This is a genomic window from Nocardia acididurans (genome assembly GCF_016741815.1).
Classification (GTDB): domain Bacteria; phylum Actinomycetota; class Actinomycetes; order Mycobacteriales; family Mycobacteriaceae; genus Nocardia; species Nocardia acididurans.
The window spans coordinates 1-56,676 of sequence record NZ_JAERRJ010000023.1 but is presented as its reverse complement, the minus strand read 5'-3'; the positions used below and the strand labels follow the sequence as shown (position 1 = coordinate 56,676).

At 64.8% G+C, this 56,676-nt stretch carries 54 protein-coding genes; 35 read left to right on the top strand and 19 right to left on the bottom strand.

Translation table 11 applies throughout. The annotated features are described in order from the left end of the window. Positions 1-821: 821 nt before the first annotated feature. Positions 822-1,355 carry a hypothetical protein gene (locus tag JK358_RS37300; protein ID WP_201958195.1) on the bottom strand — a complete coding sequence of 178 codons (534 nt, stop codon included), beginning with the start codon at positions 1,353-1,355 and terminating at the stop codon, positions 822-824. A gap of 564 nt (positions 1,356-1,919) precedes the next feature. Between JK358_RS37300 and JK358_RS37295 the strand changes: the two genes are divergently transcribed. From JK358_RS37295 to JK358_RS37285, 3 genes are all read left to right on the top strand, one after another. Then, the gene (locus tag JK358_RS37295) at positions 1,920-4,805 is read left to right on the top strand and encodes a UPF0182 family protein (protein ID WP_201958207.1); all 2,886 of its coding nucleotides are present in this window, start codon (positions 1,920-1,922) and stop codon (positions 4,803-4,805) included. Positions 4,806-4,928: 123 nt separating this feature from the next. After that, the gene (locus JK358_RS37290; protein WP_201958193.1) at positions 4,929-5,582 is read left to right on the top strand and encodes a LemA family protein; all 654 of its coding nucleotides are present in this window, start codon (positions 4,929-4,931) and stop codon (positions 5,580-5,582) included. An 18-nt stretch (positions 5,583-5,600) separates the two neighbouring features. Continuing rightward, positions 5,601-6,278: a hypothetical protein gene (locus tag JK358_RS37285; protein WP_201958191.1), complete on the top strand. Its 678-nt coding sequence runs from the start codon at positions 5,601-5,603 to the stop codon at positions 6,276-6,278. Here JK358_RS37285 and JK358_RS37280 read toward each other — a convergent pair. The 3 genes from JK358_RS37280 to JK358_RS37270 form a co-directional block, all read right to left on the bottom strand. Then, entirely contained in the window at positions 6,275-6,895 is a 621-nt protein-coding gene (locus JK358_RS37280; RefSeq protein WP_201958188.1) for a hypothetical protein, read from the bottom strand. The two genes, JK358_RS37285 and JK358_RS37280, sit on opposite strands and share 4 nt — an antisense overlap. Before the next feature lie 42 nt (positions 6,896-6,937). Further along, positions 6,938-7,330, bottom strand: a complete 393-nt coding sequence (locus tag JK358_RS37275) for a hypothetical protein (RefSeq protein WP_201958186.1) — start codon at positions 7,328-7,330, stop codon at positions 6,938-6,940. A gap of 103 nt (positions 7,331-7,433) precedes the next feature. Beyond that, complete coding sequence (locus JK358_RS37270) at positions 7,434-7,868, bottom strand: HdeA/HdeB family chaperone (protein WP_201958184.1); 435 nt, start codon at positions 7,866-7,868, stop codon at positions 7,434-7,436. Between the two features lie 208 nt (positions 7,869-8,076). On the opposite strand from JK358_RS37270, the gene JK358_RS37265 reads away from it, so the two are divergent. From JK358_RS37265 to JK358_RS37235, 7 genes are all read left to right on the top strand, one after another. Beyond that, positions 8,077-8,700 (top strand): hypothetical protein, encoded by a 624-nt coding sequence (locus JK358_RS37265; RefSeq protein ID WP_372440806.1) that lies wholly within the window; start codon positions 8,077-8,079, stop codon positions 8,698-8,700. Beyond that, positions 8,700-10,562 carry a flotillin family protein gene (locus tag JK358_RS37260; protein WP_201958182.1) on the top strand — a complete coding sequence of 621 codons (1,863 nt, stop codon included), beginning with the start codon at positions 8,700-8,702 and terminating at the stop codon, positions 10,560-10,562. The genes JK358_RS37265 and JK358_RS37260 overlap by 1 nt, the downstream gene beginning before the upstream one ends. Then, positions 10,559-15,604, top strand: coding sequence for a DNA repair ATPase (locus JK358_RS37255; RefSeq protein WP_201958180.1), 5,046 nt, complete (start codon positions 10,559-10,561; stop codon positions 15,602-15,604). The genes JK358_RS37260 and JK358_RS37255 overlap by 4 nt, the downstream gene beginning before the upstream one ends. A 27-nt stretch (positions 15,605-15,631) precedes the next feature. Continuing rightward, positions 15,632-16,111, top strand: a complete 480-nt coding sequence (locus JK358_RS37250; protein ID WP_201958172.1) for a hypothetical protein — start codon at positions 15,632-15,634, stop codon at positions 16,109-16,111. 385 nt (positions 16,112-16,496) lie between these two features. After that, entirely contained in the window at positions 16,497-17,426 is a 930-nt protein-coding gene (locus tag JK358_RS37245) for a hypothetical protein (RefSeq protein WP_201958170.1), read from the top strand. A 45-nt stretch (positions 17,427-17,471) separates the two neighbouring features. Next, positions 17,472-17,966, top strand: a complete 495-nt coding sequence (locus JK358_RS37240; protein ID WP_201958168.1) for a hypothetical protein — start codon at positions 17,472-17,474, stop codon at positions 17,964-17,966. Positions 17,967-18,244: 278 nt separating this feature from the next. After that, positions 18,245-18,748: a GNAT family N-acetyltransferase gene (locus tag JK358_RS37235; protein WP_201958166.1), complete on the top strand. Its 504-nt coding sequence runs from the start codon at positions 18,245-18,247 to the stop codon at positions 18,746-18,748. A 9-nt stretch (positions 18,749-18,757) separates the two neighbouring features. Here JK358_RS37235 and JK358_RS37230 read toward each other — a convergent pair whose 3' ends face one another. Next, positions 18,758-19,417 carry a response regulator gene (locus tag JK358_RS37230; RefSeq protein ID WP_201958164.1) on the bottom strand — a complete coding sequence of 220 codons (660 nt, stop codon included), beginning with the start codon at positions 19,415-19,417 and terminating at the stop codon, positions 18,758-18,760. Next, positions 19,417-20,427, bottom strand: coding sequence for a sensor histidine kinase (locus JK358_RS37225; RefSeq protein ID WP_201958162.1), 1,011 nt, complete (start codon positions 20,425-20,427; stop codon positions 19,417-19,419). The genes JK358_RS37230 and JK358_RS37225 overlap by 1 nt, the downstream gene beginning before the upstream one ends. Before the next feature lie 179 nt (positions 20,428-20,606). On the opposite strand from JK358_RS37225, the gene JK358_RS37220 reads away from it, so the two are divergent. The 4 genes from JK358_RS37220 to JK358_RS37205 all read left to right on the top strand — a co-directional run bounded on the left by JK358_RS37220 (position 20,607) and on the right by JK358_RS37205 (position 23,768). Further along, positions 20,607-20,888, top strand: coding sequence for a cation:proton antiporter regulatory subunit (locus JK358_RS37220; RefSeq protein ID WP_201958161.1), 282 nt, complete (start codon positions 20,607-20,609; stop codon positions 20,886-20,888). A gap of 50 nt (positions 20,889-20,938) precedes the next feature. Continuing rightward, positions 20,939-21,403 carry a CBS domain-containing protein gene (locus JK358_RS37215; RefSeq protein ID WP_201958160.1) on the top strand — a complete coding sequence of 155 codons (465 nt, stop codon included), beginning with the start codon at positions 20,939-20,941 and terminating at the stop codon, positions 21,401-21,403. Positions 21,404-21,445: 42 nt separating this feature from the next. Next, the gene (locus JK358_RS37210) at positions 21,446-22,732 is read left to right on the top strand and encodes an ArsB/NhaD family transporter (RefSeq protein ID WP_201958159.1); all 1,287 of its coding nucleotides are present in this window, start codon (positions 21,446-21,448) and stop codon (positions 22,730-22,732) included. Between the two features lie 163 nt (positions 22,733-22,895). Continuing rightward, entirely contained in the window at positions 22,896-23,768 is an 873-nt protein-coding gene (locus JK358_RS37205; protein WP_201958158.1) for a hypothetical protein, read from the top strand. A gap of 17 nt (positions 23,769-23,785) precedes the next feature. Here JK358_RS37205 and JK358_RS37200 read toward each other — a convergent pair whose 3' ends face one another. Then, positions 23,786-25,942, bottom strand: coding sequence for an acyltransferase family protein (locus tag JK358_RS37200; RefSeq protein WP_201958156.1), 2,157 nt, complete (start codon positions 25,940-25,942; stop codon positions 23,786-23,788). 533 nt (positions 25,943-26,475) lie between these two features. On the opposite strand from JK358_RS37200, the gene JK358_RS37195 reads away from it, so the two are divergent. After that, positions 26,476-26,958 (top strand): cation:proton antiporter regulatory subunit, encoded by a 483-nt coding sequence (locus JK358_RS37195; protein WP_201958154.1) that lies wholly within the window; start codon positions 26,476-26,478, stop codon positions 26,956-26,958. Between the two features lie 7 nt (positions 26,959-26,965). Next, positions 26,966-28,165: a cation:proton antiporter gene (locus tag JK358_RS37190; RefSeq protein WP_201958152.1), complete on the top strand. Its 1,200-nt coding sequence runs from the start codon at positions 26,966-26,968 to the stop codon at positions 28,163-28,165. A gap of 39 nt (positions 28,166-28,204) precedes the next feature. Here JK358_RS37190 and JK358_RS37185 read toward each other — a convergent pair whose 3' ends face one another. Continuing rightward, positions 28,205-29,443, bottom strand: a complete 1,239-nt coding sequence (locus tag JK358_RS37185; RefSeq protein ID WP_201958150.1) for a cation:proton antiporter — start codon at positions 29,441-29,443, stop codon at positions 28,205-28,207. A gap of 5 nt (positions 29,444-29,448) precedes the next feature. Continuing rightward, the gene (locus JK358_RS37180; RefSeq protein ID WP_201958147.1) at positions 29,449-29,931 is read right to left on the bottom strand and encodes a cation:proton antiporter regulatory subunit; all 483 of its coding nucleotides are present in this window, start codon (positions 29,929-29,931) and stop codon (positions 29,449-29,451) included. 267 nt (positions 29,932-30,198) lie between these two features. On the opposite strand from JK358_RS37180, the gene JK358_RS37175 reads away from it, so the two are divergent. After that, positions 30,199-30,555, top strand: a complete 357-nt coding sequence (locus JK358_RS37175; protein WP_201958145.1) for a hypothetical protein — start codon at positions 30,199-30,201, stop codon at positions 30,553-30,555. Between the two features lie 409 nt (positions 30,556-30,964). Here the strand turns inward: JK358_RS37175 and JK358_RS37170 are convergent, their stop codons facing one another. Further along, complete coding sequence (locus JK358_RS37170; protein ID WP_201958143.1) at positions 30,965-31,651, bottom strand: alpha/beta fold hydrolase; 687 nt, start codon at positions 31,649-31,651, stop codon at positions 30,965-30,967. A gap of 163 nt (positions 31,652-31,814) precedes the next feature. Here JK358_RS37170 and JK358_RS37165 point away from each other — a divergent pair, with 163 nt between their 5' ends. From JK358_RS37165 to JK358_RS37110, 12 genes are all read left to right on the top strand, one after another. Next, positions 31,815-32,165, top strand: a complete 351-nt coding sequence (locus JK358_RS37165; RefSeq protein ID WP_201958141.1) for a hypothetical protein — start codon at positions 31,815-31,817, stop codon at positions 32,163-32,165. Between the two features lie 838 nt (positions 32,166-33,003). Continuing rightward, the gene (locus JK358_RS37160; protein ID WP_201958140.1) at positions 33,004-33,348 is read left to right on the top strand and encodes a YbaB/EbfC family nucleoid-associated protein; all 345 of its coding nucleotides are present in this window, start codon (positions 33,004-33,006) and stop codon (positions 33,346-33,348) included. After that, complete coding sequence (locus JK358_RS37155; protein WP_201958139.1) at positions 33,345-33,671, top strand: hypothetical protein; 327 nt, start codon at positions 33,345-33,347, stop codon at positions 33,669-33,671. The genes JK358_RS37160 and JK358_RS37155 overlap by 4 nt, the downstream gene beginning before the upstream one ends. A gap of 27 nt (positions 33,672-33,698) precedes the next feature. Next, positions 33,699-33,986, top strand: a complete 288-nt coding sequence (locus tag JK358_RS37150; RefSeq protein WP_201958138.1) for a hypothetical protein — start codon at positions 33,699-33,701, stop codon at positions 33,984-33,986. A gap of 2 nt (positions 33,987-33,988) precedes the next feature. Beyond that, positions 33,989-34,774 carry a hypothetical protein gene (locus JK358_RS37145; protein ID WP_201958137.1) on the top strand — a complete coding sequence of 262 codons (786 nt, stop codon included), beginning with the start codon at positions 33,989-33,991 and terminating at the stop codon, positions 34,772-34,774. A gap of 137 nt (positions 34,775-34,911) precedes the next feature. Further along, positions 34,912-35,403: a hypothetical protein gene (locus JK358_RS37140; protein WP_201958136.1), complete on the top strand. Its 492-nt coding sequence runs from the start codon at positions 34,912-34,914 to the stop codon at positions 35,401-35,403. A gap of 296 nt (positions 35,404-35,699) precedes the next feature. Continuing rightward, entirely contained in the window at positions 35,700-36,071 is a 372-nt protein-coding gene (locus JK358_RS37135; RefSeq protein ID WP_201958135.1) for a hypothetical protein, read from the top strand. 125 nt (positions 36,072-36,196) lie between these two features. Continuing rightward, entirely contained in the window at positions 36,197-37,915 is a 1,719-nt protein-coding gene (locus tag JK358_RS37130; RefSeq protein ID WP_201958134.1) for a hypothetical protein, read from the top strand. A gap of 85 nt (positions 37,916-38,000) precedes the next feature. Next, positions 38,001-40,037: a tetratricopeptide repeat protein gene (locus JK358_RS37125; protein ID WP_201958133.1), complete on the top strand. Its 2,037-nt coding sequence runs from the start codon at positions 38,001-38,003 to the stop codon at positions 40,035-40,037. A 113-nt stretch (positions 40,038-40,150) separates the two neighbouring features. Next, positions 40,151-41,005: a pentapeptide repeat-containing protein gene (locus tag JK358_RS37120; RefSeq protein ID WP_201958132.1), complete on the top strand. Its 855-nt coding sequence runs from the start codon at positions 40,151-40,153 to the stop codon at positions 41,003-41,005. A 458-nt stretch (positions 41,006-41,463) separates the two neighbouring features. After that, a complete protein-coding gene (locus JK358_RS37115; RefSeq protein ID WP_201958131.1) occupies positions 41,464-42,279 on the top strand; it encodes an alpha/beta fold hydrolase in 816 nt (271 codons plus the stop codon). Positions 42,280-42,313: 34 nt separating this feature from the next. Then, a complete protein-coding gene (locus tag JK358_RS37110) occupies positions 42,314-42,658 on the top strand; it encodes a zinc ribbon domain-containing protein YjdM (protein ID WP_201958130.1) in 345 nt (114 codons plus the stop codon). A gap of 33 nt (positions 42,659-42,691) precedes the next feature. On the opposite strand, the gene JK358_RS37105 is transcribed toward JK358_RS37110, so the two are convergent. The 5 genes from JK358_RS37105 to JK358_RS37085 form a co-directional block, all read right to left on the bottom strand. Next, entirely contained in the window at positions 42,692-42,922 is a 231-nt protein-coding gene (locus JK358_RS37105; RefSeq protein WP_201958129.1) for a hypothetical protein, read from the bottom strand. A 155-nt stretch (positions 42,923-43,077) separates the two neighbouring features. Further along, entirely contained in the window at positions 43,078-43,458 is a 381-nt protein-coding gene (locus JK358_RS37100; protein ID WP_201958128.1) for a DUF5313 family protein, read from the bottom strand. Beyond that, positions 43,455-45,095, bottom strand: coding sequence for a SulP family inorganic anion transporter (locus JK358_RS37095; protein ID WP_201958127.1), 1,641 nt, complete (start codon positions 45,093-45,095; stop codon positions 43,455-43,457). Before JK358_RS37095 ends, JK358_RS37100 begins: the two co-directional genes overlap by 4 nt. Before the next feature lie 2 nt (positions 45,096-45,097). After that, positions 45,098-46,951 carry a phosphoenolpyruvate carboxykinase (GTP) gene (locus tag JK358_RS37090; protein WP_201958126.1) on the bottom strand — a complete coding sequence of 618 codons (1,854 nt, stop codon included), beginning with the start codon at positions 46,949-46,951 and terminating at the stop codon, positions 45,098-45,100. Between the two features lie 102 nt (positions 46,952-47,053). Continuing rightward, positions 47,054-47,383 carry an ArsR/SmtB family transcription factor gene (locus JK358_RS37085; protein WP_201958125.1) on the bottom strand — a complete coding sequence of 110 codons (330 nt, stop codon included), beginning with the start codon at positions 47,381-47,383 and terminating at the stop codon, positions 47,054-47,056. Between the two features lie 233 nt (positions 47,384-47,616). Here JK358_RS37085 and JK358_RS37080 point away from each other — a divergent pair, with 233 nt between their 5' ends. The 3 genes from JK358_RS37080 to JK358_RS37070 all read left to right on the top strand — a co-directional run bounded on the left by JK358_RS37080 (position 47,617) and on the right by JK358_RS37070 (position 49,827). After that, entirely contained in the window at positions 47,617-48,540 is a 924-nt protein-coding gene (locus JK358_RS37080; protein ID WP_201958123.1) for a hypothetical protein, read from the top strand. 80 nt (positions 48,541-48,620) lie between these two features. Beyond that, positions 48,621-49,118: a helix-turn-helix domain-containing protein gene (locus JK358_RS37075; protein ID WP_232852549.1), complete on the top strand. Its 498-nt coding sequence runs from the start codon at positions 48,621-48,623 to the stop codon at positions 49,116-49,118. Between the two features lie 10 nt (positions 49,119-49,128). Further along, on the top strand, positions 49,129-49,827 hold the full coding sequence (locus JK358_RS37070; RefSeq protein WP_201958119.1) for a response regulator transcription factor: 699 nt from the start codon (positions 49,129-49,131) through the stop codon (positions 49,825-49,827). A gap of 800 nt (positions 49,828-50,627) precedes the next feature. Here the strand turns inward: JK358_RS37070 and JK358_RS37065 are convergent. Continuing rightward, complete coding sequence (locus JK358_RS37065; RefSeq protein ID WP_232852548.1) at positions 50,628-51,335, bottom strand: ArsR/SmtB family transcription factor; 708 nt, start codon at positions 51,333-51,335, stop codon at positions 50,628-50,630. Positions 51,336-51,423: 88 nt separating this feature from the next. Here JK358_RS37065 and JK358_RS37060 point away from each other — a divergent pair, with 88 nt between their 5' ends. The 3 genes from JK358_RS37060 to JK358_RS37050 all read left to right on the top strand — a co-directional run bounded on the left by JK358_RS37060 (position 51,424) and on the right by JK358_RS37050 (position 54,309). After that, positions 51,424-51,771 (top strand): DsrE/DsrF/TusD sulfur relay family protein, encoded by a 348-nt coding sequence (locus JK358_RS37060; RefSeq protein WP_307817915.1) that lies wholly within the window; start codon positions 51,424-51,426, stop codon positions 51,769-51,771. After that, complete coding sequence (locus tag JK358_RS37055) at positions 51,698-52,978, top strand: NAD(P)/FAD-dependent oxidoreductase (RefSeq protein WP_232852547.1); 1,281 nt, start codon at positions 51,698-51,700, stop codon at positions 52,976-52,978. The genes JK358_RS37060 and JK358_RS37055 overlap by 74 nt, the downstream gene beginning before the upstream one ends. Before the next feature lie 68 nt (positions 52,979-53,046). Further along, positions 53,047-54,309 (top strand): MFS transporter, encoded by a 1,263-nt coding sequence (locus JK358_RS37050; protein WP_443677917.1) that lies wholly within the window; start codon positions 53,047-53,049, stop codon positions 54,307-54,309. A 527-nt stretch (positions 54,310-54,836) separates the two neighbouring features. On the opposite strand, the gene JK358_RS37045 is transcribed toward JK358_RS37050, so the two are convergent. The 3 genes from JK358_RS37045 to JK358_RS39715 form a co-directional block, all read right to left on the bottom strand. Further along, positions 54,837-56,021: an SMI1/KNR4 family protein gene (locus tag JK358_RS37045; protein WP_201958117.1), complete on the bottom strand. Its 1,185-nt coding sequence runs from the start codon at positions 56,019-56,021 to the stop codon at positions 54,837-54,839. A gap of 117 nt (positions 56,022-56,138) precedes the next feature. Continuing rightward, a complete protein-coding gene (locus tag JK358_RS37040; protein WP_201958115.1) occupies positions 56,139-56,354 on the bottom strand; it encodes a hypothetical protein in 216 nt (71 codons plus the stop codon). A 61-nt stretch (positions 56,355-56,415) separates the two neighbouring features. Next, on the bottom strand, positions 56,416-56,676 hold a 261-nt coding region (locus tag JK358_RS39715), incomplete at its 5' end, for a hypothetical protein (protein ID WP_232852546.1).

The following is a 56,676-nucleotide window of genomic DNA, read 5'->3' as shown; positions in this document are numbered from 1 at the left end:
TAATAGTCGCCAGTTCACGCATCGATCCAACCGCCGCTGTGGTGCCAGTGGACCCACTGAGCTGTGTTTCGCCCTGCTCAGCGCTTCACACCTCCCGGTTAGCGCCGGATCCCGGCCGCTTGCGCCACTGCCCCCGAGACCTCGTCGTAGCCGCATAGACCAGACATCGCAGACGAACCGGTACCGGCCACGATCGACAACACCCTGCCAGCGCGTGTGTTTCCCGGGCCGACAGTGACGAGCGGCCACTACCCCTAACCCCGGCCGGTCAGTCCGGGATCCTGGTCAGCCGGTTTACCTCCAGCGTGGTGAGCAGCAGCGCGTAACACAGGTCGGGATCGGCGCTGGAGGGGTGGGGGCAGGCACATCGGATCTTGGCGGTCGCCAGCCAAGTGTGTCTCCACGGATGGCGGGCGGGCAGCCGGATTCCGCAGGTGTCGGCGGAGATCTGCAGGGTGCGACCCCTACTCCGGCGCCGCCGTTGAAGCAGTCCTCGGCGGTGGGGCGGTTGAGCTGGATGTAGGTGCCTGCCACGCGCAGCAGGGGGCGGGACGATGTAGAGGCGGCAGTGGCCAGGCGTCGGAGGCGAGGATCGCACCGTCGTCGCTGAGATCGTCGTTGTGCCAGGTCATGTGTTCGTGGGCTGGAGCGCCTGTGAACAGGGCAGCAGCCAGCGCGGCGGCGGGGACGGCACTGGCCAGACAGGTGCGGATCTGTTCGGCGAGGGGGACGGCCACGGTCGTGGTGGTCAAACCAGGCCCGGCCATGAAGGCCCGGTCCGGCAGCTCCAGCTACCAGCCGTGCCTCACAACGGTCGCCCCTCACTTGGAGCCCGACTTGACAGCACGACGCACGGCACCGGTGGAGAGCCTCCTGTCGAGGCTGTTCAACGCGGCGGACCGGCTCTCCTCGTCCGCGCTGAGAAGGATGCCCTTGGCGAGGAAGGACAACGCCGCGTCAGCCGGCGCGTCGGATAGGCATGTGTTGGACAGCCGCTGCGCCTCCAAGCCGTATAGGACGCCGGGCTGGCTCGGGAGATCGAGGGGGACGCGGTAGTGCCGAACCGCGATCATAAGCAGGATCGCAGGTGCGAAGACAACCAGGCTGACAGTGGCTACAGGTCCTGTGATCCACAACTTTAACGATCGCTTCGGCTGGAATGTATAGAGAGTCTCCGTGTACAACTTCGTGTTCATCCAGTCGATGAGAATCGCCGTTGCGCACATGCATAGGGAAGCTCCGAGAAATGCAGTGACCACCACACCGACCGGCTGAATACTGATCGCAGCCAACAACGCAGCCAGAATGAGATTCGTTGTCGCGCTGACGCCTCGGCTGAGGGTGCGACCACTCATCAGCACAGCGAAGCCGAGGAGGACCCAGAACAGGGACGGTCGAGCATGAAGCCACGCATCGAGCTCCTGTGCCTAGCGGTCGCTGAGACCAACGCTGTCGGTCATCCGGCCGAGCCAGCGCACTGGCGTTTCCCGAGGCTGCAACGGCTCGCCAGCGGTCCAGAGCCATGCGGCGGACAGAGCAGGACCCACCAGCCCTGCAACATCGGCAAGGTTGAACCCGAGCGCGTGTTGAATCGCTTCCCACTGCGTCCTGGTCGCCTTCTCCGGCACGTATGCCATAGCCCCTCCCAAGTGGCCAAAACTGTTACGACACAGCACGGTACGCGAGCACTCCGACACCAACGAGCGGTGAATGCGCGCCGCGGATTCCGAACTTCCCCCGCGCATAGCGACCTCGGAGATCGGGCCACAACATCGTTGGTCGGCACACCTGGCATGTCCACGTCAATTCATGATGCTTTGCAACGAATTCGGGGAACGTATCGTCACGCCCCGGTAGAATCAGACCAAGCGGCCACAATTCGGTTGCGCACCGCCGCTGCAGCCGCAGGAGAGTGGGCGATGAAACCCCGAGACGGCCCTGGTGCATGGCGATTGGCTCGCCGCTATCGGACTTTGCTCATCGGTGCCGCAGCGGCACTCGTGGCGTTGCTGGTCATTCCACGCCTGGTCGGCACGTACACAAGCTGGCTATGGTTCGTCGAAGTCGGGTATCGCGGGGTCTGGTCGACGCTGCTGGTGACTCGACTGTCGCTGTTCTTCATACTCACAGGGATCATCGGTGGGATCGTCTTCGCGACAATGTGGTTCGCGTTCCGATTCCGTCCGCGCCTGTTAACTGGCACGAAGGAAGACTTGCTCGAGCCGTACCGCGCCCTGGCGATCCGCTGGCCGCTGCGGTTCGGGTTGGGCATCGCCGCCGCGCTGGGGGTTGTCTGCGGTCTGATCGGACGATCGAGTTGGGCCACAGTGCTGCTGTTCATCCACGGTGGGTCGTTCGGTGTGTCCGATCCCGAGTTCGGGCACGATATCGGCTTCTTCGTCTTCGACCTTCCGTTCTATCGGCTCGTCGTGAACTGGCTACTGTTCGCCACGATCCTCGCGTTTCTTATCAGTCTCGCCACGAACTATCTGTTCGGAGGTATGCGTCCGTCCCGAAAAGCAAACGGCCTGACCCGCGCAGCCCGAATCCAGCTCGCGGTGATCGCCGGAGTTTTCATCACGCTGAAGGCTTTCGCCTACTGGCTCGACCGATACTCGCTGATGTCGAGCAGGAGCAAAGAGCCCACCTTCTCCGGGGCCGGTTACACCGATATCCATGCTGTCCTGCCGGCACGACTGTTCCTCTTCTCGATCGCTATCCTCTGCGCCGCAGCCGTTTTCGCCGCCATCGTGGTCCGGGATCTGCGCATCCCGGCGATGGCCGCCACACTGCTGCTGCTGTCGTCGATTCTGGTAGGCGCGGTATGGCCGATGGTCGTCGAACAGTTCTCGGTCCGCCCGAATGCCGCCGACATGGAACGCGTCTACATCGAACGCAATATCGCCGCCACTCGGCAGGCGTACGGGATCGACGGCGACCGGGTCGAATACCGCGCCTACCCCGGGATCGGCAGCACACCGCCGCCCGACGTCGAGGCGGACGCAACCACGCTTGCCAATGCCCGGCTGCTCGATCCGAGCGTGCTCTCACGAACCTTCACTCAGCAGCAGCAGTTGAAGAACTTCTACAGCTTCCCAGCGAATTTGGACCTCGACCGCTACCGCGTCGACGGACAGCTGCGTGACTTCGTGGTCGCGGTACGTGAGCTCACGCCGGGCGCGCTGAGCGACAACCAGCGGCACTGGGTCAACCGGCACACGGTGTACACGCACGGCAACGGCTTCGTCGCCGCGCCCGCCAATCGTGTCAATGCCGCCGTCCGCGAAACCGCGGGCGACGCTGCCAGCAGCAACAGCGGGTATCCGATCTACGCGGTCAGCGACATCGCCTCCCAGGCCGCCGGGCAGCAGACAATTCCAGTGAACCAGCCACGCATCTACTTCGGTGAGGTCATCGCCCAAGCCGACCCGGACTACGCCATCGTCGGGGGCGGCACAGAGCCTCGCGAATACGACACTGACGCCACCAAATACACTTACAGCGGCGCTGGCGGCGTCCCGATCGGCAGCTGGCTCAACCGACTGGCCTTCGCCACCGTGTACGGCGAACGCAATATCATCTTCTCCAAAGCGATCGGTCCGGAGTCGAGGATCCTCTTCCACCGGGATCCACGCGAGCGCGTCGAACTCGTCGCACCATGGCTGACCACCGACAACAACCCCTACCCGGCGGTCGTCGACGGCCGCATCCTCTGGATCGTGGATGCGTACACCGCCATCGACGGCTACCCCTACGCCAAACGCAGCTCGCTCGAGGCCCTCGCACCCAGTGATGGCCGGGTGCGGCCGGCCCGCGAAATCTCCTACCTCCGGAACTCGATCAAGGCCACTGTGGACGCCTACGACGGGACGGTCACTCTCTACCAGGTCGATCAGCACGACCCGCTGCTGGCCACGTGGATGAAGGTCTTTCCGGGCACGGTCGAGCCCGAAGAGTCGATCAGTACGGAACTGCGGGCCCACTTCCGCTACCCGGAGGATCTGTTCACGATCCAACGCGACATGCTCGCCATCTATCAGGTCGACGAACCGCGAGAGTTCTTCACCACCAACGCTTTCTGGTCGGTGCCCAGCGACCCCACCACCGACACGAACCCACACCAGCCCCCGTTCTACGTCCTGCTCGGCGATCCGGACACCGCCGAACCGTCGTTCCGGCTGACCAGCGCGATGGTCGGGTTCAACCGGGAATTCTTGTCCGCCTATGTCTCCGTCTACTCGGATCCCGAGAACTACGGCAGGATCAGTGTGCTGCGCCTGCCGACCGACACCCTCACCCAGGGACCGCAACAGATCCAGAACTCGATGATCTCCGATACCAGAGTGGCATCCGAGCGGACCCTGCTCGAGCGTTCGAACCGAATCCAGTACGGCAATCTGCTCACCCTGCCGATCGCCGCCGGCGGAGTGCTCTACGTCGAACCGCTGTTCACCGAACGGATCTCCACGACCCCGAATGCGTCGACCTTCCCACAGCTGGCCCGGGTTCTTGTCAGCTACCGCGAGCCTGGCACCGGCGGTGTCCGGGTCGGCTACGCCCCCACCCTCGCTGAAGCACTCACGCAAGTATTCGGGCCGGATACCGGCAAGCTCGCCACCGCACCTGGAGGCGGGCCCGATACACCCCCGCCTCCTGCATCTCCGCCTTCCGTGCCGCCCGCAGAATCCCCGACCACCGTTGACACGGCCAAGATCGCAGAACTCAACGCACAGATCGAGGCCATCCGCACAGCCCTCGAACGCCTGCAACGGCAGCTCAACGAGCTCACGGGTCCTGGAGGGTGAGGAAGCTCGATCACAGTGAATCAATCTGGGCACCAGCACTTTCACGGAATTCGACCTGCCGGCGGCAGTGCGCCAGGCTGATCCGGCATAGCGAGCCGATCGGCTTCCTGCAAAGCTGAGAGCATGGCAGTTGCGTTGATCGTGTTCGTTCTCCTCGTCGGGCTGGCGCTCGCGGCCGTGTTGTCGTCGTACAACAGCTTTGTCCGGCAACGACATACGATCGAGGAATCGTGGCGACAGATCGACGTCGAGTTGCAGCGGCGACATGACCTCATTCCGAATCTCGTGGAAACCGTCCGCATCGCCGCGGGGTTCGAGCAGCAGGCGCTGTTGGCCGTGGTCAACGCGCGAACCGAGGCGATGCGGGTGCGGCAGTTGCCGGGCATAGGGCACAGTCACCGGGGGCATCTGGAGTCCGCGCTGAGCAGCGCGGTGCACAGCGTGTTCGGACTGGCGGAAAACTACCCGCAGCTGCGGTCCAATCATAACTTCCTACACCTGCAGCGGCAGCTCGTCGAGACCGAGGATCGGATCGCCGCGGGTCGACGGTTCTTCAACGGCAATGTGCGACAATACAATACGCGTCTGCAAACCGTGCCCTCCAGCTTTGTCGCCGACATGTTTTCGTTCATTCCGGTCGAATACTTCGAGCTCACCGATCGACAGGCCCTCCAGGTACCGCAGATCGGCGCCGCCTGGAATCGAACCGGCCAGCCGTATCCGCCCCAGCATGACCAATCTTTCCCTCCTCCACAGTCTTTCCCTCCGCTGCACTGACGTCGGCGCGATCACGACATGGAATTCTTCTTGGCGTCCATGGCACTCCCGCTTCTGGTGGTTGTCGCCGCGGTGGTCCTGGGCGTAGCGAACGCCGGATTGCGGCAGAAGGCACGCCGACTGGAAATGGCGCGCATGCACCAGTGGGCCCAGCGCAACGGCCTGCACTACACGCCGGGCGACAACAGTATCGCGGCCCTGTCCGCGCATGCACCGTTCGGCATCGGAAGCAATCGGGTCGGGCACAACGTCTTTCGTGGCACCCACCGAGGGCGAGCAATGATCTTCGGCGAATACCGTTACACCGTCAAGAACAACAAATCGACCGTCGTCCATCCCTGGCAGTTCGTCGCGCTGGCGATGCCGGCGCCACGTCCGTGGCTGAACCTCAGACGGGACCATGGCGGATTGTTCTCGCGCCCGGGGCGCAAGGGCCTGCTGCTGGAGAGCCAGGAATTCAACGAACGTTTCCGAATCGACACCGCCAGCGAGCGTTTCGCCTACGACGTGCTCAGCCCGCGGACCATGGAGTGGCTACTGGCCGACGCCCGCGCTGATACCGTCGGGTTCCGGTTCGAAGGCCAGTGGGCGATTACAGTGCGTGCGGGCACCCTGAATCCGGACGAAGTGTGGTTCTACGCCGAATACCTGCACGATGTGATCGGCCTTGTGCCGGATTTCGTGTGGCGGTATTAGACCGACTTGTTGTCACCCGATCCGGTTTCGGTCGGTTCGAGCCACGAAATGAACCGGACCCGACGCAGAGCCAGGTTCGATGTTGTGCGGTGCCACAGTTCCAGCACAGGGGATCTCAAACGCGCAGGGAGTATCTCCGCGCAAACGATCACCACCATTGTCACGGCAACCACCCCGGCAACTGCCCTACCGAACACTGTTCGCATCGTTTCGACGACCTCGGGGCTGGGAAGGCCTCCAAGATTCACAAGAACTCCGACCACTGTCAGCCCGAGTACGAACGCGCGTGTGCCGATGCCACCGAAAATGATCGCGGACGTCCAGATGAGGAAGAACGCGAACAATACGGCGTACACCTGCAGGAATCCGGATGCGGTGGCAATCCGTTCACCGCGGGGAGAATCCGCAATCCGGCCTCCGGACCCTGCGACGCTGAAGAACAGGAAGGCAAGCAGCGCACCTGTAGCCAAGCTCACTGCCGACTCGATGCACTTTCCCAGGCGATCCAGCTTCTTGTAGGGGAATGCTCCTACGAACTTCGCGACGCCTGTGATACCGAACTGCACAGCAGTCACAACCGCGATATAGGGAACGAAGAAACTCCAGTTGTCCTTCATCTCACACCGCCTATGAATGCGAGCCCAATGTTGGTGCTCAGGCTAGCGATCAGGACCGACAACCGCCGTGCGTGATGTCCGTAGGGCGAGCACAACGCAGATGCCCCACAGCACGGTCAGCGGCAGCAGTATCGCCACGATCCATATCGCCGACCGCACGCGACCGCCACCAGGAACATAGACCTCGTCCCGGGCGCCGACATCGATCGCCCGGTACCGAGACCCGATTCGCTCGGGCTGGAAGTTCCTCCCGGACAGATTGACGCTGTAGCGGGCGGGTCCGCCGTCGTCGGGCGTGAAGTCTCCTCGAACGACACAGCGGCCCGGTCGGCAGTGGTCCTCGGTCATCGTCCAGGTACCCGGCCGGCCATCACCGTTCAGCGCGGCCCACGCGTCCGGCACATCGAACGACAACGCGAGCACGAGAAACAGCATTGTGGGACCGATCGCGAACAACCACCAGCCCCGAGCCTTCGCTTGGATTCGTCGTAGGGTCGTTCCGAACCGCATCCCCCTCCCCATACCTGCCACCGTCGGTTCAAGCTCGACCCAGCCAGTCCTTGACCAGCTTGGATTCGTCTGTCTTGCACAGTGATTGCACGATCAGGTAGTTGTTCGGATTGACCTTGGTCGCATAGCCGAGCTGATCAGCGAGCGTCGTCAATGTCGACTTCTGTGTCGATCCATCGAGTTTCAGGAACTCGGTGCAGGTCATTGTGGTGAGGTCGCCGGTGGGCGCAACCGCTGACGGTCCGGCAGGCGCGGACGTCCGCGTTGTCGTGGATGCCCGCACCGTCAGGCCAGCAGCGGAGGAGGAAGGAGCCTCCGCGGTTCCCTCCACGTCGCTTCCACATGCGGCCAGCCCCGCGGCGACAACTGCCGCGGCCGCAATGAGAACACCGACACGAAAACCCCCACGATTCATGCGGCGAACACTACCAAGCCACGCCCCCGGGTCGCGCATGGCGATCATACGGCGAGCGGCGGCCCACCCCGGGCGCAGACAGGCTTTTACACCTAATTCGACTTGCAGTCCAGAGATCTTTACGGCATCCTTACAGGCAGGGGAGCCGGGAAGTCTGGTCGGCACGCGATCGATGGATTGCGTTGAAACGAACGACTATTGGAGTTCCCGTGCTTCCTTCGAACCTGACCGTTGCACCCCCCGCCCAGCCGATCGAGTGGTCGGCATGAGCGAATTTCTCACTGCCGCAACGTCTTTCCCTACGGTCCTGTTCACGTTCACGCTGATGGTCGTGGCCGGCTACTGGCTGGCGGCGCTCATCGGTGCAGTCGATTCCGATCTCGGCGGCGAGACGGACGCGGCGGAGGGACTCGGGCGTTACGGGCTCGGAGGGGTGCCCGTAACGCTCGTGATCTCGATACTCGTCGCATTCGCCTGGCTGTTGTGCCTGATCGGTTCGATCGCGGTGAGCCGGTCCGGGTTCAGCGGCGGCACCGGGGTTCTCGCGGGGTTCGTCGTCCTGATAGCCGCCTGCGGGTTGGCGGTCGTGGCTGCCCGCGCGGTCGTGCTACCGCTGCGGCGACTGTTCGAGTCCGCGCCCGCACCGCGTCGCGAAGACTTCCTGGGGCGACGGTGCGTCATCCGGACCGGTTCTGTCGGAACGGATTTCGGTCAGGCCGAACTGATTTCGAGTGACGGCTCGTCGGCGATCGTACAGGTCCGCCAGACCGTCGCCCATGCCGCTGAAAAGCCCCTCGCACAGGGTAGTTCAGCAATTGTCTACGACTATGACACGGCCGCCGAAGTGTTCTGGGTGGCCGCTTTCGAGGAGGGGATCTGATGTCCGCCATAGCAATCGGGGTCGGGGTGCTGTTCGCTGTCGTCGCGGTTATCGCGTTGGCCGCGCTCCTGCTGGTGTCGAGTCTGTTCAAAAAGGTGGAACAGGGTCGCGCACTGATTATTTCGAAGATGCGCAGGGTGGATGTGACGTTCACCGGCGCGGTGGTCCTACCGGTGCTGCACAAGGCCGAGTACATGGACATCTCGGTGAAGACCATCGAGATCGCCCGTGTCGGCAGGGACGGTTTGATCTGCCGCGACAATATTCGCGCCGATATCCGGATCACGTTCTTCGTCCGGGTGAACAAGACGGTCGAAGACGTGATCAAGGTGGCGCAGGCCATCGGCACCGCACGGGCCAGCGATCAGGCGACCCTGCAGGAGCTGTTCGCGGCGAAGTTCTCCGAGGCGCTGAAAACCGTTGGCAAGCATCTGGATTTCGTGGACCTCTACACCCACCGCAACGAGTTCCGTGACCGCATCATCGCGGTGATCGGCACCGACCTCAACGGGTACAGCCTCGAGGACGCCGCCATCGACTACCTCGAGCAGACGCCGATCGGGCAGCTGGACGCACAGAACATCCTGGACGCGCAGGGTATTCGCAAGATCACCGAGCTCACCGCGGTGGAGCATGTGCGCACCAACGAGTTCCGGCGTAACGAGGAGAAGGAGATCACTCGCCAGAATGTGAACGCGCGTGAAGCGGTGCTGGAGTTGGAGCGCCAGCAGGCCGATGCCGAGATCCGGCAGCAGCGTGAGGTCGAGACGTTGCGCGCCCGGGAGGAAGCCGAGATCGCGCGGGTGCAGTCCGAGGAGCGACTGCGCTCGCAGACCGCGCATCTGCGCACCGAGGAAGCGCTCGGCATCCAGCGCGAGAACATGGGCCGGGAGATCGCGGTCGCGGAGAAGAACCGCGAGCGGGTGATCGCGGTGGAGGCCGAGCGGATCGAGAAGGACCGGCTGCTCGAGGTGACCGCCCGGGAGCGGGAGGTGTCGCTCGCCCAGATCGCCGCCGACCGCGAGGTCGAGGTCGAGGTGCGGGCCAAGGCCGAGGTGGTGCGCGAGCGGGTCGCGGTGGAGAAGACCGTCGCCGAGCAGGAGGAGCAGATCAACCGGCTCCGCGCGGTCGAGGCCGCGGAACGGGATCGCCAGGCCATCGTCATCCGGGCCGAAGCACAGGCGCAGGAGCATCTGGTCAAGGACATCAAGGCCGCCGAAGCCGCTGAAGCCGCCGCCAAGTTCAAGGCGAAGGAGGCGCTGATCCTCGCCGAATCCGAGCAGCAGGCTTCGGAATTGCAGGCGCAGGCCAAGATTCGGCTCGCCGAAGCGTCGCAGGCAGAGACGGCCGCGTACGGGCTCGGCCAGGCGCAGGTCCGCGAACGTGAAGCCGACGCCATCGAGAAGGTGGGTCGCGCGGAAGCGGTCGCGCTGCGGGAGAAGGCACTGGTGGAGGCCGAGGCCCTGCGCGAGAAGCTCAAGGGTGAGGCCGAGGGCCTGCAGGAGAAGGCCAAGGCCATGGCCGCGCTCGACGACGTCACCCGGGAGCACGAGGAATTCCGGCTGCGGCTCGAGATGGAGAAGGACGTCGAGCTGGCCCGGGTCAATGTGCATCGCGACGTGGCGCAGGCACAGGCACAGGTGCTCTCGACCGGTCTGGAGAAGGCGAATATCGATATCGTCGGCGGGGATTCGGTGTTCCTGGACCGGCTCATCGGCTCCATCAGCCTGGGTAAGGGGCTCGACCAGCTGATCGGCAACTCCGAGATCGGGCAGGCCGCCGCGGGCGCGCTCATCGGCCGGCTGGCCGGCGCCAATGGCGCCAACGGTTCCGGCGACGGCGAGCGGATCGCGGTCAAGTGAACGCGACGGCAGAGCCGAACCTCGATCGCCGGGTCGCCGGCGATCGAGGAGGGGCCGACGACGCGCTCGACTCGGGCACCTACGAGATCCTGCGGGCCCGGCTGATCGAGCACGCCACCGAATTATCCCGACGCACAGTACATCTCAATCAACAACGGATCGAGGAATTCGGCGGCACCGAGTTGGCGCTGCTGTGCACCGAGCGAATCCGGACCTCGAACAACTGCGTGCCGCGCGATATCGTCGCGCTTCCCGACGGCCGAATGGTGTTCGGCTACAACGTGTTCGTCGGGATGCGGCCGGAGACCGCCGTGGAAGACGTGTTCGCGGTGTACCGGGTGCGCGGCGGCGAAGAGACAACTGATGCGGGGACATCGCAGTGGAACCGGGAGGCCCCGCTATCACGGTTCGAATCCGCGGAAGCGACAGGGCTTTTCGACGATCCCCGGTTCCGCCAGGACTTCGCCGAGCTGTACCGGTATTACAGCCAGACCAGACTGTTGCAGTTGCGCCGCGTCGAGGCCCGGCTGCTGGCGGTGTTCCAGACCGGACAGCGCACCGACGATATCCGGGTGCTGCGCTGGGAGCTGGATGCGCGCGGAGGCATCCGATACCTGGACAACAGGGGCGAGCGCGATCACGCGTTCCCGGCCTCGCACGACTTCGAGTGGATCGAGACCACCCGCGACGACCAGGTGCCGGGACGGCACCCGCACCTGTCGATCCTCGGCGAGGTGTTCGTGGAGACGCTCGGCGGCACCCTCACCATCAAGGTGGAGAACAACACCGAGAGCGGCGAGGGCATCTACAGCGAGCCCGTGGACGAACCATTGCAGAGCCTCGCCGACGCGGCTGTGCACTACGTCCGACTAGGGCCGATGATCCTGCTGCGCATCCGGCCGTACAACGAAACAGCTTGGCGGCACCTGGTTTTCAACACCCGCACCCAGGAGGTGGTGCGCCTGGACGGAATCGGCCAGGCGTGCCGGCGGCTACCCGAGGATCAGGGCATCATCTTCCCGGGCGGCTACTATCTGGCCACGGGCGCGCACAAGCGATTCGACACCGCCGTCGAGGATCTGGAGTACGAGCGCACGATCCGGGCCGGGAACGGCGAGGACGTGCTCTACGCCTTCCATGCCCGCGGCGAAGGACGCACGCTGCTGCTGTCTTACAACACGGTTCGCACCGAGGTCGCGACTCCGGTTACGTGCCATGGGTATTCGTTGTTCGATGACGGCAATCTGGTGGTGCTGCGGGCGATGTCCGAAGAACCGGTTCGGGTGCACCCGCTCCAGATATGGCGCACCCCGTTCGTTTCGGACCTGTACGCCGCCGCCCAGCCCACCGGCACCGGGCCGCTGCACCGGGTCGGAAACGCCGATCTGGTGCGGGGCATCTCCGACTGCCTCGCGGTCTCCCGCATGGTGGAGGAGATGCGGCCCGCCGCAGCGGTTTTCGAGGCTGTCGTGGGGGCCTGCACGCGGGCGTTCGACCAGCACCACTGGCTCGCCGAACCCGGGCTCGGCGACCTGGGAACCCCCTTGGCCGCAGTACAGGCCACCGCCGAACAGGTACTCGACGAGTACACGAGAGTCACCGCGCTGACCGCCCGGGCGCGTGCGGCCGTCGACGGAGCGGCCGAGCAGGCGGCATCGCTCATCCGGAACGCACGCGCCGCCGCGCACCACAGCACCGAGGACTGGGTGCGACTGCTGGCGGATCTGCGCCGCGCGCAGGGACATCTGGTCACGGTGCGCGAAATGCGCTACGCGGACACCGATCGTGTGGCCGCCCTGGATGCCGAGCTGGCCGCGGCACTGACCGACACCGGTCAGCGAGCAACCGAATTCCTCAGTAGCGCTGATGCTTTCACCGGCTACGCCGACGAGATCGATACACTGCTCGCGCGCGCCGAAACTCTCGCGGCGGTGGCCGACGCCGAGTCGGTGCGACAGCGGCTGGCCGAGCTCACCGATTCGCTGCACCTGGTCACGGAGGTGGTGAGCGACCTCAACATCGCAGATGCGACAGTGCGCACCACGGTCCTCACCCGCATCGGCGAAGTGCTCGCGGGGGTGAACAGAGTGCGGGCCACCGTCGAAGCCCGCCGCGGTGAACTCGCGGCCGTGGAAAGCCGCGCGGCCTTCGCCGCCGAGTACGCGCTGCTCGGTCAGGCGGTGACAGGCGCGCTCGCGCGCTGCGACTCCCCCGAATCCTGCGACCGGCAACTGTCGAAACTGCTGCTGAGCATCGAGAGTCTGGAAACGCGGTTCGGCGAGTTCGACGATTTCGCCGACCGGCTCGACGCCAAACGCGAAGACGTCTACGAGGCGATCTCCGCCCGTCGGCAGGCGCTGGCCGATGAGCGGTCTCGCCGCATCGAGCGGCTCGCCGAATCGGCGCGGCGTGTGCTCGACGGCGTGCGGCGGCGCACCACGGCACTCGACTCGAACGATGAGATCAACACCTATTTCGCCGCCGATCCCATGGTGGCCAGGCTGCGCCGGGCCGTCGCGGAGCTGCGCGCCCTGGGCGATCAGGTGCGGGCCGAGGAGTTCGAGGGGCTGCTGCGCGCCGCGCGGCAGGAGGCCGGGCGCGCCCTGCGCGACCGGGCCGACCTCTACGACGACGGCGGCGACACCATTCGCCTCGGCCGGCACCGCTTCGCCGTGGACACGCGGCCGGTGGAACTGACCGTGGTTCCGCACGACAACGCCATGTGGTTCACGATCACCGGCACCGACTATCGAGCGCCGGTGCGCGACAACGATTTCGGCAACAGCCGAGCGTACTGGTCACAGCTGCTCGTCTCGGAGACGCCCGAGGTGTACCGCGGTGAACATCTGGCCGCGTCCATCCTCGCCGACGCCGAGAACGAGAACCGCGTCGAGGAGTTGCACCGCGTCGCCGCCGAGGGTGGGCTCACCGAGCTGGTGGGCAAGGTAGCGGCAGGGCGCTACGACGAGGGCTACGAACGCGGCGTACACGATCGCGACGCGGCCGCGATCCTCGCCGCCGTCCTGCGCCTGCACGCCGGAGCGGGACTCCTGCGTTTCCCGGCCGCGGAACGCGCTGCCGCGCAACTGTGGTGGCGATTCGAGGCGGAGAGCGACGCTGACTTCCGAGATCATTGGCAGACGCGCGCCGGATCGCTGGCCCGCGCGCGGAAGGTGTTCGGGCCGACGGCGGCGGTGGATCAGCTGTGTGCCGAGTTGGCGCGGCTGATCGGCGAATTCGCGGATTCGAGCGGGCTGACGGACATCGACAGCGATCTCGCCGCCGCATATCTGTTCGAGGAGATTGGTTCCACGCCAACAGAATTCACCACCTCTACGGGCGCCACGGTGCTCCTGGCTCGCTTCCACCGCGCGTTGGACGGGAATGCCGTCGACGCACGCGGCGCCTACGAGCAGGATCTACGAACCCTGGAATCCACCGACCTCGCGGCCCGCTATCAGCTGGTACATGCCTGGCTCACAGCGTTTCTCGACCAGTCCGACGAGGCTGCTGCCATGGTGCACGACCTGCCCGAAGCCGTCGCGATCGCGCTGTGCGGGAACGACTTCCCACGCCGCGAGTCCTCGGCCGAACGCACCGCGACGGTGACGAATCTACTTGGGGTGCATCCACGGATCGTCCGTCGGGAGTTGACTTTCCGCCTTGACGAGTTCCTGGCACGGTGCCGAGCCTTCCGCCTGCACCGGATTCCCGGCTTCCGCGAATTCCTCAGCCGCCGCAACGAATTGGTCGCCGCCGAACGCGCCCGACTGCGTCTGGACGAGTATCGACCTCGGGCGCTGAGCGGATTCGTGCGTAACCGCCTGCTCGACGAGGTGTATCTGCCCCTCATCGGTGACAATCTGGCCAAACAGCTCGGCGTCACAGGGGATTCCGCGAGCGTGGACAGATCCGGGCTGCTTCTGCTGATCTCCCCACCCGGCTACGGCAAGACCACCCTCATGGAGTACGTCGCCGCGCGTCTCGGTCTGGTGCTGGTGAAGGTGAACGGACCCGCGCTGGGCCACGAGGTCACCTCGATCGACCCGGCCCAAGCGCCGAACTCCACCGCCCGCCAAGAGCTCGAGAAGATCAACCTCGCTCTCGAGCTCGGCAACAACGTGCTGCTCTATCTCGACGACATCCAGCACACCTCCCCCGAGCTACTGCAGAAGTTCATCTCCCTGTGTGACGGTCAGCGCCGGATGGAGGGCGTGTGGGACGGTCGCACCCGCACCTACGATCTGCGCGGCAAACGCTTCGCCGTCTGCATGGCCGGAAACCCGTACACCGAGCAGGGCAAGCGTTTCCGCATCCCGGATATGCTCGCCAACCGCGCCGACGTGTGGAACCTCGGCGACGTGCTGTCGGGCCGTGAGGAGCTGTTCGCGCTGAGCTACATCGAGAACGCGCTCACCGCCAATCCCGTTCTCGCACCGCTGTCCGCACGCGACCGCGCCGACCTCGAAGTACTCGTGCGCGCCGCACACGGCGACCAGCAGGCCGCCGGCGACCAACTCATCCATCGCTACACCAACGCCGAACTGTCCGAGATCACGTCCGTATTGCGCAAACTGCTGCGCGTTCAACAGGTGGTGCTGTCGGTCAACCGGACCTACATCGCCTCGGCCGCCACCGCGGACTCCGCGCGCACCGAGCCGCCGTTCCAGCTGCAAGGCTCCTACCGCAATATGAACGCCCTCGCCGAACGCGTCCTACCGGTCATGAACGACAGAGAACTCGAGACCCTCATCGATGACCACTACCGTGGTGAGGCCCAAACCCTCACTGCCGCAGCCGAAGCCAACCTGCTCAAACTCGCCGAGCTGCGCGGGCCGCTCACCGAGGCGCAATCTCAACGGTGGGCCGAGGTGAAGTCCGCCTTCCTGCGCGAGCAGGCCCTCGGTGGCGCCGACGACGACCCCCTGGTCCGTGCGATCGGCGCTCTCGGCCTGCTCGGCGACCGCATCGCCGGCATCGAATCCGCGCTACGCGCGATAGAGTCGGCATCACCGGCAGGCAAACACGGCCGATCCACATGAATCGACGCACACCCGAACAGGACGAATATGCCTCGCCCCCGGATGTCGACGCTCATCGTGCTCACCGTGCTCCTCACCGTGGCATGCGGCGCACCGAACCAACAGACAGACAACAGCGCACCAGCGGCCACTACCACCAGAACACAACCGGCTTGTTCCGGCCGCTGGCTTCTCCATCAAGCCGGATACGCCGACAAGGGCGCCGCCCCGGACCGCGCGCAGGATCCCCAACGGCGTTTCCTCTACGACATCGCCGACTCGGTGTGGTGCCCCGGAGTCACACCGGACACCCTGATCAACACCGCGCGCACTCTCGTGCTGACCTTCCCGAACCTGTGCATCCGCCAGCCCGATCAGCTTCCCGACGAGGTACTGGACCTGGTGGACAACGGCACCATGGGCGGACCGATCGCGCTCGCCTACCAGGGCTTCGATCTGGGCACCGGCCGCCTCGCGATATACCCGCGCTTCGTCACAGCATCGATCGAGTTCGGCTGCGCCCCATGATCTACAGTCTCGAGCCGTAAGGAAACGAATCCAGGGGAACAGTGCATCGGCCACAGCCCAGGCATGCCTATCAACCGATTCCAACGACGAGTCGGGCCGATCCGAAGCCCATTGCCGTGATTGTCGGCGTGCTGACGATGATCGGTGCGTTTGCCGCGCTGAGTTCCGCGGTGATCACTGAGATTCCAGGCGTGATATCGCCCCGACATTTCCCCCGAAATGTCAAGGTAGGCACCAATTTCGACGTAAGATGGACAAGATCGCCATGACTGTGTCGCACGAATCCGATTCGCTTCCCTCGGTGCCGGGCGGTCCCGATACACCGCCCGGCTTTCGGTGGTTGTGCGGGTGGCCACAGAACTCGGAATCCGAAAAGTGGTGTGCGGTGGGGGCTGGCGCCTTGCTGCTCACCGGACTCGGCATTCTCGCGTACAACGTGCTGGGCGGCAGCACCGGACCGCTGCCGCTGGGCGTGATCACTCTCGCCATCGCTTGGATGGTCGCCGCGGGCAGCTTCGAGGAATGGCGCCGGCACCGGCCTCGGATCGAGCAGCTCCCCGGTCCCGTTCTGGTCCTGCGCGGGCACAGATGGACGGTGGCACACGATATCTTCGGCGGGTTGTTGCTGATGGGCATCGCGGTGAGCTGGCGAGCAGTGGCAATCGGCGACGGCGAGATGCTCCTTTACGGAGCAACCATGGCGGGCATGGTGGTTCTGAGCGCGCCGTTCTTTCCTCGATTACAGCGCTCGCGACTTTCGTTGTCCCCCAAAGGTCTTCGCATTGCCACCCAGCGCTGCGATTGGGAGATACCGTGGTCGGCACTCGACTGCGTGGCACCGTCTCGTGTGGCGGTGGGGCAGTACCAGCCCAGCCCAGCCCTCGCCCTGCACTGCCCTCGAACCGCGCTGCGGGCCCGGCCCCTGCCCGGCGATCCGCGCGCGCCGCGAGATTGGCTGCCGCCCCGAGGGACCGACGGACCGTGGCGCGTTCCCGCCTGGGTTTTCGGCGTGGACCCGAGCGCGCTACTGTCCACACTCATCCACCTGCGCGACAACCCCGCGCACCGAGCCACCCTGACCGGTCGGCAACTGGCCGCCATGCTCACGCCCCCGCCACACGAAGCCCGCTGGGCGGCAAGCCGTCAACTCGCCGACCTGATCGCAGCCACGCCGCCGCCCGATCCCCCGCAGGTCCTCCGCTCTCGTCCGACACGCCGGAAAGCGCTCACTCGCAACCGATCTCGCACTCGTGCGGGACTGCTCGGAGTGGCCCTCGCCGTCGCGCTGGCCGCGGTGCTGCGCTCGCGCCGCTGACCACCCTCCATCCGCCACAGTCGACACGCAAGGAGTGCTAGGACGATGCACCTCACCGATCCCCTTGCCGAGGTGCGCTGGGTCGCCGACCCCGCCGTAGCGACTGAGGTGCGATGGTCCGTCGCGACGCGCTGGTTGCGATCCCCGCACACCTGGTTGACCCCGACCTGCATCCCTGTTGTCATCGCGGTGATCGCGTTCGTGCGCGAGGGCGGGTCCGCAGCGGCCGACGCCTACGCCTTCGCCCTGCTGCTGTCCCTGGTGCTGGTCCCCTTCATCTGGCTCGAGCCCCTACTCAAACGGGAGGCGCCACAGGGTATCTGCGCTCCGCCTGGCACGCCGATGGTCGCTCACTACCACTACTTCTCCCTTCACGTTCACAGTTCGTCCAAGCACTGGCGAATCGCCTTCGCCGAAGTCCACCAGGTCGCCCTCCAGGGCAATACCGTCCTGCTCACCGGTGCCCGGGATTCGGTGCTTCCCGCCGGACTCGTACCCCCGGAACTGGTGGACTTCGTCCGCTCCCGAGCTCGCCGGTAGATCACCGCCGCTTGCCGGGCAGCCGCTACAGGAATCCGAAGTCACTACCTCATTGTTTGCTAAACTGCGCAAACAATGAGGTACCTGATGCGATCGACTCCGCTCAACTCGCTGCTTCGAGGACAGCTGTTGCGCTGCTACCACTGCGGCTTGCTGTGCCGAACATCCGCACTGAGCCCGGGCGATGACGCGTGCCCACGCTGCCGCACCCGGTCTCTTGTGGCTGTCACCAGTTCGACGCCGTACCGCAGGTACACCGCCCCGACAGGTGACGCTGGGTGACGACAGCTCCTCGGATGACTTGTTCGTCGCTGACCCTGACCGTGCGAGAACGCCGGCCTGATCATGGCCGCTATGCCTGGCATCCCTTCGAGCCGAACGCGGGTTTCGAGCCGTCGTGGTGGAATGAGCCACGGTTCGAAGGCGACTCGTTCGAGTACCTATCGTTTCATCTCGACCGTGCCGAGGTTGCCCGAGTAGCTCTGGGCGATGATGCGGACACCAGTGACTACCCGGGGGCGCTACGGCTCGCCAGTGATGCGCTCGAGATTCAGTTCATAGAGGTGTCCGCCACATATCGCTATCGCGGCATCGGCACAGCCGTCGTCGATCTGCTCTGTCGAACCTATCCTGACCGGCCCCTGCTCGCGTTCAGCGAAGCCGCGACCCAGTTCTGGACCTCGGTCGGATGGCACCGATACGACCATCCCTCGGGCTCAACCGTTCACCGGCCGCTGTTCGTCCGGCTACCGGAAATGAGCGGTATCGCCGAAACGCTGTGAGCAGTCCGGTCATGGTTCGATCAGGCCCGCGCGAATTGCGTAACGGGTCAACGCGGTTCGGTCCCGCAGGTCGAGTTTGGACAGGATGTTGGTGCGGTGACGGTCCACCGTCTTGGCGCTGATGACCAGCGATTCGGCGATCTCGCGGGTCGAATGTCCCTCGGCGACGAGTTTGAGCACCTCCTCCTCTCGTGGCGTGAGGATGGTGTCGGGCAGCGTCGATCCGCTGCGTACGCGCTGGAGGTAGTCACGGATCAGGGCGGTGGCCGCGCCCGGGTAGAGAAACGGTTCGCCGCGCATGGTGGCGCGGCATGCTTCGATCAGATCTTGATCGGCAACTGATTTGAGGACGTAACCCGAGGCGCCGACTTTGAGGGATTCGAAGAAGTACTGCTCGTTGTCATACATCGAGAGCATGAGGATTCGCACGCCCGACGCAGTCCGGCTGATCTCGCGTGCGGCCTGAATGCCGGTCATCCGCGGCATGGCGATATCCAGGATGGCGAGATCCACGGGCACTTCGGCCAGCCGGTCGAGGGCCTCCTGCCCATTGGCCGCCTCGGCGACCACGGTGAGGTCGGGTTCGGCATCGAGGATCATGCGTAGTCCGCTGCGCACCAGCGCGTGATCGTCGGCGAGCAGAATCCGGGCGATAGCCGGGACGGTCATCAGACGCTCCTAGCGGTGTCGTAGCCAACTCGCAGCCGGACGTCGGTGCCGATCCCGGGCGGGGAGTTCATGGTGAGTGTCGCGTCGATGAGCAGCGCTCGCTCGCGCATACCCCGAATTCCCGCCCCTTCCCTGGAGACTCCGCCACATCCGTTGTCGATTATGCACAGTTCCAGCACATCTGCTTTCACCTGCAATCCGACCGTCACCCGGCTCGCGCCGGAGTGCCGGACCGTATTGGTCAGACACTCCTGCGCCACTCGGTAGCAGACCAACTCGACGTCGGGATTCAACCGGTCGAGGGATCGGTCCACCTCACGGGACACGAGAATTCCCGCGGTAGTCGAGAACTCGTGACAGAGGGCGGCCAACGCACTGTGCAACCCCAGATCGTCAAGAACATCCGGACGCAATCTGCGGGCGATGCCGCGTACTTCGTCGAGGCACAATCGCACGGCTTCCTGCGCGCCCCCCAACTCCGCGGCGATCTCCGCCGGTGCTTTGTCGACAGCCCGCTTCATCGACAGCAGGGCCACGGTCAGGCTCTGGCCGATCTCGTCATGTAGCTCGCGCGCGATGCGCCGACGCTCGCCCTCCTGTGCGGCCAGCGCGGCCGCACTGGAGGCGGTGCGCTCCGATTCCAGCCGTTCGGTCATCGCATTGAACGAATCGATCACATGCCCGAGGTCGCCGTTGTCGATGTCGTCGATGCGGTCGTTGCGGCGCAGCGGATCGAACCGGTGCATCGAGGCGATCAGCCGATCCAGCGGCGACAAGCTCCGGCGCAACAAGATCGCGTTGGCGCCCAGCATCACCGCCAACCCGATCAGCAGCACCGGGATCTCGGTGAGCCGCACCCGTGACGACACAGTCGCCGGCGACAACGCCAACACCAACGTCCCGAAGGTGAACACCAGCCCGTTGATCAAGATGATCCGCCGGAACAACGCACCGACTGGGGTACGCGTATGGCGGAGCAGGTGGCCCAGCCCTCCGGTGCGATGGTCCATCCGGTCATTCTCGCCATCGTTGAAATTGCTGTCCATACAGTCCAGCCCCCATTTGGACGGGACGAACGCCCCCACGTGCCTGCCCAAGATGGGGTTCCGCCCCGATAGTGGAACGCCCCCGTTCACCGAAAACTCTTAGGCATTCAAGGTTCGGTCGATATCGGTGGGAGGTGTTCGGGATGCAGGTCGAGCGTACGACCGTCCCCGGACTGGGTGTAGTACATCATCTGCGCACACGAAGCGGAGCTCACTTCGCGGTGCTGTCCGAGGCGAACGGCCGCAAGCACGTCATGTTCTACAGCTCCGAGCAAGCCGACGAGCCCTACGCCGACATCCTGCTCGATGCCGACGAGGCCGACGAGTGCGCCCAACTGCTGCACAGCACCTCGATCACCGATCGCGTCGCCCGGCTGGAACAACTGCTGGCGCGACTCACGCACGGACAGGCCCCGACATCATGACCACCGGGGACATCGTGGCGACCAACGCACGTCGGCAATGGAGCGACACCATGCAAGCACACGAGATAGCCATCTCCCTGCCCACGATCCGGGTGGGCGACCCGGTCGCCAAGGCCGTCCGGTTGATGGTGGTGAAGCGACTGCCCGGAATCATCGTCGTGGATGACGCCGGCAGGCCCATCGCGGTACTGCCGGGCACCCAGGTCCTGCGCCTGGCCATTCCCAGCTCGTATCAATCCGATCCAGCGCTGGCCCGCACCATCGACGAGGTACATGCCGACCTGTTCTGGCAGGTCCCCGGCAGTCGCACCGTCGGTGACTGCCTCCCCGCGCAGAGCGCGAAACCCGCTTCGGTGCGGCCCGATGCCACGTTGCTGGAAATCGCCGCGCTCATGGCGCACCGACACAGCCCGCTCGTCGCCGTCGTCGATGCGAAACGCACACTCGTGGGCGCGGTCACCCTGGAAAGACTCCTGGCGAGTCTGGCTGTCGCAGGACCCGATGATGACCAATGATCCTGTGCGGCAGCCGATCTCCGCGAGAAAGGCAGCCCGCCGATGGACGGGCTGATCGCACTGACCATCTTTGTCGGCGCGTTCTGGTTCATCGCCACCGAACGCGCGGACAAGGTCAAGGTGGTTCTCATCGCCGCTGGACTCATGACTGTGCTCGGCCTGACGCCCGGCGAGAAGGTGTTCTACTCCGAGCACGAGGGCATCGACTGGAACGTCATCTTCCTACTACTCGGCATGATGATCATCGTCGGAATCATCAAGCAGACAGGGGTTTTCGACTTCCTCGCCATTTGGGCGGCCAAGCGGTCCAAGGGCAGCCCGTTCCGGCTCATGGTCATGCTGATGCTGATCACCGCGATCGCGTCGCCGCTATTGGACAACGTCACGATCATTATGCTCGTCGCCCCGGTCACCATCGTGGTGTGCGATCGGCTGCGCATCCCCGCGCAGCCGTTTCTCATCGCCGAGGTGCTGGCCGCCAATATCGGCGGTGCCGCAACCCTCATCGGCGATCCGCCCAACATCATAATCGGTAGCCGAGCGGGGTTGAGCTTCAACGACTTCCTCATCCACATGGCGCCCGCGGTCGTGGTGATCTTCATCTTGTTCGTGGTCTTCACCAGGCTGCTGTTCCGCACTTCCCTGCGCCACAATCACCAGGACTCCGCGACCGTGCTCGCGCTGCAGGAACGGCGCGCTATCAAAGACCCACAGCTACTGGTCCGTTCCTCTATCGTGCTGTTCGGCGTGGTCATCGGATTCGGCCTGCACTCCGTGCTGCACGTCGCCCCGTCCATCGTCGCTCTGGTGGGGGCGGGGGTCATGCTGCTGGTCTCCGGCCTGGATGTGAGTGATGTCCTCGCCGAAGTCGAATGGCCCACCCTCGTGTTCTTCGCCGGACTGTTCGTCATGGTCGCCGGCCTCGTGCACACCGGCGTCATCGACGCCCTCGGTTCCTTCGCCATCTCCGCGTTCGGCGACAACCAGCTCGTCGCCATGACCACCATCATCTTCGGATCCGCCGTGATCGGCGCCTTCGTCGACAACATCCCCTACACCGCCACCACCGCACCGGCTGTCGAGGAACTCGTCGCCCAAACCTCCAACCCCGTGCACGGCCAAGGGCTTTGGTGGGCCTTCGCCTTCGGCGCGGACTTCGGCGGAAACGGTACGGCTGTGGCCGCCAGCGCCAATGTGGTCGCGCTCGGCATCGCGAAGCGCTCTGGACATCCGATCTCGTTCTGGCAGTTCACCAAACCGGGAATCGTCGTCACGATCTTGAGCACCACACTGGCGTGGGGTTATGTATGGGTCAGATACTTCATGTGACCCGAGTCGCGCCATCCGGATAGCTGATGACCATTCCGATGCCCTATGACCACCGGTGATTCATTCGCCGAACACCGCGGGCTATTGTGTTCGCAGCATGTCGAGTCAGAGTCCCGCAGGCGTTACAAGGGTCTCGCGACGATCGAATACCGCAATTCCGGCATTGACCGCCGGAACGTCGTCACGATGCGGGTCGATCGCCGCGATGTTGATATTGGGTTTGACGGGCTGCGATGCGGCCGATCAGCTGTCCGCGTATACGCCCGCGGTTGTCCACCCCGTCGTCGTGCCCGCGGCGGACTACGAGTTCCCAGTCGAATGGGCGGGGGATTACACCTTTCAGTGGAGCGCGGCGGCGGGCATCGACCTTTCCGATACCGAAGCCGCGGTGGTCAGAGCATTCGCGGAGAGCATGCAGCTCGCCCGATCGGTCGGAGCGAGGCTCGCCTATCCGGGCTACGCGGACGCGATACCTGATGGCCAGGGGCTGCGAGTTCCGGACGGCGGCGCCTATCCGCCCGGAGCGGCCCTGGGCGATTGGGAGCAGCGCTGGTCCGGTACGTTCCGTGCCCGGATAATGGAGATTCGGCCTGCGGCAACAGGATTCACGGCCGCATATTGCGTGGACGACACCGATGTCGCGGGTTCGAACGATGCGGGAGCGACGTTCGTCTGGCGACAGGATCGACTCGGCGAACCGCCTCGTGGCATACCGATGTCGTTATCGGTGCGTTCTGTGACCGGGACCGATCACACGGACCAGCCGGCCGGCGAGCGCGGAACAATCGGCCCGTACCGGGCGCCGAAGTTCAATGTGTTCGAGGGATGGATCATTGCCGAGGTCCAGAGGCAGTCCGCCCGAACAGATGAGGGACTCGCGGTCATCGAGGGCTGCACTGCGTGGACTCAGGCCAATGCGCACGTCAATCCTGCCTATCTTCCGGATACGCCGCGCCGGGTGCCCGCCACGCCCCCACCGGAGTCCGCGCCGCCGACGCCCGGGTGGGGTTCGGATCCCGCCGATGACGGAGGTTGAGCCTCTCCTGAGGTGCGTCACCACCACCCGAGTACCGGGCCGAGTTGACGGCCCAGCTCAGGAGCGAGCGAGCGTGAATAACTCGCGGTGAGGTGATGCTCGTCGTGATATACGAGGATGTTGCCCTCCACCACCGCGCAGGTGTCGAGCGTGCAGACCGCATCCGAGAGGTCGATCGGATAGACGTTGGGGTAGGCCGCGGACGGCTCGAGTGCAGGGTTGACCGCACTGAGCGCATCCGCACGTTTCATACCGCACTCGATCCGGTCGCCGCCTTCGCTCAGGCAGTCGATCGCGCGATAGCGAATTCCGTTGCGCCGCAGCCAGGGGGTGTCCCTGACGATTGCGACCTTGAGGTCTCGGTCGGACAACTCGGTCCACACGTCGAGGTAATCCTGCGGGGTTTCATCGCCTCCCTCGTCGACCGGGCGGGTACCGGTTGTGAACACCCACTCGGGCCGGTCGTCAGCCAGTCGATCGAGCACGTCCATGGACCAGTCCCGGCAGTCGGGTATGGGTTCGCCCTTGTACATGGGTTCCGCGGAAACGGTCAGCGGGCAGCCCATCTTCAGGTAGGCGACGATTCGGAACCCGTGTTGCTCCGCCAGTGTCTGCAGCGCGGGCAGCCAGTGCTCAGCGTGTGAACTGCCCACCAGGGCCAACGTTCGTGCCGCTTCGGATCGGCCGTAGACGCAAGTCACAACCTCCCGGGTGTCCCAATCCGCGATGCAGCCGTCCCTGGTGGGAGCGGGTACATCCGACGGCGCCTCGAAGATCGTCGGGCGCATCGGGGCGTCGGGGGGCGGCGCGCTCCCGGTCAACGCTTCGGCTCCGGGATACAGCTGGGGGTCCAGTGCCGCGATCGGCTCGGAGGGATGGGAAAGGACTACACACTGCCAAGCGATGCTCACCGCGACCGTTGTCGCGCCGACGAACGTGACCGCTCGCCGTGTCAGTCGCACCGAATGCCTCGGCGGCACGCTCGACTCCGGCCGGGGCCGAATACGCAATGGTTGTTCGATCCATCGATGGGTGGCCCACGCCGCCGCCATGGACAGGCCGATTACGAGCAGCCCTTCGATCAGCCCGATCGAACCGGATTCGGCGACGAGGAAGATGAGGATGGGCCAGTGCCACAGATAGAGTGAGTAGCTCAGGTCTCCCAACCGTCTCATCGGGGCTGCCGCCAGCCAGCGATTGACTGATGGCTGTTGTGTCGCAGGCAGATTGACGCCACTGACGATCAATGCCGCCGCCGCACCCACCGGCAGCAGCGCGGCGGGCCCGGGGAAGAGATTCGCGCCGTCGAATACCCAGCCGCACAAGAGAACAGCGGCCAGCCCGGCAGCCGCGAGTACCGTTCGCACCGGCCGAGGCGGTGCGAGCAGCGGAGCAATGATGGCGAGCACGGACCCCGCCAGCAACTCCCACAAACGTGCGAAGCTGTCGTAGTAGTTCCAGCCTTGCTGTGTCGCAGCACCATTCGCCGCGTAGGCGAATGAAGCCAGACCACACACGACCACTGCCGTCAGCAGGGCCGGCCGGATCGCCGCCGTCATCCCGAAACGCTTGCACAGCCATACCGCCAGTCCGACCATGAGCAGGCAGACCAGATAGAACTGTCCCTGCACCGCCATCGACCAGAGGTGCTGCAGCGGGCTCACCGATGGATCCGCTGCCAGATAGTCCGACCATGAGAGCGCCAACTGCCAGTTCTGCCAGTAGAGCGCCGAGGCCAGGACCTGCTCCGCCAGATCGGACCACTGTGTGTACGGCCGCAGCAACACGACCGCGGCCGCGACCGCCGCGAGCACGACCATCAACGCCGGCAGCAGTCGCATGGAGGTTCGGCGCAGCACGGGAAGCACGCCCACGCTCCCCGCCCGCTCTGCCCGACGCACCAGCATTCCGGTGAAGAAGAACCCGGAGAGCACCAAGAAGACGTCCACACCGCCGGAAACCCGTCCGAACCAGATGTGGAACACCACGACCAGCGCTATCGCGAGCCCGCGCAGCCCATCCAGGTCGTACCGGTAGGTGGCCTCGCTGGTGACCGTTCGGCTACCTTCGCGCTGGCCCTCCGCACTTCGTCTCCCCGCCACTGATCCGCCGCTGATCGACGACGTCACGGGTGGTCTATCACCTAACACGGGTCTACTAAACACGGCAACCATGGATGCGACCAACCTGGGCTCGAGTGGGCGGCCGCGCGGGCGAGGTTCAGCGGCAACCCATTTCGTGAGTCAACTGCATGTTATGCATCCCACTCGATTTGCGTGAGCAGCCACTTTACGGAATCATTACCAAGCAGGTGCTTCCACCGCACACGGTCGACACACCTGACTCCGCAAGTCCGTTTCATGGCGAATCGAACCGAAAGGAGCCGCCCGTGGCATTCACGCATTTCGCGTACTCGACAATGTCATACCTCTTTCCCCGATCCTTGGTCGCGTAGCCGACCGCCACTTCGTCGCCGATCCTTTGCTGAGCGGTCCGGCGGCCCGCCGCGCATCTGATCGGCGTCTTCGTGCGCACCGATCTCCGCGCTTCCTCCGCACATCGAACGTCCGCACGCTCTCACGTCGTACGCGCCCGTCTCCGACGAGGTTGTCACACCACGATGACACCGGAGCGGAACCTCCCGATCGCAAAGTTCGGCATCGCGACGGATACGACCCGAACGCCACTCGGCACTAGGGTGAAGTGCGTGAACATCGAGGTGACAAAGCTGCCCGGAATCGGGGTACGCAAGGAGTTTCCGTTGTCCGGCACACGCCGCCGGATCGGAATCATCGATCGCAAGGACGGCACGATCGATTTGATCGTCAGCAAGCCTGGCAATCCCGATGCGACAGACCAGATTCCATTGTCCGCTGCCGAGGCGGCAATACTGGCGAACCTCCTGGGAGCACCGCAGCTGGTAGCGCAGCTACAGGAGGAGCAGAGCGAATTCGGTGAGCTAACCACCCGGCAGTTCCCGATCCAGCCCGGTTCCCGCTACGCGGGCCGCGCCTTGGGTGACACCCAGATGCGCACGCGCACAAAGGTTTCCATCGTCGCAGTGATGCGCGCCGGACACGCGATGCCGTCACCCGGCCCTGAGTTCGTGTTCAGCGCCGGTGATGTGTTGGTAGTTGTTGGAACCGCGGAGGGCCTCTCGGCCGCCGCGAGAATCTTGACGGATGGCTGAAAAGTAAATGGTGGCACATGAAACCGCGCTCGCGCTGATTCAGCTGGGCGCGGTCTTCTTCGGGTTGGGACTACTGGGCAGACTGGCCGCACGCATCGGGATGTCGCCCATCCCTTTGTATCTCATCGGCGGCCTGGTATTCGGCAAGGGCGGCTTGATCGCACTGGGCGGCAACGTCGACGAATTCATTCATCTCGCCAGTGAGATCGGCGTCGTACTCCTGCTACTCCTGCTCGGATTGGAATACAGCGCAAGCGAACTCGTGACCGGCCTGCGTAAATCATGGGCGGCGGGCGTGCTCGATCTGGCGCTCAACGCCACCCCCGGCGTGTTGGTGGCCCTGTGGCTGGGGTGGGGCGTCACCGGCGCGGTCGCGATGGCAGGCGTCACCTACATCTCCTCATCCGGGATCGTGGCCAAGGTACTCGGCGATCTGGGTCGTCTGGGCAACCGGGAAACCCCAACCATTCTCTCGATCCTGGTGTTCGAGGACCTGGTCATGGCCGCCTATCTACCGGTTCTCACCGCGGTCCTGGCCGGCGTCGGATTCCTCGCAGGCATGCAGACGGTCGGCATCGCGCTGGCCGCTGTCACCGTTGTGCTGGTCGTCGCGCTGCGCTACGGCAAGTACGTATCGATGATCGTCGACAGCGAGGATCGCGAGATCTTCCTGCTCAAGCTGCTCGGCTCGGCCCTGCTGGTGGCGGGCATCGCCTCATCTCTCCAGGTATCCGCCGCGGTCGGCGCCTTCCTCCTCGGTATCGCCATCTCGGGTTCCACCGCACACAACGCCACCAAGATCCTGGAACCGCTGCGCGATCTGTTCGCCGCCCTCTTCTTCGTACTTTTCGGGCTCAGCACCGACCCGCGCAGCATCCCGCCCGTCCTCGGCTGGGCGATCGTGCTGGCGGTGGTCACCACGGTGGCCAAGCTGGTCACCGGCTGGTGGGCCGCTCGCCGAGCAGGGGCCTCCCGCTATGGCCGCGCCCGCGCGGGCGCCGCGCTGGTCGCCCGGGGCGAGTTCTCCATCGTGATCGCCGGTCTGGCCGTAGCCGCCGGTGCGGTGCCCGCCGAATTCGCCGCTCTCGCCACCACCTACGTGCTACTGATGGCTGTCCTCGGACCGGTTGCCGCGCGCGTGGTCGAGCCGATTCTCCGCGGACTGGACCGCCGACGCGCAGCCGTCACCACCGACGCACCGGGGTGAGTCCCGTCCGTTGACGATGCACCATCCCGCCGGCACCGATCAGGTTCTGTCGACGACTTCCGCCGGAGTGACGACTTCGGCGGGGGCTTGCTGGTCCCCTCCGGCGACAGAGCCTCGTTTATCGCTCCACCGCATAATCGGTTCGACCACCCTCGCGCCGATCGGTCCCATGACAGCCATCAACAGCACGTAAGTGGTTGCCATGGCCGCGAATTCGGCGGGCACCGCGCCGGCGGTCACCGCCAGACCGGCGATCACGATGGAGAATTCACCGCGGGCGACCAGCGCGGCGCCGGCGCGTGCCCGGCCGTATTTCGACGCGCCCGCGCGTTTGGCGGCCCACCAGCCGGTCGCCAGCTTCGTCGCAGTGGTCACCACCGCCAGCACGATCGCCCAGCCGAGCACAGGGGGGATGCTGCGTGGATCGGTGCTGAGCCCGAAGAGTACGAAGAACATCGCCGCGAACAGATCGCGCAGCGGTTCCAGGATCTTGGTGGCGCTGTGCGCGGTGGAGCCCGAGATGGCGATACCGAGCAAGAACGCGCCGACCGCCGCCGAAACCTGAAGAGATGAGGCGATACCGGCCACCAGCAGGGCCGAGCCGAGCAGCTTGAGCAGGAAGATCTCGCGATCCTCGCTGTCGACGATCATCGACACGTACTTGCCGTAGCGCAGCGCGACAACGAGCACCACGGTGACGGTGGCCAGCGCGATGCCGAGCGTCTGCAACCCCGCCACGAAACCCACACCGGCCAGGACCGCGGTGAGCACCGGCAGATAGCCGGCCATGACCAGGTCCTCGAACACCAGGATCGAGAGAATGGCCGGAGTCTCCCGGTTGCCCAGACGACCCAGATCGCCGAGTACCTTCGCGATGATTCCCGACGAGGAGATGTAAGTGACGCCCGCCATCGCGACCGCACCGGGAAAGCCCCATCCCAGCATCAGCGCGACGATGACTCCTGGAGTCGCATTCAACACGATGTCGAGGACACCGGCAGCCCACGAGCTGCGCATCCCCGTCACGAGTTCCTTTGCCGTGTACTCCAATCCGAGAAGCAACAGCAGCAGAACGACGCCGATCTCACTGGCCAGGTGTATGAAGTCGTCGACGTGATCGAGTTCGACCAGCCCACCGGAGCCGAATACCAACCCGCCGATGAGATACAGCGGAATCGGGGACATTCCGATCTTCGCCGCAACCCGCCCCAGCAGTCCCAAACCGAAAAAGACCGCGCCCAGCTGAATCAGCGCGAGCGCGGTTTCATGTGCCACCATCTGCCTCAGCCATCCACGAGGATCTTGGCGGCCGCCGCTAGGCCTTCCGCGGTGCCGACGACAACCAGCACATCGCCGGCGGTGAAAAGGAACTCAGGACCGGGGGAAGGAACTGCCTGCCCTGCCCGCATCACCGCGACAATCGACGCCTTTGTCCGCGTACGCATCTGGGTGTCACCCAACTGCCGCCCGTCGTACGGTGAACCGACCCGCACCGCCAACTGCCGGGTGGCGAGCTCACCGAACTCTCGTTGTTCCTCCTGCAACTGCGCCACCAACTGCGGAGCGCCGAGCAGATTGGCGAGCACGGTTGCCTCCGGCCCGGAAAGTGGAATCTGCTCGGTCGCATCGGGATTGCCGGGCTTGCTGACGATCAAATCGATCGTCCCGTCCTTGTGATCGATGATTCCGATCGTCCGGCGGCAGCCCGTCAGCGAAAAATCCTTGCGCACCCCGATACCGGGCAACTGCGTTACTTCGACGTTCACGGCCCCACCTTAGCCATAACCGCCGCGGCACTCATCCCTCAGACCTGATTCACGAACGACCTGACGCCCGCTGTCGACGATGGGGGTAGCGCGTCTCCAGGGAGCTGCTGGCCTGCCGGTATGCGGCGTTGTGGAGGGTGGTGGGCTTGCCTCCAAGCTTCCGTTCAGGATCTTGAAAGTCGCACGAGTAGCGTTGTAGGAGTCGAAAGTGATTGCAGATCAAAGGTTTTAGAGCTTCTCTGCGGAGCTCTGGAGAGGACCATCACGATGAAGACCATCGTCACCCGTGTCGGACTCGCGTTCGCGGCGCTGGCTGCCACACTGGCGGTAACCGCTCCGCAAGCGTCCGCCGAACCAGCCGGCCGAGGCGCATGCTTGACCATTGCGAACGACAGCCGCAACGCCATCCGCATCGTGATGAGAACAACGCCGATCGGAAACCAGCCCGGCTGGGCCCACGACATCCCCGCCCACTCTGTCGGCACCCTCGTTGATGGTTCGGGCAGGTACCTGCTCTCCCCCGACGGAAAATGGGACATCACCGCCCCCGCCGGCAGCTGGGCATTCGACCCCAAGTTCCGCGAGGGCGCCTGCAAGGGAGTCTGGAACTTCACCGTGAAGTGACCCGCGCTCTCCCGGCAGACCCAGATAGGCGATATTTCCACCGGACGGCCTCGGCACTGATAACCAGACGTGTTTGTCGGTCAGCTGGGTGTTCCAGTCGTTGCCGTCCGGTGCACGCTCGAAGAACGAGGCCACGGGAAACCATAACGCCCCAACCGAATCACCCCAGATCAAGGCGCCCCTGCGATCAAGCCGCACCCATTAACGATGCCGAGACCGCAGAGCGACTGCGATGGCGAACACGACTATCGCGGTAAGCGCGCAAGTTCTGGCAGCTGCGGCGTTCTCGCCCAGATAAGAGACATACATGCCGACTAGAGCCAATAGACCGACACCAGCGAAAGCCCGGCTGGTACCCACGGCAACCCCTGACCTATCCATAAACGAATATGCGGCTTTGTACTCAACTTCAGTCGATGGTGGCGAATTCGTGGATGATTTCCGCCAGTGACGCGGGGTCCTGCAGCATGGGTAGGTGGCCGGTGGGGAGCCCGCGGCGGAGACCGGGTCCGAGTTCGTTTGCGTGCTGGTGCTGCTGTGCTGCCGACAGTTGCCGGTCTGCTGTGGTTACGACGTATCCGCGGCGCTCCGGGAAGGTTCGTGGGGGCACGGCGTCGCGGTAGAGGTGCGCCGATTCCGGCACGAAGTCAGCGATGATGCGGGCGGTGTCGTCCTGGCCGAGGCCGGCGCACAATACCGAGCGGATTGCTTTCTCGGGAGGTCGTGTTCCGGCGATTCGCATGATGAGTCCCAGCAGGACACGCTGAGGCGCGGGTGATGCGGCCAGGAACGAGGTTCGGGCGGCCGGGAATGACGCTGCGATGCCGAGTAGCCCGGCAACACGCTCGGGAGCGGTCGCGGCGATCTGGCTTGCGACGACACCCCCGATTGAGTGCGCCACGATTGTGAACGCGCCGGATGGTGCCTGGGCCAGTACCTCGGCGGTGATGTCGCGCAGGGTCGCGTCGGCCCGTTTCGGGTAGGTCGCGACGGTCGTTTCGATCGGCAGAGCGGATCGTGTCCGATCCCATATCCATGCCGGAAGCCCTGCGCCACTGAGGAATAGAACTGGCGGCGATGGTGAGTCGGTATTCAAGGCGATATCCTCACGAGCTCGGGTGCGGTCGTGACACTAGACGAAGGGTCTGACATTCGTATGCCGGATCGGGTGACGGGAGTGGTTCAGTACCAGCTAGATTCGTTCCTCTGTGATCCATCTCCGGATAGTGTGCACAGGGGGACACCAGGAAGATGCGAAGATGAAGCCGACCTTTGAGGTGTGGAAGCTGACCATCACGCGTGGAGCAAGCACCCGTGCCATCGCGGCGCAACTGAACAGCACCGGACCACGCATCAAGCGACACCTCGAATCCGATCCTCCTGCGGCCGATATGGTCATCGAACTGGCACGTGTCTATGGGGCCAACCCCGTCGAAGGTTTGATCGCAGCGGGGCTTCTCACCCACAGCGATGTCGACCAGGCCGCCACGAAGGACTCTCTCGCCAGGGTGCCCATGTTGCACCTGCTCGAGGAGGCACTGGCCCGGGAACGTCAGGCGGTGAAAGGGCGCTCCCGAAGCGGCACAGTGTCCACCGAGTCAGAACTCTAGGTCCCGACTTCGACAGAGATTCCCGCAAGCAGCCCATGTGGCTCTCCTCGGCGATGTTCGGTTAGGGCCGGGGCGCGTAGATGGGCATCGCTGACGAATCGAGATGCCCGCAGGCCGCTAGCTGCACGGCCACCTCTATGGCAGAACTCCGTGATGAAACCGGCTACGCCGCAACTCTTCTTGACCCGCTCGCTGGTCCAGTCGCGCGGTCGCCAACGACACGCCTAGTAGCAGCACGAGCCGCAGCAGACATTGGGCGGCTGGGCTGAGGGAGACCTCGACCCACAAGGGGTTGGGACAACCATCGGGGAACTGGCCACGAGGTCTCCCTCACCGCACAGGGTTCCCACTCGCGGACCTTTCACACCTACCGAGCGAAAATCGGAGCGACTATCCACGAGGGTGCGCCACCGCGTTAGTCGCCGACTGCGGATCCGGCTAACCGCCGCCTCGCAATAGCTGGTCGGGGCCATCTTGTCCTGCGCGCTGGTCAAAACCAGAGTCGGCTCGCAGATTTCCTCGAGCCGGTGATTCACACACCATCCGGCGGGGCCCTGGGCGCACGGGGTGGCCAGGCGCGTAGAGCGGAGCCGAGGTTGTCTGGGCAGAAGCTCCTCGCCCGGCCACAGCGGCCGGTTGATCAGGCGCTACGGTGACCGAACGGCCTACCCGTACCACCGCTTCACATCATCCTGAATTTCGGTAGCTTTCTCCGGGCTCCGTTGGGCTGGTTCATGATTCACCGGCTCCTGAAGTGCAGGCCTCCTGCGCAAGCGGACATGGGCAATGCCCTGCTATCGTCGGAAACGACTAGCGATCTAGAAGCAACGGGGGGCTCGTGGGTGATTCGGCGCGGGAGCAGGAACAGTTCGAGCGCGAGCTTGTTGAGGTACGGCGGCGGATCAACCGGGTGGCCGAAGACTGTCGCAGGCAGGAATATCGCGAATCGTCGGTAGACGGGCTCGCTCGAGTGCTTGTCGGAGGAACCGGAGAAGTGCTCGACATTGTCCTGCCTCGCGGATTCGGGGACTTGAATCGGCCGGCCTGGGCCCTGGGCGACGAGATCGACGCCGCCGCGAGAGCGATCGTCTCAGCGGTCAATGCAGCACGCTCGAGAGCGGCAGAGGTTGCGGCACAGCGGTTTTCGGACGAGTTTCCGTTCGAGAAGGGGTTTCGGGGGTGACTGAGTTCGATCGGCTGTACCACCGCGTCAAAGAGATGAATCAGGCGTGGCACGAGCTGCTCGGCGAGATACGGTCGGGACGGCACACGGCGCGACGGGCCGAGGAACGTCGGCGGGTTTCGATAGTCGACGAATACGCCGGAACCGAATACGGATATGTCGTCGTCGACGGGAACGGCACGCTGCACGCAATCGAGTTGGAGCCCTACGAAGTGGCGCAATCGAACGAGTTCAGCGTGTTGAATGCCGTTAGAGCGGCTATCAATTCGGCACAGGCGCGGCCACGGCCGCAACGCAGACACAGCGAGGTGTTCCATGGCTAGCGTCGACTTTCGTGTGGCCCAGACGCATTGAAACTGCAGGCGGAAGAGGTCCGCCAGACGTCGGAGCACTGGGACACAGCGAAGAAGAACGTCGTGGAGACGCCGCTGGATACGAACGCACTCGGCCAGTACGGCAAGGAGATCGCCGGGAAGCTGAACTTGGCGGGCGCGAACTTGGCAAGCAAACTGCGTGACGGATCGACAGCCATCCAAACGGCAGCCGATGGACTGAAGACCTGCGCAACGCATTTCGAAGGTCTCGACGCCGACTACTATCGGCAATTCGGCTACATCGACGCACAGTTGGGGTACTGACGATGGCAGACGGTACCCAGGATTATGCGATACCAGCGGACAAGAACCCCAACAACCTACCGGCCGAGCTGGTGTTCCCCTACGAGCAAGCCGCCTATGTTGTGCTGTTCGCCGAAGAGTTGAACTTCGGCACCAGCGTGCGCACTCGGGTCGACAACATCCAAAAGATGCTCGGGAACCCGAACGCCGTATCGACCGTACTGGCCGCCTGGCAAGGCTCGGTATCTCAACTCACCCAGGCCGTCGACGGCAGCGATGACGGGAATGGCCTGGACACGGCCAACGAGAACCTCAAAGCACGCTGGAACGGTTCAGCCCGCGAAAGCGCGGTCGACTATGTCACTCGACTGGCGACTGCGACCAGGAACAACCGCACCGAAATTGCCTCTATGGCAACACATTTGAATAACATCGGCGCATTCGTGTCGAATGCCTACTCGCAGGCCATCGTCCATATTTCGAACACCGCCTCGGACCTGGCGCAGTACGAGTCGGCCATACGGAAGACCGGAATCAATGCCCTGTCGGTAATCTTCACCGGAGGCGCGGCGGGCACCGACAATGCCTACAGCGCCGCAACCGAGGCCGTCGCGGACTTCATGCGAGAGACCGGCACCATAGTCCAGAGCGTGGAGAACTACATGACCAAGATCGGAGGCGAGGTGGACGACATCATCACCAATATCAGCAAGGTGGAGATCCCCGCGGCCATGGCGCCGGCCGCGACCGACACAGGAGGCTGGCAACCTCGCAATCCGACCGGGCCCGGCTGGGGCCAGCCCTCGTGATCCAGCGTTCATCGATCGCGGCCCTCGCAGCCGGTTGCGCACTGGCACTCGCGAGCTGCACCGGCGACACCGGGAGCCGCGAAGGCGAGACCAACCCCACCACGGCCTACACCGCGACACCGAATGGATGTCCGGCAGTGGTCGGAGTCGCCAAAGACCCGATCGCGGCATTCGCAGGTGATCTCTACGATCCGAATGCCGAGTACCAGCAAACCACTACCACATACGAACAGATCTCGGATGTGCTCACCTGCTACGCGCCGTACTCCCGCGCGACGAGCACACGGACGGTCTATGTCGCGGTCACTGTAGGAAAGTTCGACGACGGCACCGGCAAGGCCGACCGCGTGGCGTTCGCGCGGGACGGGTTCAACCAGAATCGACCCACAGATGCCACGCCTGTCGCGGGGGTCGGCGAGGAGGCCTACCTCGAGACCAAGCCCGCATCCGGGGGCGGACTCGCCACCAGCCTGAATTTCCGCATCCAGAACGTATCCGTACTGGTGAAACTCGCCGATTTGAACGCAGGCGACTCCCCATCCACAGAATCCAAAGCACAGCTCGAAGACAGCACTCGCTCGGTCGCACAGGCATTGGCGAACAACCCCGATGGTTACATGTCTCGCTGACCCTTGTGTGAACTCTCGAGGATCAGCAGGCCCCAACCCTCCGTGGCCTCGTGCGCCACTGGAGCAACGAATTCCGGCTCAGACCTCGTCTGCAGGCCTTGACACCTCGAGTCGATACGCCGACGGGCAATGACCAGCAACGTCGTGCATCAACCCCGGCTGGCTGCCTGGTTGCAGAAGTCAGAAATTGCATACCTCGTGGAATTCTTCATCAAACGGCCAGCGACCTCAGTTGCTCGTGGGTAGCGTCCGCACCGCCCGATACGACACCACCGGGGCATACAGAAGGATTGATCATGACGAATATGGACGTCGCCTTAAAGGACATGATGTTGCTGGACGGCGCGATCGGAGCCGCCATCGTCGACTACGGCAGCGGGATGCCGCTCGGCGTGGTCAACGGCACGAAAGCGCTCGACATCGAGCTCGCCGCCGCCGGCAACACCGAACTGATTCGCGCGAAGGTGCGCACGATCGAACAGCTCGGAATGAACGACTCCATCGAGGACGTGCTCATCACGCTCGGCAGCCAATATCACATCCTGCGACCGACCCATGGCCGAAAGACTCGGGGGCTGTTCCTTTATCTTGCGCTCGATCGCGACAGCGGCAATCTCGCCTTCGCGCGCCACCGTTTGAAGGCGATCGAGGAAGACCTCGAGGTCTGAGCGGCACCGAGCAGATCGTCGGGGCACACGATCGCCGACGCCGGACCGTACCCAGCGGCGCCGCGACATGAGTTCGGGCGCCGCGCTACGGTGGACACGCGAGATCGACAAGGGGAGAACCACGCGTGCGCCGACCATCGGAGACAGCCGAACCGAATTCAACCGGCCACCCGCACTGGATCACCGTGCAATCCACCCGGACCGTACTGATCGTCGTCCATACGATGACGGCATGGAATCGACTCGCCGACATCCTTCCGATATTCGAGTCCGACCGGCGCATTCAGTTGATGTTCACATTTCCCAACGTATCTCACGTCACCGGTGATGTGGAACGCCAGCTCGCCGCAGATGGTGCGGTGGTAATTCCTTGGGCACGAGCACTTTCCGATAAATTCGATCTGGCATTGTCGGTGCACCATAGCGGGGATTTGCACAGTATTTCAGCTCCTCTCGCCGTGATGTCACACGGAATCGGATATACTAAGCTCGCGAGAAGCGAGAAGCGAGAAGCGAGAAGCGAGAAGCGAGAAGCGAGAAGCGTCTACGGCCTGAGCCGCGACTGGCTTCTGCATGATGGAATAGCTCCCGACGCGATAATTCTGCCGAACGAGCAGGACCGAAAACGCTTGGCCGCCAGCGCTCCTGAAGCACTCCCCCACGCAGTGGTCGCCGGAGACCCGTGCCTCGATCGGATGCTTGCCAGCCGATCGTCGAGACCCGAGTTCCGCGGAGCGCTCGACGCCCCACCGGACTCGAAACTCGTCACCGTCTCCTCGACATGGGGTCCGAAATCGCTACTCGGACAGTATCCCGAACTCATCGACGACCTACTGAGCGAGCTCAGCTGTGATGAGCACGTGGTCGCCGCCATCGTGCACCCGAACGCCTGGTTCGCGCACGGCCCCTATCAGGTCCGACTATGGCTGGCGAACGCCCTCCGTTCGGGACTGCGCCTGATTCCTCCCCTGAGCGGCTGGCAGCAAACCATTGTGGCCTCGGACGTGGTCGTGGGCGACTTCGGAGCGGTCACCGGATACGCTGCGGCGCTGGGCATCCCAACGCTGCTGGCGACGCATCCGCGCGACGAGGTCGCGCCCGATTCGATCATGGACCTGCTCGGCAGAACCGCTCCGACACTGCACACCAGCCAACCATTGGCAGAGCAGATCACCAAGGCGGCAACAGAATTCGATCCCGGTGCCTTGACCGGGGTTGCCGCGCTGGCCAGTTCGGTTCCAGGCGAGTCGGCCCACCTGCTGCGCTCGGAGGCCTACCGGTTGCTGAACCTCCCCGAACCCGATCACTCCGCAGTCGTAATCCCGTACGAGGCAAGTGGTTTGACACCGACTACCGATCGTTTGCGCGCCTGCCGCATCGCCCTCACCTGGGATTCCGACACAGAGGCGACTGCGGTCCGATGGCCGGCGGATGTCACTCCGGCACCGCGGCGCGGCGCGCGTTCCACCGACACCCTGTTGGCCGCGCATGCCGACCATCCACGCCGGGATATCCGAGGCAACGCCGATATCGTGGTCGTCGAATGCGAAACGGAGACAGCACATGCCGAACTCGAGAAGCTACTCCAGGATCGACCGGCATGTTCAGTCGCCGTGACCACTACACCGGATGGCTTGACTGTCATGCGATTTCGCGATGGACGCACCGCTCGAGCCGAGACCGTCCCGGCAATCGACATGCCCATGGGCGCGGCCCTGGTCGCCGCGATCGGTCACGACCGGCTCGTTTCCGCCACCCGGTCGGATACCGCGCACATCCACCTGACCATTGGCTCGCGACGAATAGCCGTTCGGCTCAGTCACATTGGCGGGCGTGACCGATGAATGCCGTGGCCAGGTTCCCGCGTTCGAAACGTCACATCCACTAGAGTTGGCGACGGATCGTCACCGCCCAGGGGAAGGCACTCGGATGAGCGACAGCTGGTCGGCGCCCTCGGCCCATCCGTTCCTCAACCGGGAATCGATCATGTCCGAGATGGCCGCCTGGGTGGAGCGCTGCCGAGCCGAGGGCACTCCATGCCGAATCTATGTTCACGGAATCGAAGGGCTTGGCGTTTCCTGCCTGGTCACCCAATTCGTGAAGGTTCATCGCGCCGCAATCGACGGGCCGATGATCTGGCTCACCGGACGCGGCCCGGACGGTCGATCCATTCCACTGGGAGAACTGCTGAGCCGGGCCCTGCGGCAGCTGGACGTCCTGCCTGCGGATCAACCGGCCACCGATCCGGAGAAGGTCGACGTCTACCGAACCATCGCACGAGACAGACGGTTCGCCCTGGTGGTCGATGACTGCGACAACGTTGGTCAGCTGCGCGATCTGACCCCGGACGACGCGGCCGGTGTAGTGGTCATCGCCACCACGCCCTTCCGGCGGCCCTGGCTGGAGAGTGCGGGTTTCAAAGCCTTCACACCGGATGTTCTTGCGCCCGAGGCAGCTCGCGCGCTCTTCCGTGCGCTGACAGCCGCCGGCGGAGACCAGCTCGACGACTCCACCGTCGACGGCCTGGTGCGTGCCTGTGGTGGCTTTCCCCTGCTGGTGCGGGTAGTCGCTGCCCAGATCCGGCTGAACCCGGCACGGGGGCCTCGGTTGCTGAAACAATTGCGGGCAGCGAAAGTCACCCCGCTGCATCTCGATCCGGAGCAGCGCATGATGCGCTTCCTCGACGCCACCTACGAAAACCTCGGTGCCGAGCAGAAGCGTGCGTACCGTCTTCTGGGATCGCTGCCCGCCGCGGACTTCTGTGTGGAGGCTGCGGCAGCCGCATTGGGTATCGACTCCGATGAGGCGTTCCTACTGCTCGAGCATCTGCTCGAATGGAATCTGACTGTCGCGACCGGGTACGAGCGCTACGCTTTCCACCCCGTGCTGCGCGCCGATGCGCGCACCCGCTGCACGGGCGAGAATGCCGCCGAAAGCTGGAATACCGTATCCCGCTGGACAACCTGGTGCCTACAGGCCGCCCTGCCACGGGGCGTGGCGCTGTCCAACCGGTGGATGGTCGCACCCGTCACCGATGCGCTATCGGCATTGGGGCACACCGGATATCACTCTCCACGAGATGCTCTGGAATGGTTCGGCACCGAATACGCGAACCTGATCGCGGCCATCCGCGCGGCACATCAGAACGGACTCCACAACAGCCGGTCTCACACTACGGCTTGGCAATTGTGCGTCGTCATCTGGAAGTATCTGCACCTCAACGGACTGTACGACACATGGATCGACAGCCACGAGGCTGGGCTCGACTCCGCACGTGCGGTGTCCAGCGCACCGGGTGTACTACAACTGACCTCACAGCTCGGGGCCGCATATCTGGAGATCGGCGAGTACGATGCCGCCGAGCGATGTTTCGAGGAATCCCTCTCCGCGGCTTCGGATCTCAACCATCTGCTCGGCGTGCAGAGTGCGCACGAGTGGCTGGGCAAGACGGCCGCTCGGCGCGGACGGTGGCATTTCGCGTTGCGCTACTTCGCCGAATCCTGGGCGGCAACGCTCGCGGCGGACGACACCGCGATCCCACCGGCACAGCGCGAACGGATACGCGCTCTCCTGCATCTACAGTCCGCACGCGTGTATCTCGAACTACGCCAATATGATCGGGCAATCGAGGAGGCCGGGCACGGGGCAGCGATCTTCCACGCGACGACCAACGAATCGGAGAATCACGCGAAATGTCTGCTGGTGCTGGGCCGCGCAAGGCTGGCCGAGGACAATGCCGCAGCAGCGATCCGGGCTTATCAGCAGGCGCTCCAGGAGTTCGAACGCACCGCGGTTCGCCGCTGGCAGGCCCACGCACAGTCCTGGCTCGGCCGTGCGTTACTCGCCGCAGGTCAGCGAGAGCAGGCCGAGGTGCGATTCCGTTCGGCACTCGGCTACTACCGTGAGGTCGGCAACCCACTTGCCCTCGATATCGCGGCCGAACTGGAACAGCTTCGGCCCGAATAGACCTGCCATGGCCACGACCGGAGTCCCGACACCAGCGGTAATCCTTTGCGCCCCAATCACACAGCATCGCGAACCCGGGAGCACATACCCCGGGAATCTGCTGGGATGAGATCATGACCCGGATACGGCTGTGGCTCACCAGCGTCGGCGGGGTGGTGGCTTTCGCCGTCCTGGTGTGGCTCTATTACTGGATTCCCACACTCTTGTCGGCAGATGCCAAGACGGCGGAGGCATTTCGCGGGCAGTTGACCGCCCTCGTCGGCATCTGCGCCACGGCCTCGGTCGCGATCTTCGGCATCAACAAGCACTTCCTAGATCGAGAAAAGCAGCGCACCGATATCTTCAACACCGCCATCGGGCATCTGGCATCGGACGATGCCGTGATCCGGGCCGGTGGGGTACGCGCACTGGCCCGAATGATGCGATACTCGTCCGCCGACCGGGCGAGGGTCTTGGAAACCTTCGCCGACGTGCTCCGACATCGAACCGCCCAACTCGGCAGCGGGGAAACCCACCATCGGCTGCCCAGTGACATTTCCGCCATCCTCGTCGCGTTGCAGCGCCGCACGACCGCCGCTGACGATCCGCCGCTGAATCTGTCGGGGGTGCGGTTGGCCGGCGCGAACCTGCGCGGCGTCGACCTGCGCGGCGCGCGGCTGATCGGGGCCGACCTCACCGACGCAGACCTTCGGGGCGCCAGGCTCGCCGAGGCGGATCTGGATCGCGCGATCCTGGCGAACGCCGAGTTGAGCGGCACGGACCTGCGGGCGGCCAAACTCACCAGAGCCCGGCTGACCGGTGCTGTTCTCCGGGAATGTGTTGCCGCGGGAACCGATTTCAGCGGATCGGGTCTGGCGGGCGCGGACCTCCGGGCCACCGATCTCCAGACCGCGATCGGACTGACCCGAGATCAGATCGGCTCCGCGGGGAGCGATTCCACCACGCGACTACCCGCGGAGCTGACCTGACGCGAGAACGCGGCGCCCGCCCGGGGGTAGGTTCCCGGCCGCCCTCCGAGTCCGCGCCGATCTCGCTGAACAGAGCGCATCCCCGACCAGTCGAGCGGGTTCGGCACCGTCGAATGCGCTGCGGACCAGCGGTTCTCGTCCGTCGTCGGGCTCAGCTCGGATAGACCGCGGCGAACCACTCGCGGGCGCCGATCGACGACCATCCATTCGATCCACAGCGCGGGCACGACTCGGTTCCAGAGGCGTGAGCGGGTCTACGACACAGCAGCCCACAGGTCGCGCAACACAGAATCGGACCCCGCAACCGGCTGATCCGGGTCACTCGCATGGCTCGCCTCTCAATCAATATCGTTCAGTTGCTAATGTTAGCAATCAGTTATGCGAATCAGTCGGATGCGCTCACTCGTACCGACGCCTTCCGCACCGCCACCGCGGTTCCTCCGCAGAGAAGAAGGACTATGCTCACCGCCACCCTGAACGGCATTCGGCTCAGCTATGACGTGACCGGCTCCGGCCCCCTGGTTGTCTTGATCATGGGCAGTGGCAGCCCGGGACGGGTGTGGCGCACGTATCAGGTGCCTGCCCTGGTCGCCGCGGGATTCCGGGTCGCGACGGTGAACAATCGCGGTATCGCGCCCTCGGAGGAATCCGTGGGCGGCATACGCATCGAGGATCTCGTCGGTGACACCGCCGCCCTGATCGAGCACCTCGGCGGCGGGCCCGCGCATGTGGTCGGCCATTCGATGGGCGCACGCGTGGTTCAGGAACTCGCGCTGGCCCGGCCCGGTCTGCTCGGCAAAGCCGTCATGCTGGGCACGGTCGGCCGACCGCACCCGCTCGTGCAGCTCTACAACAAGGGTGAACGGGACCTGTTCGACGAGAAGGTGCAGCTACCGCCGTCGTACGCGGCGGCGATCAAGGCGATGCTGAATCTCTCGCCGGCGTCGCTGGAGGATCCGGAGCGGGCGCAGGAGTGGCTCGACATCTTCGAGTTCACCGCCTCGGCGCAGCCGTCCGCGGGGGTGCGAGCGCAGCTGGGCATGGACCGCTCGCAGAATCGACTGGCCGCCTACGGCGCGATCGCGGTGCCCAGCCTGGTCGTGGGCTTCACCGATGATCGGCTGGCGCCGCCCGCACTCGGCCGGGAGGTCGCGACCGCGATCCCGGGGGCGCGCTACATCGAGATCGAGCGCTGCGGCCACTACGGATACCTGGAGCGTCCCGACGAAGTCAATCGGGTCATCATCGAATTCCTCACCGCCACAACCGGATAGCCGACCAGCAACCTCACCCGGAAGGAAATCAACAGTGCACGAACTGCCGCCCTGCCCCGCATGCTCCAGCGCCTACACCTACGAGATGGGCGCACTGCTGGTGTGCCCGGAATGCGCGCACGAATGGACCGCCGCAGCCCGGTCCGATGAGCCCTCCGAGGCGGTGATCACCGATGCGGTGGGAAACGTGCTGTCCGACGGCGACACCGTCACCGTCATCAAGAACTTGAAGGTCAAAGGCAGCCCCACCGGGATCAAGGCGGGCACGAAGGTGCGCAATATTCGTCTGGTCGCCGGTGTCGGCGATCACGATATCGACTGCAAGATCGATGGATTCGGCGCGATGCAGCTGAAATCCGCTGTGGTCAAGAAGGTTTGATGCGATATGCCGGGCGGCAGGGGCCACCCGGCATCACAGCGTGATCGTGATGATGTCGCGCTCGATCTGGACTTCGGCGGTATCGGTGGTGTGTGCGCGGATCGCTCGCTCGATGAGGCGGATATTGTGGCCGCACACGATGACCACCGCCAGCGTGGACGAGTCGAGCACATGGGCGTCCGCGTGCTCGGACACTGTCGAGTGACCGAGTTCGGGTATCTCCAGCGCGCTGATCCGTCGTTCCAGTTCGGTGATCGCTCGCATCCGCCGATCCCGGTCCGCTCTGCCCAGCGGCGCGTACACCGCCTTCGTGATCCCCGGTTGGGGGTAGCACGATCGGAACCGATCCGGAGTAATCACGAAGCTCTCCCTCATCGAATCATGGACATTCGGTGCCACTTCGCCAGGGCCGAGTGGGTTCAGCCCCTGCCGTGACGCCGTTCGTAGGCTGCCCGGTCGGCGGCGGCGCGTTCCCGTTCGCGGTGATCGGCGAGCGCGGGATCCAGACCGTGCTTCACCAGCCGGGCGCGCCGATAGACGTACATGAGCGCCACGGTGAAGTAGATCAGCGGCAGATAGAGCAGCGCCATCATGCCCGCGCCCATCCACAGCGGCCCGGGAACGAGAAGGAACAGGCACAGCGGCGGAAAGATCGGGACCAGGAACCGCAGCAGGTAGCGCCGAGCCGCACCCGGCCCCGTGAGATCCCGAATCACCCACTGCGACATGGACACCGGCAGTGTCCCACCGGCGATGTAGCGAACGCGCTGGGCGAATGTCGGCGTACTGCGTTCGGTCACGGTGCGCTCCGTACGAGTGCGGGGGCCAGTTGCCTGGCACAGGTGATGGCGTCCGGGGTGTGCTCGAACAGGTGCGCGGTTCCACCGGCGGGCAGGGCGCCGATGGCGGCCAGCTTGCGACGGTGATCATCGCGCAACCCCGAGATCAGCACGATGATGTGGCGATGCTCGAGCTTGCCTATGGCGTCCTTGAGCACCAGGGCTCCTGTGGTGTCCAGGGCTGTCAGGTGCGACATGCGCAGGATGACCACGTGCACGTCCGACACTTCGGCCAGTTCCAGCAGGAACCGATGCGCCGCTGCGAAGAACAGTGGCCCGTCGAGCCGGTAGGCCACAATGTGGTCGTGCAGCAGCCCGTGTTCCTCGGCCAGGTGGTTGGTGTCGTCGAGCGGGATTTGGTGCAGCCGAGCCTCTTTCGCGACCGAGCGCAAGGCCAGCACGACCGCGATCCCTACCCCGACGGCTACCGCGCTCACCAGATCGAGGGCCACCGTCACGACGAAGGTCACCACCATGATGACGGCATCGCCGGTGGACGCTCGGGCGATGGCGGCCAGCGACGCGGTCTCCACCATGCGCACCGTGGTGGCCAGCAGGACACCGGCCAAGGCCGCCAAGGGAATATCGGAGACCAGTGGCGCCGCCAGATAGATGATCGCGGCCAGAATGAGCGCGTGCGTCAGGGCCGCGAGCCGGGTGCGCGCACCCGAGCGCACATTGACGGCGGTGCGTGCGATCGCACCGGTGGCGGGCACGCCGCCGAACAACGGTGCGGCGATATTGGCCACGCCCTGCCCCAGCAGTTCGCGATCCGGATTGTGCCGGGTGCCGACGGCCATGGAGTCGGCGGCAGTGGCCGACAGCAGCGATTCCAGCGCGGCCAGGGCGGCGACTGCCAATGCGGGCGCGATGAGTGCGCCGAGCTGGTCCGGATGCACGAATCCCACGGTGGGAGCGGGCAATCCGGACGGCAGTGCACCGATCTCAGCCAGGTCCAGATCGAAGACGCGCGCGACCACGGTCGCCGCCGCCACCGCGATCAACGCGAAGGGCAGCTTGGGGAAGAACCGCCCGCCGAGCAGGACGATCGCGGCGACGACCAGCGCCGTCGCCACGGCCGTGTGGTGGGGAGCGGCGATGTACTGCCGCACCGCGTCGGCCGCGATCTGCCAGACCTTCTCCCCTTCGATCTGCGCGACGCCCAGCGCGGAGGGGAACTGCTGGAGCGCGATCACCACGGCGATACCCGCCGTGAAACCCTCGATCACCGGGGCGGGCATGTAGCGCACCGCGCGCCCGACCCCGGCGACCGCGAGCACCACCAGCAGGAGGCCGGCCATCAGCCCCACGGCCAGCACTCCTTCCGCGCCATGCTGGTGGAAGATCGGCACCAGGACCACGGTCATGGCCCCGGTCGGACCCGACACCTGAAAGCGTGAGCCGCCGAACACCGCAGCTGCCGCGCCCGCGATCACCGCGGTCGCGAGCCCCGCCGCGGCGCCCAGTCCCGAGCTGATGCCGAAGCCCAGCGCCAGTGGCAGCGCCACCAGCGCCACGATCAGGCCGGCCAGCAGATCCGCGCCCGGGGACCGGACCGCGGGACCCCACTCCGACCAGCTGGGTAGTAGTGCCCGCACCGTCAGTCGGCCTGGGCGTCGGTGGCGCGCACCGCCGCCAGTCGAATCCGCAACGCGGCGAGCTGCTCTCGCAGCTGGTCGGGCAGCCGGTTGTCGCCGATCGTGGCGAACCACTCATCGATCGACTCGATTTCGCGCACCCACTCGTCGGAATTCACCGCGAGCGCGGCGGTGGCCAGCTCCTGCTCGGCCGGGGACAGGCCGGTCAGATCGAGCGCCCCCGACGCCGGAACGTAACCGATCGGCGTTTCGACCGCCTCGCCGCCGCCGTCGAGCCGCTCCAGCGCCCATTTCAGCACGCGCACGTTGTCGCCGAAGCCGGGCCACAGGAACTTGCCGTCCGCGCTGCGCCGGAACCAGTTGACCTGGAAGATCTTCGGCAGCTGAGCGCCATCGCGTTGCGCGAGCGACAGCCAGTGCGCGAAGTAGTCGCCCACGTGATAGCCGAGGAACGGCAGCATGGCCATGGGATCGCGGCGCACCACCCCCACCTGCCCGGTGGCCGCGGCCGTGGTCTCCGAGGAGAGCACCGACGCGGTGAACACCCCGTGCGCCCAGTCGAAGGACTCGGTGACCAGCGGGATGGTGGATGCTCGGCGACCGCCGAAGAAGATCGCCGAGAGGGGCACACCGCGCGGGTCGTCCCATTCCGGCGCCACCGACGGGCACTGTGCGATCGGGGTGCAGTAGCGCGAATTCGGGTGTGCGGCAGGAGTTCCCGACGCGGGAGTCCAGTCGTCGCCGTGCCAGTCGATCAGGTGTTCGGGCGCCTGATCGGTCAGCCCCTCCCACCAGATGTCGCCGTTTTCGGTGCGGGCGACATTTGTGAAGATCGAGTTGCCGGCCTCGATGGTGGCGATGGCGTTGGGGTTGGTCTTGACGCCGGTGCCCGGAGCGACGCCGAAGAACCCTGCTTCCGGGTTCACCGCGTACAACCGGCCATCCGCACCGAACCGCAACCACGCGATGTCGTCGCCCACGGTCTCGGCTTTCCAGCCGGGCAGTGTGGGTTCGAGCATCGCCAGATTGGTCTTGCCGCAGGAGGAGGGGAACGCCGCCGCGACATAGTGGGTCTTGTCCTGCGGGGAGGTCAGTTTCAGGATGAGCATGTGCTCGGCCAGCCAGCCCTCGTCACGACCCAGCACCGAGGCGATCCGCAGCGCGAAGCACTTCTTGCCCAGCAGGGCGTTGCCGCCGTATCCCGAACCGTAGGACCAGATCTCGCGACGCTCGGGGAAGTGCGAGATGTATTTGGTCTTGTCACACGGCCACGGCACATCCTCCTGCCCATCCGCCAGCGGCGCACCCACCGAATGCAGGCACTTCACGAATTCCGTTGTCTCGGTGAGCTTCTCCCAAACCGGCGCACCCGAGCGGGTCATGATCTGCATCGAGACGGCCACGTACTCCGAATCGGTGATCTGCACGCCGAACTTCGGGTCCTGCGCATCCAGCGGCCCCATGCAGAAGGCGATCACATACATGGTCCGGCCGGCCATCGCGCCCCGGTAGTGCTCGGTCATGACCGTGCGCATATCGACCGGATCGACCCAGTTGTTGGTCGGCCCCGCATCGCTCGTGTTCTCCGAGCAGATGAACGTGCGGTCCTCGACCCGCGCCACGTCCTGCGGGTCCGAAGCACACCAGAAGGAGTTGGGCTTGCGCCGCAGCGGCACGAATGTGCCCTTGTCCACGAGTACGCCGGTCAGCCGATCCCACTCGTCCCGCGAACCGTCGCAGTAGACGATGCGTTCCGGCGCGGTGAGCTCGGCGATCTCGGACACCCATGCCAGCACTCCGGCATGGCCCGTCAGCGCCTGCTCGTTTCCGGCGACTTCAGTGGATGATTTGGCCACGACTGGTTTCTCCTTCGCGAAACTGCTAGGTAGTTAGTTTGGAAAACCTGCAATCAATGTCGACGCGCGCACCACACCCTGAAGCTCATCGATTCGGCGGGGTTACGCCGGCTGCTCGAGCGCCTCGACCTGCCCCGCCACCACACCGGTGAGGATGGAGCGGGCAGCGGCGAGCAGGTCGGCCACATCCGGAGTGGTGAGCTCATAGGTCACCGAAAGCCCTTCCCGGCGACCGGTAACCAGACCCGCACGACGCAGGATCGAAAGCTGCTGCGACAGATTGGCAGCCTCGATCCCGATCTCGGCGAGCATCTCCGACACAGCCCGCTCCCGCTCGCACAGCAACTCGAGGATGCGGATGCGCACCGGATGACCGAGAGTCTTGAAGAACTCGGCCTTCATCTGATAGAGCGGCCGCTGCATTCCGGGCATACGTGCCACTCCCTTCCATCGTGGTGGCCGCCCCTGTCGGCACCCACCCGTTTGATTGCAGAGTTTAGCAACCAGCATGACCACCCCACCGCCCGCCACCACGGGCAGCGAGCGCTGATGCCAATCTTCGGGGCAAGGTCTACCATGACCACATCCCCTTGCTGTGCTGATTTCGAAAACATGCAATATATTAATTATGCACAACTGGACCTACAGCCGCTACGGTGCCAACCTTGCGTCGTAGCATCCACCACAACCATGTAACCCTGCGTCATCAGCAGCATTCGACGGGAAGGGAACCAACGGTGTCCGGGCACACGGAATCCGGCCTGGGCGACAACACCACACACGCCAGGCCGGTCAACAGCGATATGGGCGTCGCTGTCATCGCCGTGTGGAACAACCGCGGCCGGGAGTATTCGACGTGCCGTTCCTGCTGGTCGGCGATGGAGGACTACGCCCGACTGCTGAGCTCTCGCACGGCATTGCGCACCTCGGTCATCCCGCTGGCCCAGGGGTACCCCTACCCGGTGGCCACTCGCATCCAGGAATTGTCCACACAGACAGCGGCAGCGTTCCTGATCGGACTTGACGCAACGGATTCGGCTGCAGTGCAGTCGATTGTCGCCGCGCATGGCGGACGGCTGGTGGTATCAGAAACCGATGTCCTCACAGCCGCCGCTGCGGCTGCGGCCGTCACGGCATTGCGGGGCAAGGGCATCCCGCCGAAGCACGGTCGTTTGGCAATACTCGGCGCCGATCGCACGCCTCGTCTGGGGGCAGTCCTGCTCGAGTGCGGGGCGGGAACCGTAACCTCCCCAACCGGACATCATTTCGAAGGGCCCGAGATTCGTTCCCTGATGGTCGATCACGACATCGTGGTGAATCTGACTGGGCAGGAATCGATGTGGATGGTTCCGGCGCGCACGGTATCGATCCCTACAGACCCGTTCGCCCTTGGCGCGCTCGCTGTTCCTGGTTTGCTCAGCGCATTGTGCGGACACGGCACAACGCACGTCGGCATCGAGATCCTGGCAGCGGCGGCATGTGCGCTCGCGCTCATCACACCGGTAGACCGCACACTCCCCGAAATAGCGGACCATCGTCTCGTCCACGCAGTCGCGCAGCACGTCGGTAGGGTCGTGGCGAGTGCGTGACCACCGGCCAGGATGCGAAAACCCCGACGACGAATAAGCTTCGTAACAAGGCATCGAACGAACGAGGATACCCGACTGGTATGACCGAAATGGACCGAAGCGACTTCACCCGCGAGAGTGTCGCGGCTCTCCTCGAGCAGGGACTCACAAAGGCTGAAATCGGTCGCCTCTTTGGAGTATCCCGCCAAGCGGTGCTGCACAAGTCGCCGGCACGGTACATCAGGCCGACCTATGCGGTCGAGGCAACATATCCATGGAGAGTTGAAACTCGCTTTCAGTCCGCACCCCCGTATGCGCGCACCCGCGGTCACGCAAAAGTAATGGCGCACGGATGGAAAAGCCTTTCGGCTGTCCAGAAAAGCCGTCTCGAATCCTGGTACACATTCCTGAAGAACCTGAATGTGGTTGTCGAATATGATCCGGAGCAGCCGCCCCTGAAGGGAATCGCGTCCACCGGAGGCTGGCGATATGTCCCACGCACGAAGGCGGACGGTGAACTGATCATCCGTATCAACGAGCACACACTGCTGACGGATGGAGCACTCAGGAGCTGGGTGTTCCCCCGGGATAGTCGCTAGAGGACAATCTATGGAGCTGTTCCTACTGACGACCGATCCCAATCCCGTTGGCGTTCTCCCCTCACTTGCATTGTTGATGCACGACATACACCAGGTCGAGCCCGCTGATGCCGCACAGCTCCAGGACTCCGCTGCAGCCGTAGCACTCGTCGATGCCCGCACGGACCTGGCCGCAGCGCGCAGCCTTTGCCGTCGTCTCGACGCAATCCGATCATCGGTGCCGGTAGCGGCCGTTCTTACCGAAGGAGGGTTGATCGCAGTCGATTCCAGCTGGGGAATCAACGATATCCTCCTGCCACATATCGGCCCGGCCGAGCTGGATACCCGGCTGCGCCTGCTCGTCGGCCGCACAAACTCGACCGACGACCCGGAGCTGATGAATCGAATCGCCCTCGGCGAGCTGATCATTGACGAAAGCACCTACACCGCCCGCCTGCGGGGACGTCCAATCGACCTGACATACACGGAATTCGAGCTACTCCGATACCTGGCACAGCGTCCAGGTCAGGTCTTCACCCGCGCGCAGTTGCTGCGCGAGATTTGGGGTTACGAATTTCTCGGCGGAACTCGCACTGTCGACGTCCACGTGCGACGACTCCGCGCGAAACTCGGCGTCGAGTACGAGTCACTTATCGGCACAGTTCGTAACGTCGGCTACAAGGCCGTTCGCCCAGCCCCACCCTCGAAACCACCGCGCGGCCACCACTGACTGCAACCCACCCGACAGAAGTCCTCGCCAACGAGCCGGTATCAATTCGGCCGGGTCGATCATCGAAGCTGAATGGTCTCCGGTTTGTAGCTGCTGGAGCATCACGCATTTACGATCTTCATCGCAATTCAAGATTGAATGTTCCAGCGTGCCAGCCAGTCTCGTTCGTGTTGCTACTTCTCCTCGCGATAGGCCGGGCAACGGTTCGCGCAGGCTGAGCTGCGGCGTGGGCGGAGCCAGGGATTCATGTCAGGTCGTCCCGCACCGGCTCGCACCGCCGAGCCAATCGATCATTCGGCCCCGGTAGGCCGCCCTATCAAGTCGACCTGCCAATCTATCAGCTAGCAAGGCGTTTTCGGCGCGAAGAGCATTCCACATCACCGCACGATCGGCCCACTCGGCAGTCAGATCGGGCGGCACCCGCACACCGCCGCCCGGCTCGGGTCGATCGCCGCCTCCCGCAGCCGATCTGTCAATCCGCACCTCACCGCCCGACGGATGGTTGCGCCGCCACCACGACTCCACGAACATCCACCACCCGGCCGCAACCCTCACTGCACTCACCCCAGCGAACGCTATGCCAGCCCACATGGAACCGTCATCCTCCCGCATTCGAGTCGCGAGACGGTGAGATCGGCTCAACCACACGTCCGTCGGAATGCGCGATCGAGTGGTCGAGCCACTACCCGACATCCGATGGGTACCCAATCACCGCCGACGAATCCCAACGCCTTGCCGGAACCACCGGGCGGCCCGGCCGGTCCGAAAAGGCTTGCAAGCGGCTACTTATCGTGCATTCGTCAGTTCACAGTGGCGACCTCTACGGGCAGCCCTGCTAGGGCCCATTCCAGCATTCCCTCGTCAAGTCGTTTGATCTGACGCCCCGCGTCCTCTGCGATTCGGATCGCGTCAGGAGCCATGACGCAGAAGGTGCCGCGGCAGTAGGCGACGATGCCCATTTCTGCGGGTAGTTCGGCGAGTCGGTCAGCCAGTTCGCTGAGGGGGATGCTGATCGCGCCGGGAATGTGTCCGGCTTCGTATTCCTCGTGCGGTCGCACGTCGATGAGGGTGATCTCGCCGGAGTCGCGGCGGCGAATGAGCTCCTCACGGGTGATGGCATCTTCGGGCGATCCGAGTACCGCAGCTGCGGCTACGGCGACATCGGCCAAATGAGTTTCGGCGACATTCTGTACGAGCGCGAACAGACGTGCCACGTCGGTACCCGCGAGCCGGTAGTACTGGCGGGTGCCGTCGCGGCGGGCGTCGACCAGGCCGCCGGATTTGAGAACCTGCAGATTTGCCGAGGCGGTGGTGAGGTTCATGCCAGTGGCGGTGGCGACGGCTTCGACGGTGCGCTCACCTTGGGCGAGCAGGTCCAGGATCTGCAGGCGGCGGCCGTTGCCCAGCGCCTTGCCGACGCGGGCGATCTCGTCGAACAGGGCGGCTTTGCGACCGGTCAGCTCACTCACGCTTGCTTCTCCAATACTCTTTGGAATAGTGTATTCCATAGTTCCTTGGAATAACATCAGACACCGCGATTCTATTCGCATACACCGACCCGTCCTGTACGGGGAGCTTCCTCATCAGGGAGAACACGTGAATTACCTCTTCGTTCTGCACGATCCGCCCTACGGCACCGAACGCACTTACAACGGCATTCGCTGGGCGCGGCAGATGCTCGACGCCGGGCATGCGGTGCGGGTATTCAATTTCGCCGACGCGGTGATCTCGGCGACCGCCGGGCAGAAGGTGCCCAACGGGTTCTACAACCTGGCGAAGATGACCACCGCCCTGACCGGCAACGGCGGTCTGATCGGCAACTGCGGGGCATGTATGGACGCCCGCGGCATGAGCGAGGACCAGCTCGTCGATGGCGCGCACCGCTCGTCGATGGCCGAGCTGGCCGACTGGACGGCCTGGGCCGACCAGGTCATCAACGTCTGAAAACCTCACGGTTGCAAAGGAATCGGAAGTCATGAGCAAAACCGTCGTCGTGCTCGGTGCGGGCGTGGCCGGGTTGACCGCCGCAGCCGAGTTGCGCAAGATACTGCCCGCAGAGGACCGGATCGTGCTGATAGACCGCAGCTTCGAAGGAAGCCTGGGTCTGTCGTTGCTGTGGGTGCTGCGTGGCTGGCGAAGCGTCGACCAGGTCGCCGTGCGGCCGACCGCCGCAGCTTTGCCCGGAGTCGACGTGGTGAACGGCGAAGTCGCGCGTATCGATCTGGACTCCCGGACCGTCGACTGCGGTCCGGGCGGAACGATCCGCTACCACGCTCTGCTGATCGCGCTGGGCGCGAGCCTGGACCCTGACCGACTCCCGGGCCTGTCGGCCGCACTCGATGCCGGGGTGGCCGGCCAGTTCTACTCCGCTGCGGGTGCGGTCGACCTGCACGACAAGGTCGAATCGCTCGAGTCGGGGAGAGTGGTGGTGTTGGTGTCGGCGGTGCCGTTCAAATGCCCTGCGGCCCCGTTCGAAGCCGCGTTCCTGCTCGCCGATCAACTCGGCGACAGGTTCGGCAGTGGCGCGGTGCGAGTGGATGTCTTCACCCCCGACCCGCTGCCGATGCCGGTCGCGGGGCCTGCGGTCGGCGCCGCGCTGGTGGACATGATGGGTGCCAAGGGAATCGGATTCCACGGCGGCAAGATCGCGCGTGCCATCGATCCTTATTCCCGCGGAATCGAATTCGCCGATGGGACACCCGAATCCTTCGATCTGCTCGCCGCTGTTCCCCCTCATACGCCCGGTGCAGTCCTCGCCTCGACCGGGCTCGATGCGGCGGGGTGGATCCCGGTCGACCCTGCCACCCTCGCGACCACAACGCCGGGTGTCTACGCGGCCGGTGACTGCGCAGCGCTGCTGCTGCCCAACGGCAAACCCCTGCCCAAGGCCGCGATCTTCGCCGAGGCCCAGGCGCAGGCCGCCGCCCATCAGATTGCGCGTCACCTGGGCTACGACGCACCCGATACCCGGTTTACCGGCGAAGGCGCCTGCTACGTCGAACTCGGTGGTGGCTTGGCAGCCAAGGGGGAAGGCAACTTCCTGGCCGCGCGCGCTCCGCAGGTGAGGCTGCGCGGACCGTCGGCGGCCTACCACGCGGAGAAGCAACAACAGGAACGAGACTGGCTGGCACGCTGGAACATTCGAGCTTGAATCACACCCGGGCTCACCCGCGAAACGAGAAGCCCGGCGCTTCGCCACACCTGCAACGAAAGAACCATTTGGTGTCTCGTCCCGTCACCACGGCCGTGTCCCGTCTCCCCGATGCCGAACATGCACAACGCCGCGTCCTGAGGGTCCTTGTCTCGGCACAGATCCTCAGCGGTGCGGGGCTGGCCGCCGGAATCACTGTCGGAGCTCTGCTGGCTCAGGACATGCTGGGTTCCACTGGTCTGGCCGGTCTGCCCAGCGCACTGTTCACCGCGGGTTCGGCGCTGGCAGCGGTCGCGGTAGGCCGACTGTCCCACACTCGGGGCCGACGTCCAGGTCTGGCCGCCGGATATCTGACCGGCGCGATCGGCAGCCTCGGTGTCATCGCCGCCGCGGTGCTCGGCAATCCGGTTGTGCTGTTCGTGGCGTTGTTCGTCTACGGGGCGGGCACCGCCACCAATCTGCAAGCCCGATACGCCGGCGCCGATCTCGCCGACACCGCCCATCGCGGACGTGCGGTGTCCACTGTGCTGGTCGCAACCACGCTGGGTGGCGTCGTGGGTCCGAACCTCGCCGCTCCGACCGGTGCTCTTGCCGATACGCTGGGCATCCCGCATCTGGCCGGACCGTTCCTGCTCGCCGCCCTCGCCTACACTCTGGCCGCGCTCGTGCTGGCGCTGTGGTTACGCCCTGATCCCCTGCTGCTGGCCCGCGAACTCGGCGCGATGCAACCAGCCGACTCTGCGCCGGTCCCCGGTGACTTGCCGGTTCCCGGCGTCGAGAAAGGTGTCGCAGCAGGCGGTTTCGTGATGGCCGTGGCCCAGCTGGTGATGGTCGCGATCATGACCATGACCCCGATTCACATGCTCGCCCACGGCCACGGCACTGCCGCGGCGGGATTGGTGATCGCCATCCATGTCGGGGCGATGTATCTGCCCTCACCGATAACCGGCTGGCTGGTCGACCGCCACGGTCGCCTCCCCGTCGCCGCCGCCTCCGGAGTGACACTGTTGGCCGCGGGAACCCTTGCCGCACTGGCGCCGGGCGACTCCATCGCACTGCTCGCGTTGGCTCTCGCGCTGCTCGGGCTGGGCTGGAACCTGGGCCTGGTCGCCGGTACCGCCATCATCACCGACACCGTCCCGCTGGCCACCCGAGCCAAAACCCAAGGCGCGGTGGATGTGTCGATCGCCATCGCGGGAGCCACCGGCGGCATGGGATCCGGTCTGATGGTCGCGACCACCAGCTATCCGGTTCTCGCGCTCGTGGGTGGCCTCCTCGCATTGGCCGTGGTACCGGTCGCGGCGTTGAGCGGAAACCGGCACGACAGCTGATCAGCCTTGCGCTTCGGCGGTTGAGGCGAAGGCTTCCAGTACCGAACTCCAACCTCCGCCACCCTCGACGATGGTCTGCGCCAGCGCCTTGCCTTCGACCAGTCCGGTCGATGTGACGATGTTCGAGGGTGACAGTGGTCTGCTGCGGGCCCTCGGCGATGAATCGCACCTCGATCTCGCTTGCCGCTCAGGACCCGGATCGAACTGCCAGTGTCCATTGATCTGCCAAGTAACCACCAGCCGATGTGGAGGCTCCCACACCAGCACTCGCCCCAGTCGCATTCGCTGCCATCGACTCCGCGCTCGTACCAGCGCCACCCACACGCGGTTCGAGGATCGCGTCGGCCATCTCCGCCGCACCGATGTGATACGCGGCCAACCACCAGCTACCGAAGGCTGCGAATCCCTCGACCGACCACGACGAGGAGTTGATCAGCGTCTCCTCTCCCATCACGAATGTCGCTGTGGGCGTGCGCAATACCGGCAGCGGCGGAAGTGGCGGAAACCGCCCGGCCCCGCCGGGGGTGTCAGCCATCGACCGCACGCCCTTCGGCATTCTCCTCGTTATGGGCCAGTAGCCAGAGGTGATCGCAGGCGGTGAGCAGGTGTTCGCGCACCGTGCCGAACGATCGGTGCGGACCAATCGGCTGGCCGTAGGTGAACATATCGTCGAGGAGGTCGAGGACTCGCCCGTCACCGATGTTCACGCCGAAGAGCTTGCCACCCCAGACCGCGAACGGGACAGCAGCGATTCGGTTTATCCGTTCGCGGGCAGGAGGTTTCGGTTCGGGAGCCGGGTCGAGATAGCCCAGGACCACGCGGTAGTGATCGTCCTGGATCTGCTGGGCACGGGTGAGCGCCGCATCCCAGCACACACCGTCACGAATCTCCTCGACCGAGAGAACCCGGCCGATAGTCCACTCCGGTGTCGTCATTCCGTTTGCGGCGGAGAGTAATTCACGATGCTCTGGATGCAGAGCTCTACCCAGCTCACGATCGAGCGCGTCGAGCGTCTCCGGCGTAGCACCTGTGCTGATAACGGTCGATGCCTCGGGGTACGCGAGTGCGGACAGCTCGGCGATCCTGGCGACGATATCGGCCATCGCCGGCGGATCGCGCCGGATATCGCGACCCCATGCATCCGAGTGCGGTCCGAGTTCGGCCGAATCGGCGAAGGAACGCAGACTCGGCAGCAGGTGGGACAGATACGAATAAAGATCGGGCCAGATGGTGTCCTGGTCTACTTCGAGAGGGAAAACCCCACCGGCCGGGCTGCCTGAAGTGTCGTGCAGCAGGAGATACAGATGATTGGAGTAGCCGTTGTCGTTGTCGCCGATCGCCTGGCAGACGGTCGAGTCGTCCGGAATGCCCAGCCCTTCAGCGAAATAGCCCGAGCTGTTCTCCATGAACCACTTCAGCGTATTCGTGGCACCAACCCACCGTTCCCCGGCGCCGATATCGGCCGTGCCGAGCAGGCTGGACCCGATGAAGTAGCTATCCCAGCCGTCGGCGACCGACAGAAATACCCGATAGTGCGGGTCCAGCGAATGCCCGAGCCGTTCTTCGGCCGCCCGGAGCTCGGCCTCGGTTGCGCCAGGTCGCGGGAGCGTCAGCGGCCGCTCGTACTCATCGGCGGCCGCGAGCCGCACCCGCTCGACCACCATTTGATCAAGCAGTTCCCGCCACGCCCGCGATCCGACCGGAGCCGCCACAGTTTCCTCCTCGCCCAGGAAAGCCGTCCCAATTCAGCAACATACAGCTATTTACGCAGGCTGTAGCGTGTTGGCGACCGGTCGAGAGAGCCTTCATCGACGTTCGGAGCCAAACGGTCAGCGCCCCAGCTCGTCACCGCTGCGGTTGCCCCGGCGGCGCCAGTCCACGTCGACATCGGCGGAAATCAGCAGTTCACGGGGTGCATGGGGGTAGTGTCCATGCGAAGTGCCCCAGGTGGGGCACGTACAGCATCTACAACAGCGCGAACCCGGCGTGAGCTGTAGCGCCAGCCAGTCGGTGAAGTAGCCGACGAAGGCGCCGAACAGCGGCATGATAACCCCGACGTGCACATTCTCTGATTCAGCCTTCGTCTCCGTCTGTGAAGCAGCATGGTCACTGCGCGGAGGCGCGGCTACTGACCCGCCTGAGCACTGTCGGCCCGGCTGCCGCGACGAAGGCGGTACCGCCTCCCAACAGCACGCCAGCCGCAGCAGCCCGAAATGGCAATCCCCGTCGTGCGGCGAGTACCACGACACCGACGTCGACGAGATCCATGGCGATCCCGGCCTTGCGTGTTGCACGTCTGACCGTGTCGTCAGGGTGGATAGCAGCAACACCGAGAACGACATCACGAATGCCGAATGCTTTGATCCA

What these genes read in the sequence shown, in the direction of transcription:
- JK358_RS37185 (WP_201958150.1), bottom strand. Translation starts at nt 29,443, where the DNA reads ATGGTGGCACATGAAACCGCGCTCGCGCTGATTCAGCTGGGCGCGGTC.
- JK358_RS37210 (WP_201958159.1), top strand. Translation starts at nt 21,446, where the DNA reads ATGGACGGGCTGATCGCACTGACCATCTTTGTCGGCGCGTTCTGGTTC.
- JK358_RS37240 (WP_201958168.1), top strand. Translation starts at nt 17,472, where the DNA reads ATGCACCTCACCGATCCCCTTGCCGAGGTGCGCTGGGTCGCCGACCCC.
- JK358_RS37225 (WP_201958162.1), bottom strand. Translation starts at nt 20,427, where the DNA reads ATGGACCATCGCACCGGAGGGCTGGGCCACCTGCTCCGCCATACGCGT.
- JK358_RS37145 (WP_201958137.1), top strand. Translation starts at nt 33,989, where the DNA reads ATGGCAGACGGTACCCAGGATTATGCGATACCAGCGGACAAGAACCCC.
- JK358_RS37290 (WP_201958193.1), top strand. Translation starts at nt 4,929, where the DNA reads ATGGCAGTTGCGTTGATCGTGTTCGTTCTCCTCGTCGGGCTGGCGCTC.
- JK358_RS37105 (WP_201958129.1), bottom strand. Translation starts at nt 42,922, where the DNA reads ATGCGAGCGATCACCGAACTGGAACGACGGATCAGCGCGCTGGAGATA.
- JK358_RS37115 (WP_201958131.1), top strand. Translation starts at nt 41,464, where the DNA reads ATGCTCACCGCCACCCTGAACGGCATTCGGCTCAGCTATGACGTGACC.
- JK358_RS37190 (WP_201958152.1), top strand. Translation starts at nt 26,966, where the DNA reads ATGGTGGCACATGAAACCGCGCTCGCGCTGATTCAGCTGGGCGCGGTC.
- JK358_RS37215 (WP_201958160.1), top strand. Translation starts at nt 20,939, where the DNA reads ATGCAAGCACACGAGATAGCCATCTCCCTGCCCACGATCCGGGTGGGC.
- JK358_RS37220 (WP_201958161.1), top strand. Translation starts at nt 20,607, where the DNA reads ATGCAGGTCGAGCGTACGACCGTCCCCGGACTGGGTGTAGTACATCAT.
- JK358_RS37165 (WP_201958141.1), top strand. Translation starts at nt 31,815, where the DNA reads ATGAAGCCGACCTTTGAGGTGTGGAAGCTGACCATCACGCGTGGAGCA.
- JK358_RS37065 (WP_232852548.1), bottom strand. Translation starts at nt 51,335, where the DNA reads ATGGAATACACTATTCCAAAGAGTATTGGAGAAGCAAGCGTGAGTGAG.
- JK358_RS37280 (WP_201958188.1), bottom strand. Translation starts at nt 6,895, where the DNA reads ATGAAGGACAACTGGAGTTTCTTCGTTCCCTATATCGCGGTTGTGACT.
- JK358_RS37120 (WP_201958132.1), top strand. Translation starts at nt 40,151, where the DNA reads ATGACCCGGATACGGCTGTGGCTCACCAGCGTCGGCGGGGTGGTGGCT.
- JK358_RS37250 (WP_201958172.1), top strand. Translation starts at nt 15,632, where the DNA reads ATGCCTCGCCCCCGGATGTCGACGCTCATCGTGCTCACCGTGCTCCTC.
- JK358_RS37040 (WP_201958115.1), bottom strand. Translation starts at nt 56,354, where the DNA reads ATGCCGCTGTTCGGCGCCTTCGTCGGCTACTTCACCGACTGGCTGGCG.
- JK358_RS37055 (WP_232852547.1), top strand. Translation starts at nt 51,698, where the DNA reads ATGGCGCGCACCGCTCGTCGATGGCCGAGCTGGCCGACTGGACGGCCT.
- JK358_RS37135 (WP_201958135.1), top strand. Translation starts at nt 35,700, where the DNA reads ATGACGAATATGGACGTCGCCTTAAAGGACATGATGTTGCTGGACGGC.
- JK358_RS37070 (WP_201958119.1), top strand. Translation starts at nt 49,129, where the DNA reads ATGGAGCTGTTCCTACTGACGACCGATCCCAATCCCGTTGGCGTTCTC.
- JK358_RS37200 (WP_201958156.1), bottom strand. Translation starts at nt 25,942, where the DNA reads ATGGTTGCCGTGTTTAGTAGACCCGTGTTAGGTGATAGACCACCCGTG.
- JK358_RS37295 (WP_201958207.1), top strand. Translation starts at nt 1,920, where the DNA reads ATGAAACCCCGAGACGGCCCTGGTGCATGGCGATTGGCTCGCCGCTAT.
- JK358_RS37300 (WP_201958195.1), bottom strand. Translation starts at nt 1,355, where the DNA reads ATGAGTGGTCGCACCCTCAGCCGAGGCGTCAGCGCGACAACGAATCTC.
- JK358_RS37230 (WP_201958164.1), bottom strand. Translation starts at nt 19,417, where the DNA reads ATGACCGTCCCGGCTATCGCCCGGATTCTGCTCGCCGACGATCACGCG.
- JK358_RS37260 (WP_201958182.1), top strand. Translation starts at nt 8,700, where the DNA reads ATGTCCGCCATAGCAATCGGGGTCGGGGTGCTGTTCGCTGTCGTCGCG.
- JK358_RS37085 (WP_201958125.1), bottom strand. Translation starts at nt 47,383, where the DNA reads ATGCCCGGAATGCAGCGGCCGCTCTATCAGATGAAGGCCGAGTTCTTC.
- JK358_RS37285 (WP_201958191.1), top strand. Translation starts at nt 5,601, where the DNA reads ATGGAATTCTTCTTGGCGTCCATGGCACTCCCGCTTCTGGTGGTTGTC.
- JK358_RS37175 (WP_201958145.1), top strand. Translation starts at nt 30,199, where the DNA reads ATGAAGACCATCGTCACCCGTGTCGGACTCGCGTTCGCGGCGCTGGCT.
- JK358_RS37075 (WP_232852549.1), top strand. Translation starts at nt 48,621, where the DNA reads ATGACCGAAATGGACCGAAGCGACTTCACCCGCGAGAGTGTCGCGGCT.
- JK358_RS37275 (WP_201958186.1), bottom strand. Translation starts at nt 7,330, where the DNA reads ATGCTGTTTCTCGTGCTCGCGTTGTCGTTCGATGTGCCGGACGCGTGG.
- JK358_RS37125 (WP_201958133.1), top strand. Translation starts at nt 38,001, where the DNA reads ATGAGCGACAGCTGGTCGGCGCCCTCGGCCCATCCGTTCCTCAACCGG.
- JK358_RS37270 (WP_201958184.1), bottom strand. Translation starts at nt 7,868, where the DNA reads ATGATCGCCATGCGCGACCCGGGGGCGTGGCTTGGTAGTGTTCGCCGC.